Genomic DNA, 56148 nt, shown 5'->3' with positions numbered 1-56148 from the left:
CGCGCCGGACAGGCCCTCGGGGCTGGGGTGGCTGGGGCGCAGTTCGCGCAGCTGCAGGTTGATGGTGTCGCGCACGCCGGCGTGGAGCATGCGCCAGCGCTCGATGCGGCCGGCGACCAGGCCGTTGAAGGTCGGCAGCACGTCGCCGTTGATGCTGGTGTGGCGGCCGGACTGGACCCAGGTGTCGACGGTGGCGCCGGGCGCGAAGCCGAACTGGTCGTAGCCTTCGATGCCGCCCAGATCGCCGGGTTCGCAGACCCAGGCGATGGTGTCGCCGGCGGCGTTCTTCTCGACCTTGATCTTGTTGTCCTGGTCGCGGCAGGCATAGGCCACCTGCTGGAACAGCAGCACGCGTTCGGGCATCGCCGCGCCGTCGGCGTCGCGCAGCAAGGTGTCCAGGTCGCCGTTGCGGCCCACCGCGGGCAGGCGGTTGCCGCGCACCAGCATCGCTCCGGCCATGCCGCTGGAGACCTGCAGCGCGGTGGAGCCGTGCAGATGCGGGTGGTACCAGTAGGTGCCCGAGGGATGATCGGCAGGCAGGTTGTACTCGTACTCGAAGGCCACGCCGGGCTTCAGGGTCAGCAGCACGTTGTCGCTGTTGCCGGTGGGGCTGACCCACAGGCCGTGCGAGTGCAGGTTGGTGGAGTTGAAGCAGTGCGGGACGTTGATGTCCTTGGGCGTGCAATCGGGCTGCTTGGGCAGCTGGTTGTCCAGGCGGATGCGCACGGTCTCGCCCGGCGCGGTGACGATGGTGGGCGCCACGAACGGGGTGTCCGGATGCGTGCCCGGGCTCTGGTAGGAGCGCAGTTCGACCTCGTCGTAGCGCTGGCTCTTGGGGTTCCAGATCTTGGAACGGGTGAGGGCGATGCGCAGGTCGAGCAGGGCCTCGCGCGTGTCCACCGGTTGCGCGCCGGCCGGGGTCAGCGCCAGCAGCGGCTTGGCCTGGTCGCCGGAGCGCAGCATGCGCGCCATCACCGGCTGTTCCAGTTCGCGCGGGGCGTCGTCCTGTGCGGCCACGGCCGGCGGCAGAGCCAGTATCAGCAGGGCGGAAGCGAGGGCGGTGCGCCGCACAGGCGTGCGTGCCGCGCCTGGAGCCGTATCCAGGGTGCGATCCATGCGTCTTGCTCCTACAGGAAGATGAATTGTGATGCGGAGCATATATCTGGCACACGAACGGACGCACGAGTACGTCTAAAGAGTGCCGATGGGGTGCGCAGGCGCTCGCCGCGGTCGTTGCTGCGGTGCGGTCGGGATGGGGAATTCGAAGCGGGCCGCGCACTTGCGTGCGTCCGCGCCCGGCACGGCCGAGCAGGCCGCGGCCGTGGGGTCGGCCTGCGGGCCGACGGTGCGCGCCGACCGTCGATGCCTGGGCACCGACGGACGGTCGCGCGTGGCTTCACATCGACTGCGCCTGGCGCTGTTCCTTGGCCGGAGCCGGCGTGGCCGGCTGCTGGCCCTGGTTGAGGGCGTCGAGCTGGCGGAACGATTCCTCGGCCGGGGGGGTCTTGTCGGTCGGCACGCCCACGCGCACGTGCGCGGGGTCGTTGAGGCCGCCCTGGACCAGGAACGCGGTCTTGCCCACTTCCTTAGTCACCGGATCGACGCTGAGGGCGACGTGGTCGGGGCTGGTGATGCCGTTGCGCTTGCCTTCCAGGGTCATGCCCGCGGCGATGCGGTCCAGGTCGCCCTCGGACACCGAGCGGCCATGGCGCGCGTACTCGCCCTCGACCTTTTCGCGGATGCCGGAGAACAGCTTGTGGTCGGCGTGATCGGCGCTGCGCGGGTCGACCCGGACGTGCGAGTGGTCGTCCTGCAGCAGCGCTTCCAGCGGCGAGTTGATCGGCACCGCCCGGTGCGTGGTCTTGGTGTGGTCGAAGTGGCCGGGCTTGGGCGTGCTGGTGCTGATGTCCACGTACGGCTGGCGGCCGGCCGAGTTGGCGCCCAGGTCGATGCCGTTCTGCTCCATCAGGCTCTCGTTGAGCTTGAGCTGGGTCATGTTCAAGTGCACCGCCGGCTTGCTGCCGTCGGCGGTCTTGCCGTGCGCGTGCTCGAGCTGGCTGATGAAGCTGACGTAGCTGGCGCCGTAGTAGTTGGCGTAGTCCGAATTGCCGTTGTGGCCCAGGCGCGCCTGCGAACCGGGCATGTCGAAGTAGTACTTGCCCATCGCCTTGATGTTGTCGGCGCTCTGCGCCATCGACAGGTCGGCGCCGATGGTCAGATCGGCCTTCATGGCGTAGGTGAAGTTGGGCGCGGTGCCGCTGCGGGTCATGAAATCGCCGGCGCGGCCGGGCGACAGCAGGTACACGTCCTCCAGCGTGGCCGTCGGCTTGGTCTGGCGCGCGGCGCCGACCAGAGCGTTCCAGCCGGCGATGTGGGCCTTGGCCTCGTCGTCGCGGTTGGTCTGGATCATCTTGCCGACGATCGTGGTGTAGTCGTGCACCGCGGCCGGGCTCTTGGCCATCGCCGTGGCTTCGGTGGCGAAGGTCGACAGGGCGGTGGCGCGGTCGCCGCGGAAATAGCCGTGCTGCACTTCGTGGCCGAGCACGAAGGTCATGTTACCGGCGTTGTAGGTGCCGCCGGGCGCCTTCTCCAGGCCCTTGAGCGGCAGCAGCATGGTCTGGTCGCTGCTGCGGTAGGCGCCGCCGGCATTGGGATCGGTGAGCGCGGCGAAGCCCTTGAGGTGGCCCTTGGTGACCACGTCGTTGAGCTGCGCCATCAGCGCCGGCGAGCCGTTGATGGTGGCGGTGAGGTTGGTGACGGCTTCGGCGCTGACGCCGGGCTTCTTGCCGAAATCGTCGATGAGTTTCTGCAGATCTGCGCTAATAGGCATGACGGGATCCTTCCCTTACTCGACCGTGATCATCTTCACGCAGTGGTGGCGAACCTTCTCCGGCGTTTCGTCGGATTCGCCCTCGATGTAGACCTGCAGCGACAGCGACGGGCGCTGGAACACGTAGTGGTCCACGCGGCCGTGCTCGCCATAGGTCACGCTGTCTTCGAAGCCCATGCCCTTGAGCGCGTCGGCGTACTGCTTGTAGTCCATGCCGCAGATGGCGGTCATCGGCGCATGGCCCTCGCCGGTGCGCGAGAAGTCGAAGATCAGCTTGTTCCGATCGTCGCCCGGGGCCTTGCTGACGTACAGGTTGTAGGCCCAGTCCGGGGTGAGCTGGGCGCCGGCGCCGAAGGCGCCGCTGCGGCCGGTGGCGCGCTCGACCGGCAGACCGGTCTGCTCGGCCACGTATTCGGGGGTGAGCTGGTCGCTGGACTTCAGGCCTTCGATCAGCTTGAGCACGCGCCGGCTGACTTCGTCGCCGGACAGCGTGGCGTTGACGGTGGTCATGGATTCCTCCTTGATGGATGTGCGTTCGTTCTTGCCCGGCGACACGTGCGCGCAGGCGGCCAGGGCCAGGCCGCTGAGCGGCAGCAGGCACCAGGCGGTGATGGCGTTGGGGGATGTGGAGCGGGGCGGCGGCATGGCGTCTCCTCCGTGGACGCTGGGGACTTCCGGGTTATAGATCATGCGCTGGTCCCTAAACAACGGCAGATTCGCGACAAAACGGCCACAGGCACGCTGCGCTGTCCTGAACGGCACGCGGGCCGCGTTGCCAGTGCACGAACCCGACCCAGGACATCCGCATGGCCCGCACGCCCCTGTACTCATTGCTGCGCCGCGCGGCGCGCATCGCGCGTGCCTCGCTGCATGCGCCCGCGCCCTTGGACGAGTTGCGCGAGTTCGCCCAGGAGCGCCGCATCGACCTGCGCCGGCGCCGCCTGCTGCAGGGCGCGGGCGCGGGCCTGGTGCTGGCCGGCTGCGCCCAGGCGCCGCCGCGCGCGCTGCGGCCGGCGGGAGAGGAGGTGGTGGTGGTCGGCGCCGGCATCGCCGGACTGACCGCGGCCTGGCGGCTGCGCCAGGCCGGCGTGCGCGTGCGCGTGTTCGAGGCCCAGAACCGGGTCGGCGGGCGCATGCTCAGCCTGCGCGGCCACTTTCCCGACGGTCAGGTGATCGAACTGGGCGGCGAACTGATCGACAGCAACCACAGCCGCATCCGCGCCCTGGCCGGCGAACTGGACCTGACCCTGGACGACCTGCTCGACGGCGACGAGGGCGAGGACGCCTGGTACTTCGACGGCCGCCGCATCGGCGGGGCCGAGATCGTCGCGGCTTTCGTGCCGGTGGCGGCGCTGATCGAGCGCGACTTGGGGCGCCTGCGCGACGGCGACATCACCTACCGCGACGACCAGGGCGCGGGCGTGCTCGACGCGCTGTCGGTGGCGCAGTGGCTGGACGCCAACGGCGTCGGCGGCTGGCTGCGCAAGCTCATCGACGTGGCCTACACCACCGAGATGGGGCTGGAGATCGACGAGCAGTCGGCCTTGAACCTGCTGACCTTCATCGGCACCGCAGGCGACGCCTTCGCGGTGTTCGGCGAAAGCGACGAGCGCTACCACGTGCGCGGCGGCAACGACCTCATCGTGCAGGGCCTGGGCACGCGCCTGGACGATGCGATCGAAAGCGGCCACGCATTGGAGGCCTTGAGCGCCGGCGCCGACGGCAGCTACACCCTGAGCTTCCGCCACGGCGCGGCCAGCCGCGAGGTGCGCACGCGCCAGGTGGTGCTGGCGCTGCCCTTCACCCTGCTGCGCGAGGTCGCGCTCACGGCCGAGTTGCCGCCGGCCAAGCGTCGCGCCATCGACACCCTGGCCTACGGCAGCAACGCTAAGCTGATGATCGGCTACCAGCGCCGGGTCTGGCGCGAGCACGGCGGCAATGGCGCCTCGATGAGCGACCTGAGTTACCAGACCAGCTGGGAGACCACGCGCAAGCAGGGCGGGGCCGGCGGCGTGCTGACCAACTTCACCGGCGGCCGTCACGGCCTGGCCCTGGGCCAGGGCACGCCGCGCGAGCAGGCCGACGCGGCCACCGCGGCGCTGGAGCGGGTCTACCCGGGCCTGGCGCAGGCGCGCGAGGGCGCGCGCGAGGCGCGCTTCCATTGGCCCAGCCATGCCTGGTCGCGCGGCAGCTATGCCTGCCTGCGCCCCGGCGACTGGACCGGCCTGCGCGGGGCCATGGGCGAATCGGTGGGCGGCCTGCACTTCGCCGGCGAGCATTGCGCACTGGACACCCAGGGCTTCATGGAAGGCGGCTGCGAGTCCGGCGAGACCGCGGCGCAGGCGGTCCTGGTGCAGCTGCGCCTGACCCAGCAACGGCGCGGCCCGGCCCCTATTCATGTAACTGCCTGATTGCGGGGCTTTTTGTACTGGTCGGTATCGTTTTGCAGTGCAGCGTGCAAAGGGGATAACGTTTCCTTCACGATCGCCCCGCATCCCGACGTGGGGGAGGGAGCAGGCCCGCAACCGGTTCGACCGGGGCGGGCTTTTTTATTGCCCCGCCTCGGACCCCACCGTTGTCATGCGACGTGCGGTGGCCGTTTTCGCGCGCGATTGCGTGCCTTGAGACCCCGGCTTGGATCGTCCTACCCTCGCGGTGCGCGGGGGGCGACTGTGACGTGAGTCACTCTATCCAGGAGAAGGGGTTATGAAACGTTGGACTTTGGCCTTGTGCGCGGCGGCGCTCGTGACCGGCAACGCGCATGCGGCGACTTACGTCGTGCAGGCGAAGGGGCAGAATTTCAGCACCGCGCTGGCCAACAAGATCGCCGCCGCCGGCGGCCAGGTGAAGGCGCGCTATCCGCAACTGGGCGTGGCCATCGTCGAGGCCGACGACAGCTTCGCCGTGCGCGCGCTGCAATTGAACGAGATCGAATCGGCCGCGCGCGACAAGGCGCTGCAGTTCGACCCGCCCATGGTGGTCAGCGCCGAAAGCCTGGGCGAAAACGCCGCCAGCCCGCCCAACACCGGCGACAACGACACCCGTTTCGACTTGCAGTGGGGGCACACGGCGATCCGCGCCACCGATGCCTGGGCGCGCGACTACCGCGGCGCCGGCGCGGTGGTGGCGGTGCTGGATTCGGGCGTGGACTGCGCGCACCCGGACCTGGTGCCGAACATGCTGGCCAACCTCAACACCTCGTTCGTGGCCGGCGAAGGCGCCTGCGCCACGCGGCCGTTCCCGGTGTTCAACCACGGCACCCACGTGGCCGGCACCATCGCCGCGGCCGACAACGGCGTGGGCATCATCGGCGTGGCGCCCTCGGCCAAGTTCTTCGCGGTCAAGGTGCTGTCGGAGTTCACCGGCAGCGGCAGCTTCGCCGGCATCCTGCAGGGCATCGTCTACGCCACCGACAACGGCGCCGACGTGATCAACATGAGCCTGGGCGTGAGCGGCGGCCTGCCGATCGCGGCCGACACCAAGGACCTGATCAAGGCGGTGCAGAAGGCGGTGCTGTACGCGCGCCAGAACAACACCATCGTGATCGCGTCCACCGGCAACGAGGCGGTGGACTTCGACCATGCGGTGGACGCGGACGGCAACCGGCTGATGTCGTTCCCCGGCGGCGTCGAAGGCGTGACCGGCATCGCCGCGACCGCGCCGATCGGCTGGGCCTTGAACTTCAACACCAATCTGGACATTCCCACCAGCTACACCAACTACGGCAAGCGCACGGTGGACTACGCCGCGCCGGGCGGCGACTCGGCCTATCCGGGCAACGAGAACTGCACCGTGGCCGGCCTGCTGCGGCCGTGCTGGGTGTTCGACCTGGTCTTCAGCGACAGCACCGGCGGCTTCTCCTGGGCGGGCGGCACCAGCATGGCCTCGCCGCACGCGGCCGGCATCGCCGCGCTGGTGATCGGCGCCAACGGCGGCGAACTGCAGGTCTCGCGCGTGGAGAACGCGCTGCGCCGCGGCGCGGCCGACCTGGGCACGCCGGGCGTGGACGAGTTCTTCGGCCATGGCCGCGTCAACGCCGACGATTCGTTGCGTTAAGCAGTACCGAGCAGGGGCGCCGCGACGACCGGGGCACGGGTCGCGGCGATAACGAGGCGGACGCCTGCCGGGCAGGCGTCCGCTTTCTTTCCGGCGCCGGCGCCGGGCATCATCGGCGCATGTCCGAGGTCACCCCCCGCCGCGATGACGCGGCCGAACGCGCGCTGGCGCGACTGCGCGCCGCCCATGCCGATCACGCCGCTCTGCTCGCCGACCCGGCGCTGGCCGCGCGCGTGGCGCGGGTCGCGCTGATCAGCGACTTCGCCATCGACACCTTGTTGCGCCAGCCGGCGCTGCTGACCGCGCTGGCCGCCGACGACGGCGCCGGCGAGCCGGCCGAGCCCGAGCTGCTGCCCGAACAGCGCGCCGACTGGGGCGCGCTGCTGCGCCGCTACCGCGCGGCCGGTTCCACCCGCTTGATCTGGCGCGATGCGCTGGGCCTGGACAGCGTCGAGACCACCCTGGCCGGCAGCACCCGCCTGGCCGAGGTCTGCCTGCAGCGCGCATTGACCGCGCTGGAAGGCGAGTTCGCCCAGCGCTACGGCGTGGTTCGCGACCGCGGCGGTGCGCAGCAGCGCCTGGTGGTGTTCGGCCTGGGCAAGCTCGGCGGCGGCGAGCTCAATTTCAGTTCCGACGTGGACCTGGTCTACGCCTACGAACACGACGGCAGCACCGAGTACGACGGCCGCGACCCGGCGCGCGCGCTGGACGCGGAGAACTACTTCGCCAAGCTAGGCCAGCAACTGGCGCGGCTGCTGGACGAGGTCACCGCCGACGGCTTCTGCCACCGCGTCGACCTGCGCCTGCGCCCCTATGGCAACGCCGGCCGTCTGGCCTGGTCGTTCGCGGCGATGGAGCAGTACTTCCAGCGCGAGGGCCGCGACTGGGAACGCTATGCCTGGCAGAAGGCGCGGCCGGTGGCCGGCGATCTGGACGCGGGCGAGCGTTTCCTCGACGCGCTGCGGCCGTTCGTCTACCGGCGATATCTGGATTTCGGCGCGCTCGACGGCCTGCGCGCGATGAAGGCCGCGATCAGCGCCGAGGTCGCGCGCAAGGAGCTGGCCGACGACATCAAGCGCGGGCCCGGCGGCATCCGCGAGATCGAATTCCTGGTGCAGGCCCTGCAGCTGATCCGCGGCGGACGCGAAGCCGAGCTGCGCGGCCGCCGCCTGCTGCCGGCGCTGCGCGAACTGATCGCGCAGCGGCAGATCGGCGAGGACGCCGGCGCCGCGCTGGCCGACGATTACCGTTACCTGCGCCGGCTCGAAAACCGCCTGCAGATGCGCCGCGACGCGCAGACCCATGCCCTGCCGGAGGACCCCGCCGAGCGCGAGCGCATCGCCCTGGGCTTGGACTACGCCGACTGGGACGCGCTGCGCGCCGACCTGGACCTGCGCCGCGCAAGGGTGACCGCCGAGTTCGATGCGCTGCTCGCGCCGCGCCGGCGCGCGGTCGCGCCCAATGCGCTCACCGTGTACTGGCGCGCGCTGCCCGAGGCCGGCGCCGCCGACACCCTGGCCGACGCCGGCTTCGAAGACGCGGCCTCGGCCGACGGCATGCTGCGCGACCTGGCCCGTAGCCCCGGCGTGCGCGGCTTGTCCGACAGTGCGCGGGCGCGCCTGGACCGCGTGCTGCCGGCGCTGCTGCAGGGCGCGGCGCTGTCCTCGCAGCCCATGCTCGCGCTCAAGCGCCTGCTCGCCTTGCTGCACAACGTCCTGCGCCGCAGCGCCTATCTGGCGCTGCTGGACGAACAGCCCGCCGCGCTGGCGCGCCTGGTCGAAGTGGTCAGCCGCAGCGCGCTGTTGGCCGAACGTCTGGCCGCGCATCCGCTGCTGCTGGACGAATTGCTGGACGCGCGCGTGGTCGGTCCGCTGCCCGGCCGCGCCGAACTGCGCGCGGCCTGTGCGCAGGTCGACGGCGGCGACGATGCCGAGGCCACGCTGCAGGCCTTGAACGAGGTGCGCCAGGCGCTGAGCTTCCGCATCGCCCTGGCCCTGCGCGACGGCCGCCAGAGCGCCGAGGAAAGCGCGCGGCAGCTGGCCTGGCTGGCCGACGGCGTGGTGCTGCGGGTGCTGGCGCTGGCCGAAAGCGAGGTCGCCGGCGCGCACGGGCGCGTGCCGCAGGCGCGCTTCGCGGTGCTGGGTTACGGCAGCTTGGGCGGCGAAGAGCTGGGCTTCGGTTCCGACCTGGACCTGGTGTTCCTGTACGACGTGCCCGATGCCGCGGCCTCGTCCGACGGCGCGCGTCCGCTCGAAGCCGGACGCTGGTTCGCGCGCCTGGCGCAGAAAGTGGTGGCGCTGCTGGGCGCGGTGACCGCGGGCGGCCGCTTGTTCGACGTGGACGTGCGCCTGCGCCCGGACGGCGCCAAGGGGCTGCTGGTGTCGTCGCTGGCCAGCTACGCCGACTACCAGCGCGAACGCGCCTGGACCTGGGAGCACCAGGCCCTGGTGCGCGCGCGCGCCGTGGCCGGCGACGCCAGCCTGGGCGAGGATTTCGAGCGCGTGCGCGCGCAAACGCTCACCCGCGAGCGCGATGCCGCCAAGCTGAGCGAGGACGTGAGCGCGATGCGCCTGCGCATGCGCGCCGAGCTGGACCGCAGCGACGCGGCCGCCTTCGACCTCAAGCAGGGCGAGGGCGGGCTGGTCGATCTGGAATTCCTGTTGCAAGCGCTGGTGCTCGGGCAGTCGGGCGCGCACGCGGCTTTGCTCGCGCCGCGCGATACGCCTGGCCTGATCGGCATGGCGCAGGGGGTGGGCGCGCTGGATGCGGCAACGGCTTCGTCCTTGCTGGCGGCGCACGCGACGCTGCTGGCGCGCGGACTGGACTGCACTTTGGACCGGCGCGCGCGGCGTGTGGCCTTGGACGAGGCGGTGGAGGGTGCGCGCGAGGCGATACGTTCGGCGGCGGCGTCGGCCGGTTTGCGTTTCGGCTGAGCTGCACGGCCTGGCCTCCCCCTGTAGGAGCTGCGCAAGCTGCGACCGCGAATCCCCGCCTACGACCAAGCCGTCGGTCGGCGTGGGGTCTGCTCAGGCGCCTTGGGGTAGGAGCGGCGTGAGCCGCGATCAGCTCCGAACTCGCGAAGGCGTTTGGGTGTGTTGGTCGAAGCAACAGCAACAGCTTCCGTCCGCAAGCGGCCGGGTCACTTTCTTTTGATAAGCGTCAAAAGAAAGTAACCAAAGAAAAACGCTGTCCTTGGACAGAGCTCCCGTGCGAGATCGAAGCGTGCTCAGGGATTTTCCGATCGGGCCTCCTGCCCGAGCGGAAAACGGCGCACGTCCTGTGCGCCGCACTTCGGGTCTTCTGTTTGCGCGGCGAGTTCGGTGCCCGATCAAGAGCATTCGCTTCGCTCATCCCCTCACCCTAGCCCTCTCCCGCAAGCGGGAGAGGGGATGGATCCGGCGCCGCTTGTGCTTTAGCCCCTCTCCCGTTTACGGGAGAGGGGTTGGGGTGAGGGCACGCGAAACATCGCACCCCGGCGCAACCCATGCCCGCATCCCCACCCCTACAAGCCCAACCGCCGCCTCACCTGCTCCGCAATCCTCGCCGTCTCCCGCAGCGGCATCACCGCATACGCGTCCAGTGCCCCATCGGCCGCGTACGCACGCATCCGCCCGCTGGCGATCAACGCATCCACGAACCGCCGCGGCCGCCCCTGCAAGCGCTCATGCCCGGCGACATACAACGGTGCATTCGTAGCCGACGCCTCCGACAGCATGTTCACCGAATCCGCCGTGCACACCACGCAGTCGGCCCAGCCGAGCAGGCCGGCATACGGATTGGCGCCGTCGCCCTCGCCGCTCCAGGCCACGCCGGGCACGGCCGCCAGCTGCGCACGCAGGTGCGCGCGCACGGCGTCGGGCGTGCGCCGCGAGGCGGTAGCCAGCACGCTGCCGCCTACACGCGCGGCTAGCGCGGCGACCTGCGCGACCAGCGCATCCAGCGCCGGCGCATCCAAGGCCGCATGCGCGCTGGCGCCGCCCAACAGCAAGGCGATGCGCGGCGCAGGCAGGGCCGCGTAGGCGGGGTAGGCGCTGCGGCCGGCGGCCAGCCACAGGTCGTCGACCGGGTGCAGGCTGCCCAGCAGCGACAAGGTGTTGGCGCCGTGCAGGCCGTCGTGTTCGGGGGCGATCACCAGGTCCCAGTGAGCCGGATCCAGGCGCGGGTCGAGGATCTGCACTGCCGCCGCGCCATGCGCACGCAGCAGCCGGGTCGCCAGCGCGGCCTGGCGGCCGCAGCCGATCGCCAGCGCCGGCGGCCGCGTCAGTGCCTGGGCGAACTCCGGCCCGAACGCGTGCTGGGCGCCGGGCAGCCGCCGCGGTGCCGCCCAGGCCCACGGGGCACGCGGCTGCAGCACGAATTCGCGCGCCGGCCGGCCCAGCGCCGCGGCCAGGGCCTGGGCCTGGCGGGCATTGCCAGCGCGGCCGTCGCTGAGCACCCAGGTTTCATCCATGGTGCTTAACCGCTTTCCGGGCTGTGATTCGTTGCACGTTTGCGATCAATCCGTTCCGGCGATGGCGGCTTCGCTTAACGAACGGGACTCTACACTTCCGCACCTGGCCGCGGCGTCCCGCTCCGGCACCACCTTCCGGAGACCCCGATGTCCTCGCCCCTGACCGATGCCGCCCTGGACCAGTTGTTTCGCACCGCCCGCACCCATAACGAGCTCGGCGGCGAAGTCAGCGACGACACCCTGCGTGCCCTCTACGACCTGCTGAAGTGGGCGCCCACCAGCGCCAACATGTCGCCGGGCCGCTACGTGTTCGTGAAGTCGGCCGAAGCCAAGGAAAAGCTGCGCCCGGCGCTGTCGGAGGGCAACCTGGAGAAGACCATGAAGGCGCCGGTGACGGTGATCGTCGCCCACGACGAGGACTTCCACGAGAAGCTGCCCTACCTGTTCCCGCACACCGACGCCAAGGCCTGGTTCGACGGCCCGCGCGAAGGCCGCAGCGCCGCCGCGTTCCGCAACGGCAGCCTGCAGGGCGCCTATCTGATCCTGGCCGCGCGCGCGCTGGGCCTGGACGCCGGCCCGATGTCGGGCTTCGACAACGCCAAGGTCGACGCCGCGTTCTTCGCCGGCACCCCGATCAAGTCCAACTTCCTGATCAACCTCGGTCACGGCGACGTGTCCAAGCTGTTCCCGCGCTCGCCGCGCCTGTCGTTCGACGAAGTCGCGCAGATCCTCTGAGCGGCTTAGCTGTAGCCTTGCCCGTTGCATCCCCCGTGCCGGCCGCGAGCCGGCCGCCCATTCCGGAGATTCCCGCCATGAAGCGCATCCTGCTCGCCGCCGTCCTCGCATTTGCCGTCGCCGGCGCCGCCTCGGCCGCCCCGCTGACCTACAAGATCGACGCCAACCACACCGACGTGATCGCCGGCTGGAGCCACTTCGGCTTCTCCAACCCGGTCGCCCACTTCGGCCAGGTCGACGGCAGCATCACCTACGATCCGGCCAAGCCCTCGGCCTCGTCGGTGGAAGTCACCATTCCGCTGGCCGGCCTGAACTCGCACGTGCCCGCGTTCGACGAGCACCTGCGCAGCGCCGATTTCTTCGACGCCGAGAAGTACCCCAACATCACCTTCAAGAGCACCAAGGTGGAAGCCGCGGGCGAGAAGAAGCTCAAGGTGACCGGCGATCTGACCGTGCACGGCGTGACCAAGTCGGTGGTGCTGGACGTGACCATCAACAAGGTCGGCGAGCAGCCGATGGCCAAGCGCGCCGCGGCCGGCTTCGACGCCAGCACCACGATCAAGCGCAGCGAGTTCGGCGTGGGCAAGTACGTGCCCAACGTCAGCGACGAGGTCACCATCCACATCACCACCGAGGCCATCGTGCCCAAGGCCGAAGCCTCCGACGCCAAGGCCTGAACCATGATCGTCGAACGCCCCTCCGGTGCCCGCGGCCGCGTCCAGGCCGGCTGGCTGGACAGCCGCCACACGTTTTCCTTCGGCAGCTACTACGACCCGGCCTGGATGGGCTTCGGCGCTCTGCGCGTGATCAACGAAGACCGCGTCGCTCCCGGCGCGGGCTTCTCGCCGCACCGTCACGCCAACATGGAAATCCTCAGCTACGTGCTCGAAGGCGGGCTGGCGCACCAGGACAGCAGCGGCGGAGGCGGCACCATCCGCCCCGGCGCGCTGCAGTGGATGAGCGCCGGCCATGGCGTGGAGCACAGCGAGTACAACGCCTCCGATGCGCAGCCGGTGCACTTCCTGCAGATCTGGATCCAGCCTGACCGCCTCAACGCGCAGCCTGCCTATGGCCAGCGCGAGGCGGCGGCCGGCGATTACGCCGACGGCTGGACCCTGCTGGCCTCGCCCGACGGCGAGCACGGCAGCCTGGCGATCCGCCAGCAGGCCTGGCTGCATGGCGCGCGCCCCGCACCGGGCGCGGCGCTGGAACGCGAACTGGACCCCCAGCGCCTGTACTGGCTGCACGTGGCCCGCGGCGAAGTCGAGGCCGGCGGCCGCCGCCTGCAGGCCGGCGACGCCCTGGGCTACCGCGAGGAAAGCGGCCCGCTGCGCATCGTCGGCGCCGGCGGTGCGCCGGCCGACCTGCTGCTGTTCGACCTGCCGGCCTGAGCGTGGGCCCAGCTGCCGCCGCGCGCCGGTTTGGCGGGCGCGGCGGACGCACCTGCTAAACTGCGTGCCCGCGTCGCCACCCGTCGTCCGTCATGACCGCAGCCAACGCCCATCCCACCCAGGCCAACGCCGAGCAGCGTTACACCGTCACCCGCGCGGACCTGCCGCTGAGCTGCCCGCTGCCGTCGATGGCGCTGTGGAATTCGCATCCGCGCGTGTACCTGCCGATCGAGGCCGAGCGCGAATGCCAGTGCCCGTACTGCGGCGCGCACTACACCCTGGTCGACTGAGCCCGCGCGGCCCCGCCGCAGGCCCGCCCGCGTGCGCCGGCTGAGCGTGGTGCAACTGCTGCCGGCGCTGGAGTCCGGCGGCGTCGAACGTTCCACCCTGGAGATCGCCGACGCGCTGGTGCGCGCCGGCCACCGTGCCGTGGTCGTGTCCGCGGGCGGCCGCCTGGTGCCGCGGTTGCTGGCGCTGGGCGCCGAGCACATCGCGCTGGACATCGGCCGCAAGTCGCCGCTGACCCTGCGCCATGCGCGCACACTGCGCCGCGTGTTCGCCGACTGCCAGGCCGACATCGTCCATGCGCGTTCGCGCCTGCCGGCCTGGATCGCGCGGCTGGCGCTGCGCGGCCTGCCGCAGGCGCAGCGGCCGCATTTCGTCACCACCGTGCACGGGCTGAATTCGCCCTCGCGCTACAGCGCGGTGATGACCCGCGGCGAGCGCGTGATCTGCGTGTCCGACACCGTGCGCGATTACGTGCTGCGCCACTATCCGCGGACTGATCCCGGCCAGCTGCGCACCATCCCGCGCGGCATCGACCCGGCCGTGTTCCCGCGCGCGCCCGCGCCCGACCGCGACGCGCGCGCCTGGGCCGCGGCCGCGCATCCGGCCCTGGCCGGCGACGGCCCGCTGCTGTTGCTGCCGGGCCGCGGCACCCGCCTCAAAGGCCATGCCGACGCGCTGGCGCTGCTGGCCGCGCTGCGCGGCGACGGCATGGACGCGCGCCTGTGGCTGCCCGGCGCGCGCGAAGCCGGGCGCGAAACCTACATCGCCGAACTCGAAGCGCAGGCCGCCGCGCTGGGCATCGCCGCGGCGGTGGCCTTCACCGCGCCCACCGACGCGATCGCGCGCGCCTACGCGGCCAGCGACCTGGTGCTGCAGGTCTCGCGCAAGCCCGAGGCCTTCGGCCGCACCGTGGTCGAAGCGCTGAGCGTGGGCCGGCCGGTGCTGGGCTGGAACCACGGCGGCGTGGGCGAGTTGCTGGCGCGCCTGCAGCCGGGCGGGGCGGTGGCGCCGTTCGACGCGCGCGCCCTGCACGCGTCCGCCCGCGAATTGCTAACGCATCCGCCGGCGCCAGCGGATACGATGGACTATTCCTTGCGTGCGATGCAGGAGGCCACGCTTGGCGTCTACGCCGAATTCCCCCAGCGGCCGCGCTGACGGCGCCGATCCGCGCTGGTCCGACCCGAACGGCGCCGGTCCCGACGGAGCCGGCCCCAATCCGCCGCCGCCCGCGCAGCGCGCTGCGCACGGCTGGCGCTGGGCGCCGGCCTGGATCCTGGCCTACGTGGCGCTATGGCCCGCGCCCGGCTATGCCGAAGCGGTGCTGGTGCTGGGCGCGCTGGCGGCCATCGTCCACCTGGTGGCCTCGCGTTTCCGCAGCGGCGGGCAGTTGCTGAGCAATCCGGCCTGGGCGCTGACCAGCGTGCTGTTCTTCGCCTATTGGCTGCCCGAACTGGTCTCGGCCTTCGACGCCATCGACGTGCCGCGCGCGCTGCGCAAGGCGCTGGAGGACATCCGCTACCTGCCGTTCCTTTGGCTCGCCGCGTCGGCCGTGGCCAACCCGCACGGGCGCCGCACCATCTTCGGCGGCCTGGCGGTGATCGTGAGCATCTGGACCGTGGATGCGCTGCTGCAGGCTCTGACCGGCGTCAGTCCGCTGTTCGCGGCGATGGACGGGGTCAAACTCAACTTCAGTGGCCATCGCATGTGCAGCCCGGAGGAAGTCGCCGGCGTCGATCGCCTCAGCGGCGTGCTGGGCCCGTGCAACCTCAAGCTCGGCCAGGTGCTGGCCAGCCTGTCGCCGTTCGCGCTGTACGCCGCAGGCCGGCGCTACGGCATGGGCGGCTGGCTGCTCGCCGCCGCCGCGGTCGGCCTGGTGCTGGTACTGGCCGGCTCGCGCGCGTCCTGGATCACCTATGCGCTAGTGCTGGTGTTGTCGGGTTGGCGCCTGCTGGGTTGGAAGCGGCTGCTGGCGGTGTTCGCGTTCGGCGCGATCGCCGTGGCCACCATCGCCGCGATCTCGCCGCAGGTGCGCGAGCGCGTGCTGCGCACCGCGCTGGTGCGCAGCGCCGACGTGCAGGGCGTGGACAGCGCGCTGTCCGGCCGCGCGCGCATCTGGAGCGCGGCGCTGTGCATGGCGCGCGAGAATCCGATCAACGGCGTGGGCGCGCGCGGTTTCCGCGAAGCCTTCCCGGCCTGCGATCCGGCGCCGGGCCAGCAGGCCGCCTGGGGCTACGGCCCGGCCCTGCACGCGCACCAGGTGGTGCTGGAAGTGCTCAGCGAAACCGGCGGCTTCGGCCTGCTGATGTGGCTGGCCGGCGCGGCCCTGGCCTGGCGCGCCTGGCGTTTCGCCGACGACGAGGCGCGCGACCGCGCGCGCCCGGCCATGCTCGCCGTGGTGGTCACCCTGTTCCCGCTCAACACCCACCTGGCCTTCTACTCCACTTTCTGGGGCGGCGTGGCCTTGCTGCTGGTGGCCTTGTACGCGGGCAGCCTGCTGGCGCAACCGTCAGAAAATAGAGTTTAGGCGTTGGAAGATAGTGAAAAGCGCAACGCAGCCGCTCTCGCTCACCTAACGCCTACTCGCTATTCCCCAGCTTGTAAGGCGAGGTCTCGCCCACCGGCCGGCGCTTGAAGCGCCGGTGGATCCACAAATACTGGCTGGGCGCCTCGCGCACCATCGCCTCGATCTGCGTGTTGACCCGCGCGCTGTCGGCGGTGGCGTCGGCGGAGGGGAAGTCCGGCAGCGGCGCGCCCAGGCGCAGCACGTAGTCGGCGCCCTCGCGGCGATGGAAGAACGGCACCACCGCGCAGCCGCTGAGGCGGGCGAACTGGTGGGTGGCGGTGATCGTGGCCGCCGGCACGCCGAAGAACGGCGCGAACACCGTGTCCTTGCCGCGCATGTCCTGGTCCGGCGCATACCACAGGAAACCGCCCTGCTTGAGGTGGCGCATGGCCGGGCGGATTTCCTCGTTGGTGTACATGGCGCTGGCGTAGCGCAGACGGCCGCGCTTGACCGCCCATTCGAACACCGGACTGCGATGGCGGCGGTACATGCCGGCCAGCGGCAGGTGATCGCACATCAGCCGCCCGCACAGCTCCAGGGTCATGAAATGGCCGGAGATCAGCAGCACGCCGCGGTTCTGCGCGCGCACCGCATCGAGCAGTTCCAGGCCTTCGATGCGCACCGTGCGCCGCATCGGCGTCACCGTGCCCCACCAGGCGCGGGCGAATTCGAACAGACCGATGCCCAGGTCGCGGAAGCTCGCGCGCAGCAGCGCCTCGCGCTCAGCCTCGCTCTTTTCCGGATAGCACAGCGCCAGATTGATGCGCGCGGCGCGGCGGCGGTCGCCGGCCACGGCGAACGCGAACGCGCCCGCCAGCCGGCCTAGCGCGCGCTGCAGCGGCCAGGGCAGGCGTGCGCCCAGGCACATGCCGGCCAGGGCCAGCCACATCGGCCAATGGCGGGGGCCGCGCGGGGGAGGGGGCAGCGGGCTTGCGGTCATGGCCGCTAGTTTAGTGGCCCCGTCGCCGGATCGTGACCGATCCTGGCCGTTGGGCGCGAATTCGCGCAAACCGCGGCGCTGCGCGCGCGGCCGTAGCGCTTATCCTTAGGGCATGCGGAGGGACGGTATCGAGCGCCTGTTGCGCGGCCTGTATTCGGTCGCGCTGTACCTGTTGGCGCCGATCACGGTCTATCACCTGATCTGGCGCGGCTTCCGCCAGCCGGCCTATTTCCAGCGCTGGCTGGAACGCTACGCGATCTACCGCGGCGCCCCGCACACCCGCACCCTGTGGCTGCACGCGGTCTCGGTGGGCGAGGTCAACGCCGCCATCCCGCTGGTCAACGCGCTGCGCCGCGGCCGCCCGGACCTGCGATTGCTGGTGACCACGATCACCCCGACCGGCTCCGACCGCGCGCGCGCGGCCTGGGGCGACAGCGTCGAACACGTCTACCTGCCCTACGACCTGCCCGGTGCGGTCTCGCGTTTTCTCCAGCACCACCGGCCCTGCGCCGGGCTGATCATGGAAACCGAACTCTGGCCCAGCCTGCTGTTCGGCTGCCGCGACCGCGGCATACCCACCTACATCGTCAACGCGCGGCTGTCGGAACGTTCGCTGCGCGGCTACCGCGTGCTCGCGCCCCTGGTCGCGCGCGCGCTGCGGACCGTGCGCACGATCGCCGCGCAATCGCACGCCGACGGCCAGCGCTTCGTGCGACTGGGCGCGAGTCCGGAGCAGGTGGTGGAAACCGGCAACCTCAAGTTCGACGTCAACGTGCCCGAGGCGCTGGATGCGTTCGCGGTGGAATGCCGCCGCCACATCGGCGCGCGGCCGGTGTGGATCGCCGCCAGCACCCACGAGGACGAAGAGGCCGCGGTGATCTCGATTCACCGCCGCCTGCGCCAGCGCTTCCCCGACCTGCTGCTGCTGTGGGCGCCGCGCCACCCCGAGCGTTTCCGCGTGGTCGCCGAATCGGCGCGCGCGGCCGGCTGGACCGTGTCCACGCGTTCGCGCACGCGCTGGCCGCAGCTGGGCGACGACGTGTTCGTGATCGACACCCTGGGCGAGCTGATGTGCTTCTACGCCGGCGCCGACGTGGCCTTCGTCGGCGGCAGCCTGCAGGCGATCGGCGGGCACAACCTGCTGGAACCGGCGGCCACCGGCACGCCCATCGTCACCGGCCCGCACCTGCACAACTTCGTCGAGATCGCGCAGCGTCTGGAGGCCGCCGGCGCGCTGCGCATCGGCGCCGACGCCGACGCGGTGCAGGTGGAACTGGAACGCCTGCTGGCCGACCCGCGCCAGCGCGCGACCATGGTCGCCGCCGGCCGCGACCTGGTCGAACTGGGCCGCGGCGCGCTGGCCAAGACCATCGCCCTGTTGCAGCCGGTGCTGCCGCCGCAGGCTTAGCGCGCGGATCTCACGAGAGCAGGATCAAGAGGGGTTCCGGCTTTCGCCGGAATGACGGGGTTGGGATTCCAGCAGCCGGTGTGGGAGCGGCGTAAGCCGCGATTAGCCGCGCACTCGCTGCATCCTCCCGGTGTGGAGTAAATCGCGGCTTACGCCGCTCCCACAGTTCTTAGGCGCCAGCCGCCCGCACAAAACAAAACCGCCGGCAGGGCCGGCGGTTTCGGGTGTTGCCCAAGACGCTTGCGCCGCTCAGTTCTGACCGCCCGAAGGCTCGAACTTGGCCGCCGGTTCGGAGGTCAGCAGGCGGTTGATGTCCTGCACGTCCGACACGTCCAGGGTGCCGGCGGCCTGTTCCAGCAGCAGGCGGTTCTGCAGGTAGTTGTACTTGGCCTGCGCATAGGCCTGCTGCGCGGTGAACAGGTTCTGCTGGTTGATCAACACGTCCAGCACGGTGCGGGTGCCCACTTCCAGGCCGACCTGCGAGGCCTCGTAGGCGCTGCGCGCCGACACCAGCGCCAGGCGGCGGGCCTCGACTTCGCTCACGCCGGCCACCAGGGTCTGGTAGGCGTTGCGCGCGTTGCGCACCAGGGCGCGCTTCTGCTGCTCCAGCTCGTCGCTGGCCACGTCGCGCTGGGCCAGGGCCTGGCGCACGCCCGACTGGGTCGCGCCGCCGGCGAAGATCGGCACCGACAGGGTGATGCCCAGGTTGGGGCCGCGGCCTTCGCTATCGCTCTCGAAGGTGTTGCCGCCGAAGGTGCGGTCGGTCCAGTTCTTGCTCTTGTCGTAGCCGCCGGTCAGGTACAGGGTCGGCCAGTGGCCCGAACGCGCGGTTTCCACGTCCGCCTCGGCCGACTGCACCTGGTACTGCTTGGCGCGCAGCGAGGGGTTGTTGTCGATCGCGGTCTGCACCCAGGTCTCGGCGCTCTGCACTTCCGGCAGCGCCGGCTTGAAGTCGTCCGGCAGGCCCTTGAGGTTGCGGATCGGCTGGCCGGTGATTTCGCCCAGCGCCTGGTAGGCGTCCTCGACCGCGTTGCGCACCAGGATGGTGTTGGCGCGCGCGCTGTCGTACTGGGCGCGGGCCTCGTGCACGTCGGTTATCGGCGCCAGGCCCACTTCCAAACGCTTGGAGGCGTAGTCGAACTGCTTCTGCAGCGCGGTCTCGGCGGCCTCGGCGGCGGCCAGGGTCTCCAACTGCACCAGCACGTTGAAGTAGGCGGCCGAGGTGCGGGTGATCAGCGAGTCGCCGGCCGATTCCAGGCTGAAGTCGCTGGCCTGGCTGAGCGCGTTGCGGCTCTTGAGCGTGGTGAAGCGGCTGCGGTCGAAGATCATCTGCCGCAGGTCCACGCCGTAGCTGCGCGAGGTGGTCTCGGTGGTCAGGTTGCCCGGCACTTCGACCGGATTGGTCGGGTCGCTGTTGTCGACGAAGCTGGGCGCGGTCGTGCGGCTCTTGCTCAGCGTGGCCGAGCCGGTCAGCGTGGGCAGCAGCGCGGCACGCGCCTGCACCGCGCCTTCCTTGGTGGCCAGACGGCTGGACTCGGCGGCGGACAGTTGCGGGTCGCCGTTACGGGCCAGCTCGTAGGTCTGCAGCAGGTCTTCCGCCGAAGCGACGGCCGGCAGCAGAACGAAAGCGAGGGCGAGAACGAGTGGGCGGCGGATCATGCGGCTTCCTTGGCGTTGCGTTCAGAACTCGAAGACGGGCACGGGCGCCGCGCCGACGAGATAGGGGAGGTCGGTTTCGAACAACGATTGGATGCGGCGAGCGTTGACTTCGTTGCGCACCAGCACCGCTTCCATCGCCGGCGAGCGGCCGTGGACGACGAACATGCGTCCGCCCGGCTGCAGCCAGTCGTAGAAATGAGCGGGAATTTCGGCGACCGCGCCGGTCACGCAGATCGCGCTGTAGCGGCGCTCGTTGCGCCAGGTCAGCGCGTCGGCCACCAGCACCTGGGCGTTGTCCACCGACTGCTCGGACAGGCGCGCGCGCGCGGCCTGGGCCAGCTCGGGGTGGATCTCCAGGCTGGTCACTTCGCGGGTCAGGCGGCCCAGGCAGGCGGTCAGGTAGCCGCTGCCGGTGCCGATCTCGAGCACGTCGTCGGTGGGCTCCAGCGCCAGCGAATGCAGGCTGCGGCCTTCCAGCACGGGCTTGAGGGTGAACTCGCCGTGGCCCAGCGGCAGGGCCAGGTCGGCGTAGGCCAGGCTGCGGTGCGCGGCGGGCATGAAGGCCTCGCGCGGCAGCGCCGCCAGCACGTCGAGCACGCGCGGGTCGAGCACGTCCCAGGGCCGAACTTGCTGTTCGACCATCAGTTCGCGTGCTTTGGCGTAATCGATCGTAGTCATGAATTGGGGGTCTCGCGCTCTGGAATCGTAGGCGCGGCCGGCGCCTGGGCGCGGGCCGCAACCTCTAATTCTACCGGCCTGGCGCGGTGGCCGGTGGATAAAGGATGGCGGTTGGGCGTACGGCGTACTGAGTGCCGGAAGTCACCAAGACTGTCGTCATTGAGCATGCTCGCGGCCCGGGGTTCTATCGTTGGGACGCATAAGCGCGCAGGAACAGGTCGACCGAGCTGGTCGTGTGCGCCCGCGCCTCCTCCGGACTGGTCTCGCCGCAGCCGTACACCAGGCGCTCGTAGGGCTCGCCTTCGAGCAGGGCGAAGAACTGGCCGGCGGCGCGGTCCACGTCCTCGATCGCCAGTTCGCCGGCCTGGACGCGGCGGCGCAGCAGGGCGGCGAAGTCGTCGTGGGTGCGCTGCGGGCCCACCTCCCAGAACATCTGCGCCAGTGGGGTGCCGGCCAGCTGCGGCGAGCACAGCATGCGGTGGCCCTGCACCGCCTCGGGCGAGCTGAGCATGGTCCAGAAGGCCTCGGCGATGGCCAGCAGGCGCTCGCGTAGCGGGGTTTCCGGCGAGGGTTCGAACAGCAGGGTGGGCAGGAAGCGCTCGCAATGGGCCTTCACCGCGGCCAGGAACAGCGCTTCCTTGTCGCCGAAATGGCTGTAGACGGTGAGCTTGGAGACCCCGGCCTCGGCCGCGATCTGATCCATGGAGGTGGCGTCGTAGCCCAGACGGATGAACATCCGGGTGGCGGCTTCCAGGATCGCCGCGCGCTTGCTCAGGTCCTTGGGGCGGCCGGGTCCGGCGGGCTTGGGGGCCTCGTCGGCGGGGGCGGCGGTTTTGCGTGGTGCGGTCATGCGGGAATACTAGACTACCGGGTTCGATAAATATACAGTACTGGCAGTACATTAATTAAACCCCGAGGTCGCCCGCAATGCGCAGTCGCACCCTTGCCCCCGGACGGGCGCTGTCCGCCGCCGTCCTGAGCCTGGCCCTGGCGGCCTGCAGTCGCGGTCCGGAGGCCCCCGACGCGCCGCGTCCGGTGCTGGTGACCCGGCCCGGCCAGGCTGCGGCCGGCGTCACCGCCTTCGCCGGCGAAGTGCGCGCGCGCCAGGAAAGTCCGCTGTCGTTCCGCGTAGGCGGCAACCTGGTCGAGCGCCGGGTCGACGTCGGCGCCCACGTCCAGGCCGGCGACCTGCTGGCGGTGCTGGACCCGGGCGATCTGCAGGCGCAGTCGCGCGCCGCCCAGGCCCAGCTGGCCGCGGCCGAGGCCGAGTACGGCCGCGCCCGAGCCGACCAGGAGCGTTACGCGCGCCTGGCGAAGGACCAATTGATCAGCCGCTCGCTGCTGGACGCGCAGAACGCCGCGGCCAAGGCCGCGCTGGGCCAGGTCAACGCCGCCCGCGCCAACCTGGACGTGGCCCGCAACCAGGCCGGATACACCCAGCTGCGCGCGCCGCGTGCCGGCGTGATCGCCACCCGCAGCGCCGAAGCCGGGCAGGTGGTCGGCGCCGGCCAGCAGGTGTTCGGCCTGGCCGCCGACGGCGTGCGCGAGATCGCCTTCGCCATTCCCGAGGGCGCGATCGCCGGCTTCAAGGCCGGCCAGCCGGTGATGGTGGAACTGTGGTCCAGCCCCGGTCAGCGCTGGCCGGGCCAGGTGCGCGAGATCGCACCAGCCGCCGATCCGGCCTCGCGCACCTACGCCGCGCGCGTCGCGGTGGAGGCGCCCGAAGGCACGTTGGAATTGGGTCAGAGCGCGCGCGTGTACACCGCGACCGACGGCAGCGTCACCAACGGCGCCGCCGGCTTGAGCGTGCCGCTGTCGGCGCTGCAGCGCAGCGGCGAACGCACCGCGGTGTTCGTGATCGACGCCAAGACCTCGACCCTGAAGCTGCAGCCGGTGCAGGTCGGCGCCTACGGCGAGGACCGCGTGCCGGTGAAGACCGGCCTGAATGCCGGCGACTGGGTCGTGGCCGCAGGTGGCCACCTGCTGCGCGCCGGCGAGAAGGTGGCGCCGGTGGACCGCGATAACCGCCCCATAAAACTGTAATAGCCGACGTGGCCGGCACCCATTCCCCCGCGCGGCGCCCGAAGCGACTCCCGCACGGCACCTACGCCCTTCCCCCGCTTGCGGGGGAAGGGATGAGATGGGGGCACGCGCCACCCGCCTACCGCGCCACCACCGCACCTGCCCTCACCCCAACCCCTCTCCCGCAAGCGGGAGAGGGGCTTTTCCCCCGCTTGCGGGGGATGGGATGGGGGCACGCGACACCCGCTTACCGCGCCACCACCGCACTTGCCCGCACTTCCGCCCCGCACCTCCTCCCCGCGCCGAACACGGCAGCCGGGCTTTAAAGCCGCCTAGTTGAGCCACCCCACATGCGCTTCAACCTTTCCGAATGGGCGCTGCGCCATCGCAGCCTGATCGTCTACGCCATGCTGGTCATGGCCATCGCCGGCACCTTCTCCTACCTGCGCCTGGGCCGCAGCGAGGACCCGGCGTTCACCTTCAAGGTGATGGTGATCCGCACCATGTGGCCTGGCGCCACCGCGGAGGAGGTGTCGCGGCAGGTCACCGAGCGCATCGAAAAGAAGCTGATGGAGACCGGCCAGTACGAGTTCATCCGCTCCTATTCGCGCGCCGGCGAATCGCAGGTGATCTTCGCCGCGCGCGATTCGATGCGCTCCAAGGACATCCAGCCGCTGTGGTACCAGGTGCGCAAGAAGGTCGGCGACATCCGCCCGACCTTGCCTAACGACGTGATCGGCCCGTTCTTCAACGACGAATTCGGCGACACCTTCGGCAACATCTACGCCATCACCGGCAAGGGCTACGACTACGCCGTGCTCAAGGACTACGCCGAGCGCGTGCAACTGGCGCTGCAGAGCCAGCAGGACGTGGGCAAGATCGAGCTGTTCGGCGTGCAGGACGAGAAGATCTGGGTCGAGCTGTCGAACGTGAAGCTGGCCACCCTGGGCATCCCCGCCAGCGCGGTGGGCGAGGCGCTGAACCAGCAGAACGCGCTGGCCACCGCGGGCTTCTTCGAAACCGGCAGCACCCGCGTGCCGCTGCGCGTGGACGGCCAGTTCAAGACCGTCGAGCAGATCCGCGACTTCCCGATCCGCGTCGGCGACCGCACCTTCCGCCTGGGCGACGTGGCGCAGGTGCGCCGCGGCTTCTCCGACCCGCCGGCGCCGCGCATGCGCTTCATGGGCGAGGACGCCATCGGCATCGGCGTGGCGATGAAGGAAGGCGGCGACATCCTCAAGCTGGGCAAGACCCTGGAGACCGAGTTCGCGCGTCTGCAGAAGACCTTGCCGGCGGGCATGGAGCTGCGCAAGGTCGCCGACCAGCCGGCCGCGGTGGAAGAGTCGGTGGGCGAGTTCGTGCGCGTGCTGGCCGAGGCCGTGGCCATCGTGCTGCTGGTGAGCTTCTTCTCGCTGGGCTGGCGCACCGGCCTGGTGGTGGCGCTGTCGATCCCGCTGGTGCTGGCGATGACCTTCGCCGCCATGCAGTTCTTCGGCGTGGGCCTGCACAAGATTTCGCTGGGCGCGCTGGTGCTGGCGCTGGGTCTGCTGGTGGACGACGCGATCATCGCGGTGGAGATGATGGCGATCAAGATGGAACAGGGCTTCGACCGCCTGCGCGCGGCCGCGTTCGCCTGGGACACCACCGCCTTCCCCATGCTCACCGGCACCCTGATCACCGCCGCCGGCTTCCTGCCCATCGCCACCGCCGCTTCCAGCACCGGCGAGTACACGCGTTCGCTGTTCGAAGTGGTGACCATCGCCCTGCTGGTGTCGTGGATCGCCGCGGTCGCCTTCATTCCCTATCTGGGCGACCGCCTGCTGCCCGACCATGGCCACGCCGCCGCGCTCAAGCCCGGCTCGCTGGCCGCGCGCTGGCATGCGCAGCGCGCGCGCTGGGCGCAGCGTTATCCCAAGCTCTCGGACTTCATCGCCCCGGCCCCGCACGACGGCCACGACCACGACCCCTACGAGACCAAGTTCTACACCCGCTTCCGTGGATGGGTGACCTGGTGCGTGCGCCGGCGCTGGCTGGTGATCGCGATCACCGTGGCCGCGTTCTTCCTGTCGGTGTTCATGTTCCGCTTCGTGCCGCAGCAGTTCTTCCCCGACTCGGTGCGCCCGGAGCTGATGGTGGACATGGAACTGGCCGAAGGCAGCTCGCTGCGCCAGACCACCGAACAGGCGCAGCGCCTGGAGGCCCTGCTCAAGCAGCGCAAGGACCTGGCCAACTACGTGGCCTACGTGGGCACCGGTTCGCCGCGCTTCTACCTGCCGCTGGACCAGCAGCTGCCGGCGGCCAACTTCGCCCAGTTCGTGCTCATGCCCAAGGACCTGGAAGCGCGCGAGACCCTGCGCGAATGGGTGATCCAGGACGTGGCGCCGCGCTTCCCCGAGCTGCAGCTGCGCGTGACCCGCCTGGAGAACGGCCCGCCGGTGGGCTACCCGGTGCAGTTCCGCGTGTCGGGCGAGCATATCGACCGGGTGCGCGCCATCGCCTATCAGGTGCGCGAGCAGATCCGCGCCAACCCGCACGTGACCAACGTGAACCTGGATTGGGACGAGCCGAACAAGGTCGTGCGCCTGCACGTGGATCAGGAGCGCGCGCGTGCGTTGGGGATTACCTCGACCCAGTTGTCGCAGTTCCTGTCCAGCTCGCTATCGGGCTCGCACATCAGCACCTACCGGGAAGGCAACGAGCTGATCGAGATGCTGCTGCGCGGACCCAACGACGAACGCCTGCAGCTGAGCATGCTGGGCAGCCTGATGGTGCCCACCGCCAACGGCCGCGCGGTGCCGCTGACCCAGATCGCGAGCCTGGAGTACGCGTTCGAGGAGGGCATCATCTGGCACCGCGACCGCCAGCCGACCATGACCGTGCGCGCCGACATCTACGACGGCACCCAGCCGGCCACGGTGGCCGCGCAGATCTCGCCGACCCTGGAACAGCTGCGCGCGCAGCTGCCCTACGGCTACTCGATCGAAGTGGGCGGCAGCGTCGAGGACTCGGCGCGCGGCCAGAACTCGATCATGGTCGGCATGCCGCTGTTCGTGTTCGTGGTGTTCACCCTGCTGATGCTGCAGCTGCGCAGTTTCTCGCGCAGCTTCATGGTGCTGCTGACCGCGCCCCTGGGCCTGATCGGCGTAACGCTGTTCCTGCTGGTGTTCCGGGTGCCGTTCGGCTTCGTCGCCATGCTCGGCACCATCGCCCTGGCCGGCATGATCATGCGCAACTCGGTGATCCTGGTCGATCAGATCGAACAGGATCGCGCCGACGGCCACGAGCCCTGGCGCGCGATCGTCGAGGCCACGGTGCGCCGCTTCCGACCCATCGTGCTGACCGCACTGGCCGCGATCCTGGCGATGATCCCGCTCTCGCGCAGCGCCTTCTTCGGGCCGATGGCGGTGGCGATCATGGGCGGCCTGCTGGTGGCGACGCTGCTGACGCTGCTGTTCCTGCCGGCGTTGTATGCGGCGTGGTTCCGGGTGAAGGCGCCGGAGCGGGCTTGAGGCGTTGACTTAAGAGCGGCCCTCACCCCAACCCCTCTCCCGTAAACGGGAGAGGGGCTAAAGCAGCAAGCGGCGTCGAATGAATCCCCTCTCCCGCTTGCGGGAGAGGGTTAGGGTGAGGGGGTGAGCGCAGCGAATGCCTTTGATCCTCGCTCGGGCACCGAACTCGCCGTCCAATAGAAGACCCGGAGGGCGGCGCACAGGAGGTGCGCCGTTTTTCGCTGGCACAGGGATGTGCCATCGAAAAATCCCCGCGCCCGCTCCAATCTCGCAAGGGAGCTCTGGGGCAGCGTTTTTCTTTGGTTACTTTCTTTTGACGCTTATCAAAAGAAAGTGACCCGGCCGCTTGCGGACGGAAGCTTTTGCTGTTGCTTTAACCAACACACCACACACACCTTCGCGAGTTCGGAGCGGATCGCGGCTCACGCCGCTCCTACCCCCAAGGCGCCAGAGCAGACCCCGCGCCGACCGAGGGCTTGGTCGTAACGATGGATTCGCGGTCGCAGCTTGCGCAGCTCCTACATGGAGCGGGCGTGGCTTTCGACGTAGCTGCAGGTTCGCGGTCGCAGCTCACGCAGCTCCTACACCGGAGCAGGGCGGCCGCGGCGCCGCCGTCAGTCGCGCAGTTCCGCCACCTGGCAGGGCAACTCCAGCTGGGCGAGCACCGCCGCGGTCACTTCTGCCGTGGTAGCCGCGCGTCCCTCCGGCGCCAGATCCGCGCTCAACACGCCACGCTCCAAAGCCCCCGCCACCGCCTGCTCCACGCAGGCCGCTTCATCCGCCAGACCCAGCGAATGCCGCAGCAGCAGCGCCGCGCTGAGAATGGTGCCGCAGGGATTGGCGATGCCGCGTCCGGCGATGTCCGGGGCCGAACCGTGGATCGGCTCGTACAGCCCCACCTTGCCTTCGCCCAGCGACGCCGACGGCAACAGACCCAGGGACCCGGCCAGCATCGAGGCTTCGTCGGTGAGGATGTCGCCGAACATGTTCTCGGTCACGATCACGTCGAACGCGCGCGGCTTGGCGATCAGGTGCATCGCCATCGAGTCCACCAGTTGGTGTTCCAGGGTGACGTCCGGAAATTCTTCACGCGCCACCCGCGTGGCCGTTTCGCGCCACAACCGCGAGGTCTCCAACACGTTGGCCTTGTCCACCGACACCACCTGGCCGCGGCGGCCGCGCGCCAGCGCGCAGGCCCGGCGCACCACGCGCTCGATCTCGGCCACGCTGTACTCGCACAGATCGCTGGCGCGGTCGGCGCTGCGCTGCTTGTCGCCGAAGTAGATGCCGCCGGTGAGCTCGCGCACGACCAGCAGGTCCACGCCGGCCAGCAGGTGCGGCTTGATCGGCGAAGCGCCCAGGGTGGCCGCGTGCGGTTGTACCGGGCGCAGGTTGGCGTACAGGCCCAGGCCCTTGCGCAGCGCCAGTAGGCCCTGCTCGGGCCGCACCGGCGCCTTGGGGTCGGACCACTTCGGCCCGCCGACCGCGCCCAGCAGCACCGCGTCGGCGCGGCGGCAGGCGGCCAGGGTGGCCTCGGGCAGCGCCTCGCCGGTGGCGTCGATGGCGGCGCCGCCGATCAGGTGCTCGTGCAGGGTGAAGCGGTGGTGGTAGCGGCGCGCGACCGCGCGCAACACCTCGACCGCGGCGGCGGTGACTTCCGGGCCGATGCCGTCGCCCGGCAGAACGACGATCTCAGCGTGCATGAGCGGATTCCTCGTAACGTTGGATGGCAGGGGTTTGCTTGAGCAGGTAGCCGAGCTGGTCCACGCCTTCGAGCAGGCAGGTCTGGGCGAAGGCGTCCAGCGGGAACTGCACGCGCCTGCCGTCGGGCAGGGTCACGCTGCGGCTGGCCACGTCGATGCTCAGTTCGATGCCGGGACGTTCCAGCAGCTCGTCGACGATGTCGGCGTCCAGCACGATCGGCAGCAGGCCGTTCTTGAGCGCGTTGCTGCGGAAGATGTCGGCGATCTCGGTGCTGATCACCGCGCGCAGGCCCAGGTCGGTCAATGCCCAGGGCGCGTGCTCGCGCGAGGAGCCGCAGCCGAAGTTGCGCCCGGCCACCAGGATGCGCGCGCCCATGTTCTCGGCGCGGTTGAACGGGAATTCCGGATTGGGGCTGCCGTCGGCCAAGGTGCGCCAGTCGTTGAACGCGTAGCGGCCCAGGCCGCGGCGCTCGGTGGTGGTCAGGTAGCGCGCCGGGATGATCTGGTCGGTGTCGATGTTGCGTTCGCGCAGCACCACGGTGCGCGAGGTCAGGGTAGCGAAAGCGCTCATCACGCGGCCTCCGTGGCGATGGCGTCCAGATAGGCGCGCGGGTCGGTGACCTCGCCGGCCACCGCGCAGGCGGCCGCGGTCAGCGGCGAGGCCAGCAGGGTGCGCGCGCCCTTGCCCTGGCGGCCTTCGAAGTTGCGGTTGCTGGTCGACACGGCCAGCTGGCCGGGGCCAACCAGGTCGCCGTTCATGGCGATGCACATCGAGCAGCCCGGCTCGCGCCACTCGGCGCCGGCCGCGCGCACGATGCGGTCGATGCCTTCGGCCTCGGCCTCGCGCTTGACCTGCTCCGAACCCGGCACCACCAGCATGCGCACGCGGGGGTGCACGCGGCGGCCCCTGAGCACGCGCGCGGCCTCGCGCAGATCGCTCAGGCGCGAGTTGGTGCAGCTGCCCACGAACACCACGTCCACCGGCGCGCCGGTTAGCGGCGCGCCGCCGCTCAGGCCCATGTAGGCCAGGGCCTTGGCGTCGTCGGCGTCGCTGGCTTGCGGCAGGACATCGTCCACTGCCGTGACCTGGCCCGGATGCGTGCCCCAGGTCAGGGTGGGGCGGATATCGGCGGCGTCGATATGCACTTCGCGATCGAAGCGCGCGCCTTCGTCGCTGCGCAGTTCGCGCCAGCGCGCGACCGCGGCCTCGAACTCGGCGCCCTGCGGCGCGCGCGGGCGCCCGGCCAGATAGGCGTAGGTGACTTCGTCGGGCGCGATCAGGCCGGCGCGCGCGCCGGCTTCGATCGACATGTTGCACACGGTCATGCGCTCGTCCATGGACAGGCCGCGCACGGTGGAGCCGCGGTACTCGATCACGTGGCCGGTGCCGCCGTTGACGCCGATGCGGCCGATCACGTGCAGGATCAGGTCCTTGGCGCCCACGCCGGGAGCGAGTTCGCCGTCGATGGTGATGGCCAGGGTGCGCGGCTTGCGCTGCAGCAGGCATTGGGTGGCCAAGACATGGCCGACCTCGCTGGTGCCGATGCCGAAGGCCAGCGCGCCGAAAGCGCCGTGGGTGGCGGTGTGGCTGTCGCCGCAGACGATGGTCATGCCGGGCTGGGTCAGGCCCAGCTCCGGGCCGATCACGTGGACGATGCCGCGGTGCGGGCTGTCGTAATCGAACAGCTCCACGCCGTGGCGAGCGCAGTTGCGGCGCAGGGTGTCGACCTGGTTTTCGGCTTCGGCGGTGGTGTAGGGCAGGCGGCCGTCTTCGTCGCGCGGCAGGGTCGGGGTGGAATGGTCCAGCGTGCCCTTGGTCCGCTCGGGCCGGCGCGGGGCGATGCCGCGCGCGTCGAGTTCGGCGAAGGCCTGCGGCGAGGTGACCTCGTGGATCAGGTGCAGGTCGATGTAGAGCACGGCCGGTACGGCCTCGCTCTCGGGCGCGACCAGGTGCGCGTCCCACAGTTTGTCGAACAGGGTTTTGGGTGCGGTCATGGCGGATAGGCGGTGATGGCGGAGATTCGGCCGTCATTCCCGCGTAGGCGGGAATCCGGAGACTTCAGAGTCATGCCTCGGTGTAGCCCTGGGTCCCCGCCTGCGCGGGGACGACGATACGGAGCGGCGTTGGAATTCAAGCCATGGCGACCGCCATGGGCCTGGGTTGCTGTTGCGTGCGCAGCACGCGGTTGGCCACGTCCAGCCAGGCCAGCGCGCTGGCCTCGAGGATGTCGGTGCTGGTGCCCGAGCCGGTTAGTTCCACGCCGTCCACGCGCGCGGTCACGCTGGCTTGGCCCTGGGCGTCGTCGCCGGTGGTCACGCTGGACACGTGGTAGCTCTCCACCTGCAGTTGCACGCCGGTGGCGCGCGCCAGCGCGGCGAACAGCGCGTGCACCGGGCCGTCGCCGACCGCGGCTTCGCTGATCGCCGCGCCGTCGGGGTCGACCAGTTGCACGCTGGCGGTGGGCAGGCTGTCGCTGGCCACACCGGTGCTGACGTGCGCGCGGGTCAGGCGGTGACCGCGCGCGGCACGCGCGTCGGCGCCGAGCACCAGCGCTTCCAGGTCGGCGTCGAAGACTTCGCGCTTCTTCTCGGCCAGCGACTTGAAGCTGGCGAACACCGCATTCAGGCGCGCCTCGTCGACCACGAAGCCCAGCGTCTGCAGGCGGTCGGCCAGCGCGGCGCGGCCGCTGTGGCGGCCCAGCACCATCTGCGACTGTGACCAGCCCACGTCCTCGGGATTCATGATCTCGTAGGTGCCGCGGTGCTTGAGCATGCCGTGCTGATGGATGCCGGACTCGTGCGCGAACGCGTTCTGGCCGACGATGGCCTTATTGCGCTGCACGGCCATGCCGGTGATGCGCGAGAGCAGGCGCGAGGTCGGCACCAGTCGGCGCGCGTCGATACGGGTGTGGGCGTTGTAGTAGGCGCCGCGCACGCGCAGGGCCATGACCAGTTCTTCCATCGCGCAGTTGCCGGCGCGTTCGCCGATGCCGTTGATGGTGCACTCGACCTGGCGCGCACCGCCCTCGATCGCCGCCAGGCTGTTGGCCACGGCCAGGCCCAGGTCGTTGTGGCAGTGCGCGCTGAAGATCGCGCGCTCGGCACCGACCACGTGGCCGCGCAGGTACTCGAACAGCGCGCGGATCTCGCTGGGCGTGGTGTAGCCGACGGTGTCGGGAATGTTCAGGGTGCGCGCGCCGGCGGCCAGTGCGGCGCTGCAGACCTGGGCCAGGAATTCGGGTTCGGTGCGCAGCGCGTCCTCGGCCGAGAACTCGACGTCGTCGACGTAGCGGCGCGCCAGTTCCACGCCCATGACCGCGCGCTCCAGCACCTGCTCGCGGCTCAGGCCCAGCTTGTGTTCGCGATGCAGCGGGCTGGTGGAGATGAACACATGGATGCGCGGCCGCGCGGCGCCGTCCAGCGCTTGCGCGCAGGCTTCGATGTCGCCGCTGTGGCAGCGCGCCAGCGCGGCCAGGGTGGAGCCGCGCACTTCACGGGCGATCGCGCGGGTCGCGTCGATTTCGGCGCCGGAACTGGCCGGAAAACCAGCCTCGATGGTGTCCACGCCCAGTTCGGCCAGGGCGTGGGCGAAGCGCAGCTTCTGGCTGGCGGTCATGCTGCAGCCTGGCGACTGTTCGCCGTCGCGCAGGCTGGTGTCGAAAATCGCGACGTGGTGGGTCGGCGTTCGTGCTTCGGCGGCTACGTCCGGTACGTCCGGTGCGGGCGGGTTCATGCGGGTAAGTCCTCGGTCAGATCGGAATGCGGGTGAGTGGCGGCAAGGCGATGGGCCGGGCGCGGGTCGGACGCCGGCCCGCGACTAAGTCGGGCCAGCCGGTAGATGTCGCCCTCGCCGGCGGCCGCGCGTGCGGGCGCCTCGCGGCTGCGGCGGCGCGGACGGCGCGGCGCGCGCGGGCGCACGTCCGACAGCAGCTGCGCCAATACGCCGGCATCCACATTGCCGCCCGACACCACCGCGCACTTGCGCTTGGCGGCGATGCGCCGGCCGGCGGCCAGCGCCAGCGCGCCGGCGCCCTCGGCGATCACGTGTTCTTCCAAGGCCAGCCGCACCAGGGTTTCGCGCAGTTCGGCCTCGCGCACGATCACCACGTCGTCCAGCAACTTTTCCAGCACGCGCTGGGTCAGGCGGCCGGGGTCCTTGACCCGCACGCCGTCGGCCAGGGTCGCGGCCGGCTCGATCGCGCGGCGGTCGCCGCGCAGCGCGCGCGCCATCGAGTCCACGCCTTCGACCTGGGCGCCGATTACGCGCACGCGCCGCGACGCAGGCGTGCCCGTCAGCAGTTCGGATTTCAGCGCCAGGGCCACGCCGGCGGCCAGGCCGCCGCCGCCGATCGGCACCACCACCACGTCCGGCGCGAACGTGGCCAGCTCCAGGCCGACGGTGCCCTGGCCGGCGATCACGTCGGCATCGTCGAAGGCCGACAGCAAGCGGTAGTCGTGCTGCTGCGCCAGCTCGCAGGCGAAAGCCTTGGCTTCGTCGTAACTGTCGCCGTGCAGGCGCACGGTCGCGCCCCAATGGGCGACGCCGGCGATCTTGGTCTGCGGCGCGCCGCGCGGCATCACCGTGATCGCGTTGACGCCCAGGCGGTAGGCGGCCCAGGCCAGGCCCTGCGCATGGTTGCCGGCGGAGGCGGCGATCACCGGGCGGTGGTCGCCGCGCTCGCGCCCGGCCAGCAGCGCATTCAACGCGCCGCGCACCTTGTAGGAACCGGTGCGCTGCAGGTTCTCCAGCTTCAGCCAGCAGCCGAAACGTTCGGCGTGGTGCAGCGGCGTGGGCGGCAGGTAACGACGCAGCCGCGCCTGCGCCGCCAGCAGGTCGGCGGCGCTCACGTGCGCGGCGCGGGCTACGTCGCCATCCATGCCTAGACCGCCGTCAGCCAGTGCGCGTAGCCCGGCTCCTCGCCGCGGACCACGCGCGCGTACAGCGCCGACAGCTCGCGGGTGACCGGGTTGTCGCCGAACTCGCGGCGGTCCAGCACCGCGATCGCGGTGGCCTCGGCGGCGGTGCCGCAGACGAAGACCTCGTCGGCGTCCAGCAGCTCGTGCAGGGTGACCTCGCGCGAACTGGCGCCGGACAGCGCGATCATGGTGTCGCGGGTGATGCCCGGCAGCGCGTCGCGATGGTCGACCGAGGTGACCACGCCGTTCTTGACCATGAACACATTGGCGCCGGTGCACTCGACCACGTACCCCTTGTCGTCGGTGAACAGCGCCTCGTCGAAACCGCGCTGCTTGGCTTCGCGCTTGGCCAGGATGGAATTGACGTAGGCGCCGGACAGCTTCAGCGCGGGCAGCGAAGTCGCCGGGTTGCGCTTCCACGGCGACACGGTCAGACGCGTGCGCGCGCCGCCCAGGTGCACCACTTTGGCCAGGGTGGCGATCATCAGGTGCTGGCTCAGCGGGTCCACGTCCAGGCCGATCGTGCCGGTGCCCATCCAGGTCAGCGGACGGATGTAGGCGTCGCGATGGCCGTTGGCGCGCAGCGTGGCGAGGGTGGCGCGGCTGGCGCGGTCGACGTCGAAGTCGATGCCGAACATGTCCGCACCCTTGCGCATGCGCTCCATGTGTTCGCGCAGGCGGAACACCGCCGCGCCGCCGTCGGCGGTGGCATAGCTGCGGATGCCCTCGAACACGGCGGTGCCGTAATGCATGGCGTGGGTGGTCAGCGGGGCTTCCGGTGCGTCGCCGGCGATGAACTCGCCATCGAACCAGATCAGCGGCTGCTCGCGCGGTTGCGGATAGCGCTCGCGCGGCGCGCGCGCCGCACGCGCGGCCGCGTCGGCGGCGCCGCGGGCTTGCGCGGCCGGCGGCGCTTCCAGGGTTTCGGCATTCAAGTACATGGGGACACCTCCACCGCCAAACAGTCGTAGAGCTTGGCCAGCTGGCTCTGCAGCGCGCTGTCGGCGCGCTCGCCTTCCACCGTCATGCGCAGGTGCCAGCGATCGCCATCGGGTTGCGCTTCGCCGTCCACCGACAGGGGACGGAAACCGCGCCGTTCGGCGGCGCCCAGTACGCGAGCCAGCGCGCCCTCGGCCTGGCGCAGGGTCAGTTCAAGCTGGTATCGCATGGGCATCCTCCTTGTCGTTGGCGGGGGTGGGAGAGGGGGCGGCGGCGGTCGCCGCGGCGTCGGCTTCGGGGTCCAGCATTTGCGCGTTGTTGCTGTTGGGCGGCACCAGCGGCCAGACGTTGGCCTGCTGGTCGATGGCCACGTGCAGCAGCGCCGGGCCCTCGCAGGCCAGCATCGCGGCCAGCGCGTCCTCGACCGCGTCGGCGCGTTCGACATGGAACGCGGCCACGCCGAAGGCCGCGGCGATCGCGCAGAAGTCCGGGTTGTCGGACAGATCGATCTCGGAATAGCGGCGCTCGAAGAACAGCTCCTGCCACTGCCGCACCATGCCCAGGGCCTGGTTGTCGAGCAGCACGATCTTCACCGGCAGGCGGTAGCGCGCGGCCGTGGCCAGCTCCTGCACGTTCATCAGGAACGAGCCGTCGCCGCTGACGCAGATCACTTGCGCGGCCGGGTCCTGCAGCTGCGCGCCGATCGCGGCCGGCAGGCCGAAACCCATGGCGCCCAGCGCGCCGCTGGTCAGGTGCTTGCGCGGATCGTCGAAGCGCCAGTGCTGGGCCACCCACATCTGGTGTTGGCCCACGTCGCATGCGACCACCGCCTTGGGCGCCAGTTCCGACAGGCGCTTGAGCAGCGCCGGCGCGTACACGGTTTCGCCGGGCGCGTCGTAGCGCGGCGCGCAATCGCGCTTGCGCTGCAGGCAGATGTCGCGCCAGGTACGGCGCGCGCCGCCGTTGCGCGCCTGGGTCTGCGCGGTGCAGGCCGGGGTCAGCGCGTCCAGCGAGCGGCGCAGGTCGCCGTTCACGGCCGCGTCCACCGCGCGCAGCTTGCCGATCTCGGCCGGGTCCAGGTCCAGATGGACCACGCGCGCGTTCGGCGCGAACTCGGCCAGCTTGCCGGTGGCGCGGTCGTCGAAGCGCGCGCCGACCACGATCAGCAGATCGCATTCCTGCACCGACATGTTGGCGGCGCGGTTGCCGTGCATGCCCAGCATGCCCAGGTTCAACAGGTGATCGGCCGGCAGCGCGCCCAGGCCTTTCAGCGTCAGCACGGCCGGGATCTGGCTGCCTTCGACGAAGGCGCGGAACGCGTCCACGGCGTCGCCCAGGGCGATGCCGCCGCCGCCGTAGACCAGCGGCTTGCGTGCGTGCGCGATCAGTGCCGCGGCCTCGTGGTAGGAGGCGTCGGGCGCGGCCGGCACCGGGTCGGTCGGCAGCGGCGCGTGCGCGGGCAGATGCGAGGCGTCGGCGTTCTGCACGTCCTTGGGCAGATCGATCAGCACCGGGCCGGGCCGGCCCGAACGCGCCAGGCGGAAGGCCTCGCCGACCATGCGCGGCAGCTCGTCCACGCTGCGCGCCAGGAAGCTGTGCTTGACGATGGGCAGGGTCATGCCGAACACGTCCAGTTCCTGGAACGCATCGGTGCCCATCAGCCCGGTCGGGACCTGGCCGGTGATGGCGACCATCGGCACCGAGTCCAGCATCGCGTCGGCGATGCCGGTGACCAGGTTGGATGCGCCGGGGCCGGAGGTGGCCACGCATACGCCGACTCGCCCGCTGGCACGGGCATAGCCGTTGGCAGCGAAAGCGGCGCCTTGCTCGTGGCGGACCAGCACATGCTTGAGGTCCGACCCGTGCAGGGCGTCGTAGAAAGGCATGATCGTGCCGCCCGGATAACCGAACAGCGTGTCCACGCCTTCTGCGGCCAGCGCTTGCGCCAGCCAGCGGGCACCGTTCATCACGCAGCCTCTTCCTGTCGTTCGCCGCGGGTGGCGGCGGGAGCGGGTGCGGCCGGCTGCGCCTTGGGCGCCGTATCCAGCCACTTCATGTTCGCGCGCAGCTTCTTGCCCACCGCCTCGATCGGGTGATCCAGGTCGGCCTGCTTGAGCGCCTTGTAATTGGCGTTGCCGGCGGCGTACTCGGCGATCCACTGGCGGGCGAAGGTGCCGTCCTGGATTTCCTTGAGCACGCGGCGCATCTGCGCGCGGGTGTCCTCGTCGACCACGTAGGGGCCGCGGGTCAGCGCGCCGTACTGCGCGGTCTCGCTGATGAACTCGTGCATGCGGGTCACGCCGCCTTCGTAGAACAGGTCCACGATCAGCTTCAGTTCGTGCAGGCATTCGTAATAGGCGACCTCGGGCTGGTAGCCGGCCTCGACCAGGGTTTCCCAGCCGGCCTGGACCAGCTTGGTCGCGCCGCCGCAGAGCACGGCCTGCTCGCCGAACAGGTCGGTCTCGGTCTCTTCCTTGAACGTGGTCCGGATCGCGTTCTGGCGCGCGCCGCCGATGCCGGCGCAATAGGTCAGCGCGAACTCTTCGGCGCGGCCGCTGGTGTCCTGATGTACGGCATAGACGCTGGGCACGCCGCGGCCGATCTCGTATTCGCGGCGCACCAGCGCGCCCGGACCCTTGGGCGCCACCAGCACCAAGTCCAGATCCGCGCGCGGCGCGATCTGGCCGTAGTGCACGTTGAAGCCGTGCGCGAACAGCAGGCAGGCGCCGGCGCGGATGTTGGGCTCGATGACCTCGCGATAGAGCTGCGGCTGAACCATGTCCGGCGTGAGCACCGCGACCAGATCGGCCGCGGCCACCGCCTCGGCCGGGGTCTGGACGGTGAAGCCGTCGGCCTTGGCCTTGAGTTCGGTGGGACCGCCGGGGCGCAGGCCTACGGTGACGTCGAAGCCGGAGTCGCGCAGGTTGAGCGCGTGCGCGCGGCCCTGGCTGCCGTAGCCGACGATGGCGATCTTGGGGCGGGAAGCGGTGCTGGTCATGACGGGTCTCTGGGTAGAAGGGGGTTGGTAGGGAGTTAGGAGCTAGCGGTCAGGCGGGTTCGGGGACTGCGGGTTCGATCAGCGCCGCGGCGATGCGCTTGGGCGCGGGGGCTTGCAAGGGGCCGGGCGCGGTGACCGCGCCGCGCGAGGCCGAGCCGACGCTGCGCGCGTACTTGGCCAGCACGCCGGTGGTCACGCGCGGTTCGATCCGCGCCGGTTCGCGCGCGTCCAGGTCGGCGGCCACGCTCAGGCTGCGGGTGGCCACGTCGATGCTGACGATGTCGCCTTCGCGCAGGCGCGCGATCGGACCGCCGTGCGCGGCTTCCGGCGCGATGTGGCCGACCATGAAGCCGTGGGTCGCGCCGCTGAAGCGGCCGTCGGTGATCAGGGCCACGTCGTTGCCCAGGCCCTGGCCCACCAGCGCGGCGGTGACGGCCAGCATTTCGCGCATGCCCGGGCCGCCGGTGGGGCCTTCGAAGCGGATCGCGACCACGTCGCCGGCACGGATCTGCCGCGCCTGCACCGCGGCGAAGGCCGCTTCTTCGGAATCGAACACGCGCGCCGGGCCGGAGAAATGCTCGCGACCGTGACCGGCGAGCTTGAGGATGCAGCCCTCCGGCGCCAGGTTGCCGTAGACGATGGAATAGCCGCCGCGCGGCTTGATCGGATCGGCGATCGGGCGAACCACGTCCTGCCCGTCGGCCATGCAGGCCTGATCCAGCTCGTGGAAAAAGGACAGGCCGGTGACCGTGGGGATGTCCTCGATCAGACCGGCCTGTCGCAGTTCGCGCGCCACCAGCGCCGCACCGCCGAACTCGAACATTTCCGCGGCGGTGTAGCGCCCGCCCGGTTTCAGGTCGGCGATCACCGGCGTACTGGCCGCGGCTTCGAATTCCTCCAGGTCGAAGGCCACGCCGGCCTCGTGCGCGATCGCCAACAGGTGCAGCGCGGCGTTGGTCGATCCGGCGGTGGCCGACACCGCACGCGCGGCATTGCGCAGCGACGGCAGGGTCAGCAGCGTGCGCGGCGTGGGGCCGCCCTTGCGCAATTGCTGCATCACCAGCTCGCCGCAGTGGTGCGCAGCCTCGGGCTTGTCGGCGTGGATCGCGGGGATGTCGTTCAAACCCAGCGGCGACAGGCCCAGGAAGGTCAGCACCATGGCCATGGTGTTGGCGGTGAACTGGCCGCCGCAGGCGCCGGCGCCGGGGCAGGCGTGGGACTCGATGCGGTGCAGCTCGGCGTCGTCGATGCGGCCGGCCGAATGCGCGCCGACGGCCTCGAACACGTCCTGCACCGTCAGCGGTTTGTCCTCGCCGCTGCCGCGCTTGGACGGGCAGTGACCCGGCATGATGGTGCCGCCGTACAGGACGACGGTAGGGATATCCAGCCGCGCGGCCGCCATCGCCGCGGCGGGGATGGTCTTGTCGCAGCCCACCAGCAGCACCATCGCGTCCAGGCAATGGCCGGACACCGCCAGTTCGATCGAATCGGCGATGGTCTCGCGCGAGGCCAGCGAGGCGCGCATGCCGTCGCTGCCCATGGCGATGCCGTCGGTGACGGCGATGGTGTTGAACTCGATCGGCGTGCCGCCGTTGTCGGACACGCCGCGGCGCACGTGCTGGGCCAGATCGCGCAGGGTGATGTTGCAGGGCGAAACGTCGGACCAGGTGTGGACCACGGCGACCAGCGGCCGGGCGATGGCCGCGTCGTCCAGGCCGGTGGCGCGCAGCATCGCGCGCGCGGGGGCTCGGGCCGGGCCTGACTTGATGGCGTTGCTTCTCACGAGCTGCGTTCCTAAGGGGCTGTCTGACGAGGAATTCGCGGCCGCAAAACGAAAAACCCCGCGCCTTTTCGGGCGCGGGGTTCGAGGTTCTGTCGACCTTGGGTGGTGTGGTGTGGCTACACGAACCCGACTCCCGCGCTGGCAAGCGAGGTAATAAGTACGAGGACGAGAATAATCGTGGCGATCGCCGGGGCGAGTCGGAGCGCGACGCGCGCGACGTCGTTCGAGGCCGTGGCGGCCTGGAGCGTCTTCATCTGCGGGTGCTTGTTGCGCTGCGTCATGGGCCTGAGAAAAACATGCCGGTTCGCGGCTTGTCAACAGTTTCATCAAAAACTTTCATGACCAATCGGCATAAGCCGTGACGGCGGTCGCGGCTGCGCGTCCGATGCGGCGACGGCGAAAGCTGCAGCGGCCATGGCCTTGCGATTCGGCCGCAAGGACCGGCATGGAGCCGGCCTTTGCGGCCTCGGAGCGGTGCGCGGCTGCGCTCAAGGCGCCTTGAAGCGATAGACGTAATAGGGCGGACGGCCTTGGTCTTGCGCGCCGGTGAACGCCGGCGTGAGTTGCAACTGGTTGGCGACCACGTAGACCCAGCCGTCCGGGCCCAGGCTGAGGTTGTCGGGCCAGTTCAGGCGCGGGTCGCGCACCAGATCGCGCACCTGGCCGTCGCGCGAGAGCCGGCTGACGGCGTGGCGCTGCAGGTCGGTGTAGTAGTGGCGGCCCTTGCGGTCGGTGGCCACGCCGTCGCTGATCGGCTTGGGTCCGGCGACTTCGATGGCCGCGGCGATGTCCGCGTCGCTACGGCCTTCGCGCAGCAGCCGCGTCGGCAGGCGGTACCAGCGCGTGCCGTTCATGGCGCCGAAGTACAGGGTCTCGCGGTCGTCGGACAGGGTCAGCGGGTTCACGCCCACGCGCGCCGGCTTGCCGCCGAAGGCGACGGTCTTGCCGTCGATGACCATGTCGATGTTCTCGCTCTGCAGCGACGGATGACCGCCGTAGCGCCGCGCCTTGCCGGTGCTCAGCTCCAGCGCGATCAGGCCCGGGTTGGCGATGTCGGCCAGATAGACCCAGCCGCGGCGCTCGTCGACTGCGAAGTCCTGGACGAAGCTGCCTTTGGGTGCGACGTCGGCGGGCAGTTCGATCACCGGCAGCGCCCGGTTCTTGCGCAGGTCGAACGACCACAGCCGGGTCTTGCCCAGGTTCAGACCCATGTCGATCACCCACAACCGCTGGCGGCGGTCGACCTGGATGCCCAGCGGCGAATCGATGGTCGCATCCGAAGGTGCGGTGCCGTTCTTCTGCAGGCTCAGGTCTGGATACGGCACGGCGCGCCCGTCCTTGATCTCGGCCAACTGCAGGGGCGCATCGCCCAGCGCGTGGTAGGTGATGAACACGCGGCCGTCGGGCGAGGCGGCCACGTTGCCGGGGCGTAGGTCGGAGGCCAGCACGGTTTCCAATTCGGCGCCGCTGCGTGCGGGCGTATCGGCGGCCTGGGCCGGGAGCTGGCCGATCAGCAGCAACGCGGCGGTCAGGGACGTGGTGAGCGAACGTTTCATTCGAAGCCTGTGCGAGGAGTGGAGACAGGGCACAGGTTCGGTTCTTGCCTGTAGATGAAAAAGACGCCATAAAGGGTTTCAGTTTCAATCCTGGTTTGAAAATGAAGGCGCTGGCCGACTTACGCGTGTTCGTCCGCACTGCCGAACTGGGCAGCCTGTCCGCCGCCGCGCGCCAGCTCGACCAAAGCCCGGCCGTGGCCAGCGCCGCGCTCAAGCGCTTGGAGGCCGAACTGGACGCGCAGTTGTTCGTGCGCTCGACCCGCAGCCTGCGCCTGACCGCCGAAGGCGAGCGCTTCCTCGCCCATGCGCGCGAGGCGCTACGCAGCCTGGACGAAGGCGCGCAGTCCTTACGCGGCGACGGCGGCGAGTTGCGCGGCGAACTGCGCATCTCCGCGCCGTCGGACTTCGGCCGCCATGCCTTGTTGCGCTGGCTGGAAACCTTCCAGCGCTCGCATCCGCGGCTGCAGTTGCGGTTGCAGTTGTCCGATCGCGTGGCCGACATCTACCGCCAGCCGGTGGACGTGGCGCTGCGTTACGGCGTGCCGCCGGACTCGTCGCTGATCGCGCTGCCGCTGCTGCCGGGCAACCGCCGGGTGCTGTGCGCCGCGCCGGACTACCTGGACCGCCACGGCGCGCCAGACACGCCTCTGCGGCTAGGCGAACACAACTGCTTGCGCTTCATGCTCTCCGACGAGCTGCATACGCTGTGGCGTTTCACCTCGCCCGATGGCAAGCCGCATGCCGTGGAAGTGCGTGGCGACCGCATCAGCGACGATGGCGAGGCCGTGCACCGCTGGGCGCTGGCGGGCTTGGGCATCGCCTACAAATCCTGGCTGGACGTCGCCGACGACCTAGCGGCCGGACGACTGCTGCCGTTATGCGAGGGCTGGCGCGGCGAAGCCACACCCTTGCACCTGGTCAGCCCGGACCGGCGTCTGCTCAGCCCGGCGGTGCAGCGCTTGCGCGAGTTCCTGGCCGAACGCTGCCGGGAAACCGCGGCGGCGAGCGGCCACGACGCGGATGCGGCCGGCGACCGCACGCTTACACCGGCAGCGCGAAACTCTGCTTGACCACCTCGCTGGGCAGGTCGGTCTTGACGTTCTGGATGCCGTTGTCGCGGGTCAGATGCCGGGTCTGGAAGCGGCGGTAATCGGCCAGGTCCTCCACCGCCACGCGCAGCAGCGCGTCGCAGTCGCCGAGCATGATGTAGCACTCCATCACCTGCGGCAGCCGCTTCATCGCCGCGATGAAGCGCTCGATGGTGTCGGCGTCCTGCGCGGTCAGCCAGACCCGGGTGAACAAGGTGGTGCCGATGCCGACCTTGGCCGCGTCCACCACCGCCACATAGCGCTCGATCACCCCGGCCTCCTCCAGCAGCCGCACCCGGCGCAGGCAGGGCGAGGGCGACAGGCCGATCTCCTGGGCCAGTTCGTTGTTCTGCAGACGGCCATCGCGCTGCAGGGCGCGGAGGATGCGGCGGTCGATTTCGTCGAGCTTGACTGGCATGGGCTGCCCCGGCGGCTGGCAATGCCGACAGAATATGCCAATGGCGCGCATCGACGCGCGGCTGCGCAGCCAATCCGGGCCTGCGCCGTCGGCCGCCGAGCGCCGCGTTCGGGCACACTGCGCCGCGATAGAGGGGAATGCCATGCGGTTCATCGCCCGTTTTCACCACGCCGACACCTTGGCGCAGATGCAGTCGCGCCTGCGCCGCAAGGGCGTGCCCACGCATGCGATGCAGATCGAAGGCCAGCGCCTGGGCGAGCAATGGGTGCTGTTCGTCTACTTGGACGAACAGGTCGAGGACGCGCTGCGCTTGCTGCGCGACCCCGAGCACGTGCCTGCGCTGTCGGTGGATGTCAGCGCGTTCGAATCCATGCGGCCGGTCGACGATGGCCGGCTGTTCGCGAAGTGGGTCACCATCGTCGGCGCGGTGGTGGTGCTGGGGTTCGTGGCCTTGGCGTTGCTGCTCAGGCTGCTGCGTTAGCCGGATGCCGAGGCGGCCGAACCGGTTCGGCGCAAGGCGCCGGCCTTGCGATTGACGGCCGCGCACCGGCCGCCGAGCACCGCCGCTGACCATCGCAGATGCGCAAGGGCAGCCGATCGAATGGCTGCAATTGCGGCCTGGCGAGCCCGGCCTGAGCGAACGCCTGCTGCGCACGGCCGAACCCTGCTGCCGCCGCGGCCTGGGCGCGAAGCTGCGCGGCTGGTGGGGACCGCGCAACGCCTAGCGCGGGTAGACTGCGCTCCTCAGCGCCAATCCGTTGGCAACGGAGATTCGATGGCCCATCGTTGGACAGGCAGGGTAGGCGCCATGCTGCTGCTATTCGGTATAGCGCTCATGTTCGCCCCGACCGTGTTGGGCGCTGCGCCTATCCAAGTAGGCCCGGCCTGGCAGACCGGCCGCACTGCGCATTACTTCCAACTGGTTCTCCTGCCCTGGTGGCAGTTCATGATCATGGGGCTGGGGATCAGCGCGGTCGGCGCTCATCTGCTCCTGCGTATGCGCAAGCGTCGAGATCGCCCCGATCCTGATGCCGGCGATTGAAGTTTCGCTAGCTGAGAACTCTCTACTGCCGATGACCGAATCCGCAACGGGCCCCACCCAACACCGCCACGACGCCATCGACGCCCTGCGCGGATTCGCCCTGATCGGCGTCTGCCTGGTCAACCTGCTGTCGCTGAGCCTGTACGATTTCCTGGACGAGGCCTCGCAGCGGGCCCTGCCCAGCGCCGCCTTCGACACCCTGGCGATCACCGTGGTGGACTGGCTGGTCAGCATCAAGTTCATCACCATCTTCTCGCTGCTGTTCGGCCTGGGCTTCTCGCTGCAGTTGCAGCGCGCCGGCGCGCGCGGCGAGGACGGGCTGGCCCGCTACGTGCGGCGCCTGCTGGTGCTGATGGCCATAGGTGCGGTGCACGCCTGGCTAGTGTGGTGGGGCGACATCCTGTTCCTTTACGCGCTGGTCGGCCTGCTGATGCTGCCGCTGCGCAACCTGTCCGACCGCAGCCTGCTGGTGCTGGGCGTGGCGATCACCCTGCTGCCGCCGCTGATTTCGCCCTACATGAAGCCGCTGATCGCGCAGTTCCCGAGCCAGCCGGAGATGTACTCGCGCGCGCTGGTGGCGTTTTCCTCGCCGCAGGTCGGCGTGGCGCTGGACGGCAACGTCACCCTGTCCACCTGGATGCGCGTGACCAACTGGGGTCTGATCTGCTTCGTGCTCGGACGCTTCCTGCTGGGCTATTGGGCCGGCCGCAAAGGTTTACTGGCGGCGCCGGAGCAACACCGCGCACTGCTGCGCAAGATCTTCATCGGCACGCTGCTGATCGGTGTCGCCGCGACCGTGCTAGGCAGCGTGCAGGCACCGCTACGCGCGGCTTGGCCGCTGTTGGAAGCCGACCCGGCGCGCACCCTCATGCGCATGCTGGTCCGCATCGGTCCCTTGGCGCTGGGCATCGCCTATGCCGCCGGCTTCGCTCTGCTGTTCTGCCGCCCGGCCTGGGCGCGGCGCCTGCGCGTGCTGGCGCCGTTGGGCCGCATGGCCTTGAGCAATTATCTGGCCCAGACCCTGATCGGCATCGGCGTGTTCTACGGCATCGGCGCTGGCATAGGCCCCGACTACGGCATGGCGGCGGTGCTGATCGTCGCGGCCACGGTGCTGTGCCTGCAGCTGTGGTGGAGCCATGCCTGGCTGGCGCGCTTCCACTACGGGCCGATGGAGTGGCTGTGGCGCTGGGCAACTTACGGTCGCCGGCCGCGCCTGCGCAAGCGCGCGCGGGCAGTGCTGGGCGCGGTGGCCGACTAGGGCCTGCGCGCCTTCACGCCGCGCTGTAGCGCCATGCGCACAGTAGGCGGATTCCTGTCGGGAGGGCCGCCATGCCGGCACGATGGACCCGCCGCCGCGCGATCTGGACCGTGTTGGGCGCGGTGCTGCTGACCGCCGCCTTCAGCCTGATCGCGCTCAACCTGGGCGGGCCGGAGAAGCAGCTGGCACATGCGCCGCCGCATCGCTATCCGATCGCCTCGGCGCAGTTCCGCCGCGAGATGGGCACGCTGCTGGGGCCGGCGGTGTTGCCGGGCAACCGGGTCACGGCGCTTCAGAACGGCGAGGAAATCTTTCCGGCCATGCTGCAGGCGATCCGGTCCGCGCGCCGCACCATCACCTTCGAAACCTATATCTACTGGTCGGGCGAAACCGGTCGCGAGTTCAGCCGCGCCCTGTCCGAGCGTGCGCGCGCCGGCGTGCAGGTCTACCTGACCGTGGACTGGCTGGGCAGCGCCAAGATGGACGAGGACCAGATCGAGGAGATGGAGCGCGCCGGCGTGCGCATACGCCAGTATCGGCCGCTGGCCTGGTACAACCTGGACCGCGTCAACAACCGTACGCATCGCAAGCTGCTGGTAGTGGACGGCACGGTCGGCTTCACCGGCGGCGTGGGCATCGCCGACCAATGGCGCGGCCATGCCCAGGACCCCAAGCACTGGCGCGAATCGCACTTCCGCATCGAAGGCCCGGCGGTGGCGCAGATGCAGGCCGGCTTCAACGACAACTGGGTCAAGTCCACCGGCGTGGTCCTGCACGGGCCCGAGTTCTATCCGGCCTTGGGCCGCGCGGGCGACATGGATGCGCAGCTGTTCATCAGCTCGCCGGCCGGCGGCAGCGACAGCATGCATCTGATGGTGCTCATGGCGATCGCGGCGTCGCGCCAGTCCATCGACCTGGCGGCGGCCTATTTCGTGCCCGACGACCTGGTCATGCGCGCGCTGCTGGACGCGCGCCGCCGCGGCGTGCGCATCCGCATCCTGGTGCCCGGCGAGCACACCGACTCCGACACCGTGCGCCTGGCGTCGAAGGCGCAGTGGAAGACCTTGCTCCAGTCCGGCATCGAGATCCACGAATACCAGCCCACGATGATGCACATCAAGATGCTGATCGTGGACCGCGAACTGACCTCGGTGGGGTCCACCAATTTCGACATCCGTTCGTTTCGCCTGAACGATGAGGCCAGCCTCAACGTCTACGACCGCGGCTTCGCCGATGCCATGACCGCGGTGTTCGAGTCGGACCTGCGCGCCGCGCGCCGCTACACCCTGGAAGACTGGCAGCAGCGGCCCTGGAGCGAGCGCCTGTTCGAGAAATTCGTGCGGCCGCTGAAGTCGCAGTTGTAACGGTAGGGTGAACGCAGGCTGCTTACACTACGCGATGCTCACTGCGCGCTGCGCAGCATGGTCCGGATCGCGGCAGACGGCCGCATTGGTTCACCCGCACCGGAGCCCACCATGGCTACCAAAAAAGCTGCCAAGTCCAAGGTCGTCACGCGCCGCGACGGCGGCGATGCGAGTGCCGGCCACGGCGGCGAGTTGCATCAGACCGCCGGCGGCAAGCACCCGCCGCTGACCACCAATCAGGGCTTGCCCCTGTCGGACAACCAGAACTCGCTGCGCGCCACCGAGCGCGGTCCCGGCTTGCTGGAAGACTTCGCCCTGCGCGAAAAAATCACCCATTTCGACCATGAGCGCATACCCGAGCGCATCGTGCATGCACGCGGTTCCGGCGCGCATGGCTACTTCGAGCTGACCCGGTCGCTGGCGCGCTACACCACCGCGCGCATCCTGACCGAAGTGGGTCAGCGCACGCCGGCCTTTTGCCGCTTTTCCACCGTGGCCGGCGGCGCGGGGTCGATCGACACTCCGCGCGACGTGCGCGGCTTCGCCGTGAAGTTCTATACCCAGGAAGGCAACTGGGACCTGGTGGGCAACAACATTCCGGTGTTCTTCATCCAGGACGCGATGAAGTTTCCCGACGTGGTGCATTCGGTGAAGATGGAGCCGGACCGCGGCTTCCCGCAGGTGGCCAGCGCGCACGACACCTTCTGGGACTTCGTGTCGCTGACGCCCGAAACCATGCACATGATCATGTGGGTGATGTCCGACCGCACCCTGCCGCGTTCGCTGCGGATGATCGAGGGCTTCGGCGTGCACAGCTTCCGCCTGCTGGACGCCAAGGGCCGCTCCACCTTCGTCAAGTTCCATTGGCGGCCCAAGCTGGGCCTGCAGTCCACCTTGTGGGACGAGGCGGTGAAGCTGGCCGGCGCCGATCCGGATTTCCACCGCCGCGATCTGTTCGAAGCCATCAGCAGCGGGGATTACCCGGAATGGGGGCTGGCGGTGCAATTGTTCACCCAGGAGCAGGCCGACGCCTTGCCCTTCGATCACCTGGACGCGACCAAGCTGATCCCCGAGGAATTGGTCCCGTTGACGACCGTCGGCCGCCTGGTGCTGGACCGCTGGCCCGACAACTTCTTCGCCGAGACGGAGCAGGTGGCGTTCTGCCCCTCCCACGTGGTGCCCGGCATCGATTTTTCCAACGATCCGCTGCTGCAGGGGCGCTTGTTCTCCTATCTGGATACCCAGCTGTCGCGGCTGGGCTCGCCCAATTTCCATCAATTGCCGATCAACGCGCCCAAGTGCCCGTTCGCCAACCTGCAACGCGATGCACGCATGCAGATGCTGCGGCCGCGAGGCCGGGTGAATTACGAGCCCAGCTCGCTGGACCCGCAGTCCCCGCGCGAAACGCCCGGCGGTTTCCGCAGTGCCGCGGTGCCGGCGGACGATGGGGTCAAGGGACGCGTACGTCCGCAGAGCTTCGCCGATCACTACAGCCAGGCGCGTCTGTTCTACCGCAGCCAGAGCGAGCACGAGCAGGCGCATCTGGCCTCGGCGCTGGTGTTCGAACTGTCCAAGGTAGGCACCCCGCACGTGCGCGAGGCCGTGGTCGGCCATCTGCGCCACATCGATCCGGCGCTGGCGCGCCGCGTGGCCGACGGCCTGGGGCTGCCGAAGCTGCCGCCCGCCCCGCGCGCCGCCGCGCCTGTCCAGGATCTGCCCCTGTCGCCGGCATTGCGCATCATCGACCGCATGAAGCCCACGCTGCAGGGGCGCTGCGTGGGATTGCTGGTCGACGACGGCTCGGACGCGACCAGCGTGCGCGCGCTGCGCAAGGCCGTCGAAGCGGCCGGCGCCCAGGTCAAGATCGTCGCCCCGCGCATCGGCGGCGCCAAACTCAGCGACGGCAAGACCTTGCCGGCCGACGGCCAGTTGGCCGGCACGCCCTCGCTGGTGTTCGACGCCGTCGCGCTGGTGCTGAGCGACAGTGCCGGCCAACGTCTGGCCAAGGAGGGCGCCGCGGTCGACTTCGTGCGCGACGCCTATGCGCACCTGAAGGCGATCGCCGTCGATGCCGGCGGCCGCCGCGTGCTCGCGGCCGGCGGTGTGGAACCCGATCCCGCCGTGCTGGACGCGGGCGATGCGCGCGCATTCGTGGCGGCGGCGAAGGGGCGGCAATGGGCGCGCGAGCCGCGGGTGCGCACGCTGGCCTAGCGATTGCGCGCCGGTCCACCGTCCCGGCGCGCCGATGCCTGCGCCCATTGTGGGCGGCAGCCGGCTTGCATAAGCTCAGCCGGCTTGGCGGCGCCTGGGGAAGGCGCCGCGTATCGCGTCCGAACGCATCGCGTCCGAATCAGGGGATCTCATGACCAGCGTTATCGCCGCCACCTCCGTGGCGGCCCGGGTGGCGACCTGCGTCGCCTTCTTGCTGCTGACCGGCTGCCTGTCGCCGCAGGCCCTGGTCAAGGGCGATGCACCCTCGGCGGAACTGGCCTTCGACCTGCAGTCGCAGTCCACCGGTGGCGGTCTGGGCAAGCACTGGCATGTATGGAAATACGAGGACGCCGCCTGCGAGGCGAAGGAAAAGGGCGTGCTGGTCGCGCGCAAGCGCCTCAAGCAGCCCATGGCGCCGATCCGCCTGCCCGCGGACCGCCCGGTCACCCTGGCGTTCTGGTACATCGAGGCCAACTTCGGCCAGAACCGCGAATGCACCTACACCTGGACCTTCACCCCCAACGCCGGCGAGAAGTACAGCGTGGACCTGCGCGTGTCGCCCTATGTTTCCTGCGACGTTCGCCTGACCGGAGCGTCCGGTGTGCCGGTGCCGGCCACAACGCCGGTGAATTCCTGCGTGACCGGCCTGCTGGGGCGCAAGATCGAGAACGGCCATCCGGCGGTGGTCGAGTATCGGGTGCAGACGGTCTACTACTGAGGGCGGCTACACGATGACGCGCGCACTGCTATCGCTAGCCGTACTTGCACTGGCTGCTTGCGGCTCCAGCGATGGATTTACGCCTACCGCGCCCTTGCGCCACGTCGCCCTGCCGTTCGATCCGGCCCAATGGTCCGCGGAATTCAAGGGCGCCGGCGCTGCGGATTCGATGCAGATCATGATCATGCGCCGCGAACTGGGTGTGGCCATAGGCGTGACCGAATTCCAGAGCTTCCGTCCGCTGCGCCAGCAGGCGGTGGTATCGGCGCAGCTGAGCAAGGGCTTGAACACCCAGTTCGCCCGCGTTGCGCCCGCGGGTGCCGACCTGCCTGCACGCGAGTTGGCGGTGCCGGAGGACTGGACCTGCGACCACCATCTGGTCGGCCAGGACGACAGCGAAGAATCGCGGGGCTACACCAGCTGCGTGTACTCCACGCCCACCTGGTTCGCCAACCTCGTCGTCATTACCTCCGAAGACGCGAGCGAGGCCGAGATCGAGGCGGCCAACGCCGTGTTGAAGGGCCTGCGCCCGAACTAGACCGGGGCTCGCGTCATTCCAGGCATTTCCCCGGCTGCCCGCCACCCAGGTCGATGGCCAGGCCCGGCTTCTCGACATGGTAGTACAGCGACAGCACACGCCACTGATCGCCCTCGCGGTACAGCTGCACGCTGTTGACGCCGACGAAGTCCGGCTTGGCCGCGGTCGGATCGGCGCGCGACTCCACCACGCTGTAGGCCGTCGCGAAGCGGTCGTAGGTGTGCACGGTGCGCACCACTTCGCACTCGTAGAAACCCTTGTCGCTGGGCTGCTCGAAATTCTTAAGGAAGGCTTCGCCGGAGCTGCGCTTCAACGCGGGCTGCCCATCTTTGTAGCGGCCGCCGAAGACCACGGCTTCCGGATGGAACAGACGCCGCAACGTGGCGCTGTCGGCACTGCCGCCGGGAGCGTTGGAAGACGCGCGCCATAGGGCGGCGACCGCGGCTTGCGGTGTGGACTCGGCGGCAGCGGCCTGCAGGGGCATCAGCAACAGCGGTAGCAAAAGGGCTCGCATGGCGCATCCGGTAGGGGGCAGACATTCGTTAGAGCAAGCATAGGTCAAGCGCGCTAACGATTCGGCGCATGCCCGTAGGAATCGGCCCCCCGGCCCTTGCCGAGCGGTGAGTCCGCGTCCAACAATCCGAGAGCGCCGTGGCTCCCCGCGTGGTAGCCGCTCCTCATGGACAGAGGCAGGAGACTCCGGGATGAAACCGGCCGTTATGGTATCGATAGGCCTGCTGTTGGCCGCATGTGCCGGTACCGCCGAGCACCAGACGCCCTTGCCTTACCTGCCGAGGGAAGCGCCGCCTCCGCCGGGCACCGTTGGCATAGCGCTGACCGCCGGGTACGTCGGTCGGCTGCTGGTGGAGCGTGGCTGCGTGAAGCTGGACGGCGGCCGGCGGCGCACGACGATGCTGTGGACCCCAGGCACCACGATCGGCCGAGACGCACGCGGCCTGTTCCTGCGCGAGTCCCATGCCGGCGGCGTCGTGCGGTTCGGTGCCAAAATCCATATCGGCGGCGGCGAACTGCCCGAGCAGTTCGTCGCTCGCGCGTATCCGGAGGTGGTCCAGCGCTGCGGCGGGCCCTATGCCCAGGGGTGGATCTCCGATTGAGCGCTAGCGGCTGCAGCGTTGCACTACCTTCCCTATCGCTCAGGGACGTCGCAACAGCTCCAACTCGTCGCACGCGTCGTGCGTGTAATACACCAGGCCAGCGAAGTCGGTGTCGACCATGATGCTGTGCAGCAGATAGGACCATGACTCTTCGCCGGGCAAATAGCGCCCGGTGTCCATCGATGCGATGACCTTGCCTCGGTAGACGCCATCGATGCTGAGAATGTCGCCCGGCGCGATGTCGGTGCCGTCTTTGTACTTCATGGCGCGGCATGTTCCTGCGCGCAGCCATCTCATCGCCACGCCGGTTCGGCCGCGAAGGGCAGGCCGTGGACCGATGTGAGGGCAGGCTTTCCCGAATGACGACGCGGAACTAACGCCGCTTCGCCCATGGTCCGGCTGCGCATCCGCGTTCGCGCCCTGCGGCCAGTGCATGCGCGCCTGTATCGCAACCGTGCGGCCCGACCGCGCCGCCGAAAGGAGGCGAGCCTGTGAGCACCGGTACGCTGCCCAGCCCCAAGCTCCGGAAGAAGGGGATCGCCACGCATCCGCCGGCACCGATGGGTGCGCGCGCACTCGGGCGGGAACGATGAACGCCGCACTTTACACGGGCTATCTGATCTGGCTGCTGGCGGGCCTGGCCGACTTCATCTGCCATCGGCGCACCGATCTGCCCCGCACTTCGGGCTTGCGCGAGTCGTCTCTGCATTTGCTGCAGCTGGGCCTGATGGGCGTAGGGATCAGCTTGGCCATGGCCCTGGTACTCACGCGCAGCGTGCTGGTGGTATTGACCATGCTGGTGTTGGCGCATGCGGTGGTCGGTTACCTGGACACGCGCAGCGCCTACGGGCGGCGGGATCTGCGGCCGATCGAGCAGCATGTGCACAGCGTGCTGGACATGGCGCCGATCGCTGGTTTGGCGATCGCGGTGTTCGTCTACGCCGACACTTCGCTCAGTGGCTGGCATCGGCGTGCACCGGCGCTGGGGCCGGCAGCCTGGATCGCGGCGATCGCGCCGGCCTTGGTCTTGTGCGTGGCACCGGCTTTGCTCGAGTTCCGTGCCGCCTGGGCGCTGCGGTGCGTGCGGCGGCCGGATGAGGTTCGGGACGCCTGACCAGCACGCCATCCCGAGCGGTGGGGCGGATCGGCCGGACGGTCGCGACAGTGGCCACTGCCTGGGCTACTGTCCGCCTTTCGGCCACAGGGGGCGTGCCATGAAGGGATGGGTCTGGGGGATTGTTTGTGCAGTGGGGCTGGCCGCGGCCGGGCCGGCGCGGGCGGCGGACCCGGAGGCGATGTACCGCCTCAACCACCCGCGTTCTTGTCCGGCTTGCGATCTGAGCCAGGCGGAACTGGCCGAGGGTCACGACCTCAGCGGCTACGACTTGAGCCGGTCGCGCCTGACCGGGGCGAAACTGCGCGGCGTCAACCTGCAGGCGGCGGTGCTGACGGGCGTGGACTTGAACGGCGCCGACCTGAGCGGTGCGAATCTGCGCTCGGCGCGCTGGAACGGCGCGCAGGTGCGCGGCGTGGACCTGAGCCGGGCGCAACTGGATGCGGACTTCAGCGGCTTCGATCTGAGCGCGGCACGCTTCAAGGACAGCCAGCTGACCGGCAACAAGTTCGCCGGTGCGCAGCTGCTGGAGACCGATTGGCGCGGGTCGTCGCTGGTTCGCCTGGATTTCGCGCGCAGCGACCTGCGCGGGGCCGATTTCAGCGGGGTGCGAATGGAGATGGGCAGCTTCGTCGGCGCCAAGGCGGCGGGAGTGAAGTTCACCGGGCTGCAGGCGCAGCGACGCGCACCGATGGATCAGATCGACTTCAGCGGCGCCGACCTGCTCAACGCGGACTTCACCGGCGCCACCTGCGCCGGCAAAGGCTTCCGCTTGTGCGCCAAGTCCGATGCCGCCACCACCTGTCCGGCGGGCAACAAGGGGCCGTGCGCGGACTATGTGTCGGCGCACATCGCGCGCAACCGGCAGATCCTGTACGACAGCAACGAATGCCCGAACTGCGACCTGCGCGGGGCCACGCTGGATGGCAAGAACGCGCCGCGCGTGACGCTGGAGGGCGCGGATCTGCGCCATGCCTCGCTGCACCGCTTCAACGCGGTGGACGGCAGCCTCAACCGGGCCAATATGCAGGGCGCCGACGTGGTCGGCGACTACACGCGTGCCAAGCTGGAGGGCGCCGACCTGCGCGCGGACCGGCTGATGGGCACCTTCGTCGAGGCGCAGATGACCGGCGCCGACCTGAGCGGAGCGGACATCCAGATGTCGGACTACCGCCGTGCGGTGCTGGTCAACGCGAAGCTGATCAACACCTTGGTGTACGGCACGGATTTGCGCGGCGCCAATCTGACCGGCGCGGATGTGAGCGGGCTGCGCTACGGGCATACCGCCAAGACCGACGCGACCACGACTTGCCCGAATGGCAGGCAGGGGCCGTGTAGCTGGTAATGCGGTCGGGGCTGCCTGACTGGACGGCGGTTGGGCGTTCGCTGCGGCGCGAGAGTGCGGTTCCGCGTGCCCTCACCCCAACCCGCACCCCGGCCCGACCGCACAGCGGTCGGGCGTTCGGTGCAGCGCGAGCCAGTGGCTCGCAAGCGCTGCCCCTCACCCCGCAAGCGGGAGAGGGGCTAAAACAACAGCGGCGTCGGATCAGTCCCTCTCCCGTTTACGGGAGAGGGCTAGGGTGAGGGGGTGAGCGCAACGCGCGAATGCTCTTGCTCCCCGCTCGGGCACCGAACTCGCAGTACCAATAGAAGACCCGGAGGGCGGCGCACAGGATGTGCGCCGTTTTTCGCTAGGCCAGGGATGGCCTATCGAAAAATCCCCGCGCACGCATCGCTCTCGCACGGGAGCTCTGGCGTAGCGTTTTTCTTTGGTTACTTTCTTTTGACGCTTATCAAAAGAAAGTTACCCGGCCGCTTGCGGACGGAAGCTGTTGCTGTTGCTCCTAACAACAACAGCAAAAGCAAATCCCCTCAATCCCCCTTTGTCAAAGGGGGAAGACAAGCAAAGGTGGAAGCAGGGGAGCAAGGGGAGTGAGGGCTGCGACGTAGTTGCGGATTCTCGGTCGCAGCTTGCGCAGCTCCTACAGGTCAGATGGCGACGGGTCAGGCGCGCTCTCGCGCCGGCGCGGTGCCGTGCGCGGACCCGCCACGCGAGGTGGCCAGGAACGAACCCAGCAGCACCAGCGCGAAACCGACCAGCATGCCTGCGGTCAGCGGCTCGTCCAGCAAGGTCACGCCCAGCAGCAGCGCCACCACCGGATTGACGTAGGTGATCACCGTGGCGCGCGTGGGCCCGACCTCGGCGATCAAGGCGAAGAACAGCAGGAACGCCACCGCGGTGCAGACCACACCCAGGGTGAGCACCGCGGCGCCGGCCTGCAGGCCGACCTGCGCCGGCCACAGCGGAAGCGCGAACGGCACATACAGCAGCGTGGCCAGCGCCAGCGATGCGGCGATCACGCCCAGCGGCGGCACCGCGGACAGCGAGCGGCTGATCACGATCGGCCCCAGCGCGTAACCCAGCGCCGTGGCCAAGGCCGCGGCCACGGCCCAGCCGTGCGACAGGTCGATATGCAGACCGACCAGCGCGGCCACGCCGCCCAGACCCAACGCCAGGCCCAACGCGCGGCGGCCGTCCAGCGTCTCGCGCCCGCTGGCAGCCATCAGTCCGGCGGTGATCACCGGCACCAGCGCGATCAGCAGTCCGGCGGTGGAGCTGTTGATGCGCGTCTCTGCGTAGCCCAACAGCCACCAGGGCACGCTGATTTCGACCAGGGTGAACAGCAGCAGGGGGCGCCAGTGCCGCAGCGCCGCGCGCAGCTCGCCGCGCATCATCGCGATCGGCAGCAACAGCAGGGCGCCAATGCCGGTGCGCGCGAAGGCGACGAACACCGGCGGCAGTTCGCCCACCGCGATGCGGATCAGCAGATACGGAATGCCCCAGATCAGCCCCAGCGCCAGGAACAGCCACCAGCCGCGCCGGCTCATGCGGCGCTCCGCGCGAGCACCGCGCGCCAGGGGCCGGAGTCGAACTGTTGTTCCTTGTCCCAGACCACGGTGAAGCCCGCTGCGCCCAGACGCCGGTCCAAGCCGGCGGCGGTCCAGCGCACCACGCGGTAGTCGCCGGAGTCGGTCTTCTGCCAGTACTCGTCCTCGCCCAGCGGGTACGACAACAGCGCCAGGCCGCCGGCATGCAGCGCGCCGGCGAACTTGCGCAGCACCACGTCCAGATCGGGCCGCTCGAAGTGCTGCAGCACGCAGAGCATGGCGATGCCGTCGTAACGGCCGGCGATGTCGTCGGTCAGCACGTCCAGCACCTGCGCCTGTTTGCCGCGCTCGATCTGCAAATCGCAGAAGGTCACGGTCACGTCGGTGCGGTGCACCTGCACGCCGCGCTGCTCGAGAAAGTCGGCGTCCCAGCCCGGGCCGGAGCCGATTTCCAGCACGCGGCTGCCGGCGGGCAGGCCGTCGGCGAGCTGTTGCAGCGATTCGGCGGCCCAGCCCGTGGGCGGCGGCACGTCGGCAGCGTAGGCGCGCGCGCAGTTCTCGTAGGCGGCGACGGTGCGGGCATTGCTGGTCTTCGGGTGGGGCATGGGGGGGTCCTCCCGGTAGCGTGGGCAGCGTAGACGATTCCGGCGGTCAGACGGTCAAGGGAATCCACAAGCTCAGCCCGCCTTCGCCGGTGTCTGGGTCGAAATCGGGGGCATGGCGCTCGACGATCGGTGCCGGCGCCGGGCGCCAGCCGTGCTCGGGCAGGGCCTCGTTCCAGATCGCGGCGTAGGTGTCGAACAGGGTGGATACATGGCCGCGGTGCTCGAACACCGCGTAGCGGCAGGGCGGCAGTTCGATCCGCGTCAGACCCTGCGGCACGCGGCCGAACGCGCTCACTTCCGCGGCGCAGACATAGTCGAAGCCGCCCTCGTCGTCGGCCGGATAATGCAGGCCGATCGGAATGCCGTCGCTGCGATGGGCGATGCGGCCGTAGTGCGAGGCCATGAACACCTGCCACTGGATCGGAATGCCGATGACCTTGTCGAAACTGTGCCGGCGCGACAGACCGACGGCACGGATCGCCGGTCCCTCGCTGAGCCACGGCGGCGGCAGTGCGGGCCGTTCGCGCGCACGCAGGTCCAGCGGTGCGACCAGAGCCAGACCTTCGGTGCTGCCACGTTCGCGCACGCGCTCGGGCGGCACGCCGAACTGTTCGCGAAAGGCGCGGGTGAAGGCCTCGTGCGAGCCGTAGCCGGTTTCCAGAGCCACGCCGAGGATGTCGGGCGCGCCCTGCGCCAGCAGTTGCGCCGCGCAGCTCAGGCGGCGCGCGCGCAGGTATTTCATGAGCGGCCAGCCGGTGCGGCTGCCGAAGGCGCTGGCCAGGTGCGAGCGCGATACGCCGCAGGCCTCGGCCACGCCGGACAGGTTCAGCCCGCTGTCCGAGTTGCGCTCGATCACCCACAGGGCCTTGTCCACGATCGACATACGTTGCTCTCAAGTCCGTCCAACGCACCCTAGCAAGGCGCGGCGGAGCGGCATTTGATCGTTCGTACGGTGGTGGCGTGCGCGGGGCGTGATTTCGTGGCGCGGGACAGGGCCGCCGAGCCGGCGGCCCCCGCTTCTCGATTCGGGCCGCGGGCGCTTACGGCTGCGTGCGCTCGCTTTGCTGGCCCTGCTCGCGCAGTTTGCGTTGGTGCGCTTCCCAACCCGGCGCCTTGAAATAGCCGTGCAGGTGATGGTCCGCGCCCACCGCCACGCCGGCGCCGGACCAGACCGCGTTGTGGCCGCCGTCCACCAGGGTCACCCCGCAGACGTGGTAGCGGTCGGCGGCGTCCACCTGCTGCAGCTGCATGGTGCCGACGATGCTCCAGTCGCCCGGGGCGATGCGCGACCACAAATGGTTGGCGCCGTCGATGGCGAACAACGAGGCATCGGCGCCGATGGCCACGTCCAACATCGCGCCGG

Annotated in this window: 50 protein-coding genes (2 of these 50 only partly in view); 23 read left to right on the top strand and 27 right to left on the bottom strand. The window is 70.0% G+C overall.

The genetic code is table 11. The annotated features are described in order from the left end of the window. From DX914_RS18200 to DX914_RS18190, 3 genes are all read right to left on the bottom strand, one after another. A protein-coding gene (locus DX914_RS18200) for a multicopper oxidase family protein (protein ID WP_115861470.1) crosses the window boundary here: on the bottom strand, window positions 1-1116 show its 5' portion. 885 nt of this gene lie to the left of the window's left edge; 1116 of the gene's 2001 nt are visible here — the first part of the coding sequence; the start codon lies at window positions 1114-1116; the stop codon falls past the left edge of the window. 280 nt (window positions 1117-1396) lie between these two features. Then, entirely contained in the window at window positions 1397-2830 is a 1434-nt protein-coding gene (locus DX914_RS18195) for an XVIPCD domain-containing protein (RefSeq protein WP_115861468.1), read from the bottom strand. A 15-nt stretch (window positions 2831-2845) separates the two neighbouring features. Continuing rightward, the gene (locus DX914_RS18190; protein ID WP_115861466.1) at window positions 2846-3475 is read right to left on the bottom strand and encodes a hypothetical protein; all 630 of its coding nucleotides are present in this window, start codon (window positions 3473-3475) and stop codon (window positions 2846-2848) included. Window positions 3476-3636: 161 nt separating this feature from the next. On the opposite strand from DX914_RS18190, the gene DX914_RS18185 reads away from it, so the two are divergent. From DX914_RS18185 to glnE, 3 genes are all read left to right on the top strand, one after another. Continuing rightward, on the top strand, window positions 3637-5241 hold the full coding sequence (locus tag DX914_RS18185; RefSeq protein WP_115861464.1) for a flavin monoamine oxidase family protein: 1605 nt from the start codon (window positions 3637-3639) through the stop codon (window positions 5239-5241). Window positions 5242-5536: 295 nt separating this feature from the next. Further along, window positions 5537-6886: a S8 family serine peptidase gene (locus tag DX914_RS18180; protein WP_115861462.1), complete on the top strand. Its 1350-nt coding sequence runs from the start codon at window positions 5537-5539 to the stop codon at window positions 6884-6886. A 119-nt stretch (window positions 6887-7005) separates the two neighbouring features. Then, complete coding sequence (gene glnE / locus DX914_RS18175; RefSeq protein ID WP_115861460.1) at window positions 7006-9819, top strand: bifunctional [glutamate--ammonia ligase]-adenylyl-L-tyrosine phosphorylase/[glutamate--ammonia-ligase] adenylyltransferase; 2814 nt, start codon at window positions 7006-7008, stop codon at window positions 9817-9819. A gap of 569 nt (window positions 9820-10388) precedes the next feature. Here the strand turns inward: glnE and DX914_RS18170 are convergent. Beyond that, the gene (locus DX914_RS18170; protein WP_115861458.1) at window positions 10389-11336 is read right to left on the bottom strand and encodes a mitochondrial fission ELM1 family protein; all 948 of its coding nucleotides are present in this window, start codon (window positions 11334-11336) and stop codon (window positions 10389-10391) included. A 147-nt stretch (window positions 11337-11483) separates the two neighbouring features. Between DX914_RS18170 and DX914_RS18165 the strand changes: the two genes are divergently transcribed. The 6 genes from DX914_RS18165 to DX914_RS18140 all read left to right on the top strand — a co-directional run bounded on the left by DX914_RS18165 (window position 11484) and on the right by DX914_RS18140 (window position 16274). Further along, a complete protein-coding gene (locus DX914_RS18165; RefSeq protein WP_115861456.1) occupies window positions 11484-12071 on the top strand; it encodes a malonic semialdehyde reductase in 588 nt (195 codons plus the stop codon). Further along, entirely contained in the window at window positions 12068-12748 is a 681-nt protein-coding gene (locus tag DX914_RS18160; protein ID WP_425480706.1) for a YceI family protein, read from the top strand. Before DX914_RS18165 ends, DX914_RS18160 begins: the two co-directional genes overlap by 4 nt. A 3-nt stretch (window positions 12749-12751) precedes the next feature. Then, window positions 12752-13462, top strand: coding sequence for a pirin family protein (locus DX914_RS18155; protein ID WP_115861452.1), 711 nt, complete (start codon window positions 12752-12754; stop codon window positions 13460-13462). A 92-nt stretch (window positions 13463-13554) separates the two neighbouring features. Next, window positions 13555-13752 carry a zinc-finger domain-containing protein gene (locus DX914_RS18150; RefSeq protein ID WP_115861450.1) on the top strand — a complete coding sequence of 66 codons (198 nt, stop codon included), beginning with the start codon at window positions 13555-13557 and terminating at the stop codon, window positions 13750-13752. A gap of 31 nt (window positions 13753-13783) precedes the next feature. Then, on the top strand, window positions 13784-14905 hold the full coding sequence (locus tag DX914_RS18145) for a glycosyltransferase (RefSeq protein ID WP_115861448.1): 1122 nt from the start codon (window positions 13784-13786) through the stop codon (window positions 14903-14905). 115 nt (window positions 14906-15020) lie between these two features. After that, entirely contained in the window at window positions 15021-16274 is a 1254-nt protein-coding gene (locus DX914_RS18140; RefSeq protein ID WP_231118334.1) for an O-antigen ligase family protein, read from the top strand. Between the two features lie 52 nt (window positions 16275-16326). Here DX914_RS18140 and lpxL read toward each other — a convergent pair whose 3' ends face one another. Beyond that, window positions 16327-17253 carry an LpxL/LpxP family Kdo(2)-lipid IV(A) lauroyl/palmitoleoyl acyltransferase gene (gene lpxL / locus DX914_RS18135; protein ID WP_115861444.1) on the bottom strand — a complete coding sequence of 309 codons (927 nt, stop codon included), beginning with the start codon at window positions 17251-17253 and terminating at the stop codon, window positions 16327-16329. 112 nt (window positions 17254-17365) lie between these two features. Between lpxL and waaA the strand changes: the two genes are divergently transcribed. Beyond that, window positions 17366-18661 carry a lipid IV(A) 3-deoxy-D-manno-octulosonic acid transferase gene (gene waaA / locus DX914_RS18130; protein WP_115861442.1) on the top strand — a complete coding sequence of 432 codons (1296 nt, stop codon included), beginning with the start codon at window positions 17366-17368 and terminating at the stop codon, window positions 18659-18661. A 249-nt stretch (window positions 18662-18910) separates the two neighbouring features. On the opposite strand, the gene DX914_RS18125 is transcribed toward waaA, so the two are convergent. The 3 genes from DX914_RS18125 to DX914_RS18115 all read right to left on the bottom strand — a co-directional run bounded on the left by DX914_RS18125 (window position 18911) and on the right by DX914_RS18115 (window position 21848). After that, on the bottom strand, window positions 18911-20320 hold the full coding sequence (locus DX914_RS18125) for a TolC family outer membrane protein (protein WP_115861440.1): 1410 nt from the start codon (window positions 20318-20320) through the stop codon (window positions 18911-18913). A gap of 21 nt (window positions 20321-20341) precedes the next feature. Further along, window positions 20342-20998, bottom strand: coding sequence for a protein-L-isoaspartate O-methyltransferase family protein (locus DX914_RS18120; protein ID WP_115861438.1), 657 nt, complete (start codon window positions 20996-20998; stop codon window positions 20342-20344). Between the two features lie 184 nt (window positions 20999-21182). Next, window positions 21183-21848: a TetR/AcrR family transcriptional regulator gene (locus tag DX914_RS18115; RefSeq protein WP_115861436.1), complete on the bottom strand. Its 666-nt coding sequence runs from the start codon at window positions 21846-21848 to the stop codon at window positions 21183-21185. Between the two features lie 77 nt (window positions 21849-21925). Between DX914_RS18115 and DX914_RS18110 the strand changes: the two genes are divergently transcribed. Next, window positions 21926-23041, top strand: coding sequence for an efflux RND transporter periplasmic adaptor subunit (locus DX914_RS18110; RefSeq protein ID WP_115861434.1), 1116 nt, complete (start codon window positions 21926-21928; stop codon window positions 23039-23041). A gap of 329 nt (window positions 23042-23370) precedes the next feature. Continuing rightward, window positions 23371-26529, top strand: a complete 3159-nt coding sequence (locus tag DX914_RS18105; protein ID WP_115861432.1) for an efflux RND transporter permease subunit — start codon at window positions 23371-23373, stop codon at window positions 26527-26529. Window positions 26530-27143: 614 nt separating this feature from the next. Here the strand turns inward: DX914_RS18105 and leuB are convergent. The 12 genes from leuB to DX914_RS18050 all read right to left on the bottom strand — a co-directional run bounded on the left by leuB (window position 27144) and on the right by DX914_RS18050 (window position 40425). Next, the gene (gene leuB / locus DX914_RS18100) at window positions 27144-28232 is read right to left on the bottom strand and encodes a 3-isopropylmalate dehydrogenase (protein ID WP_115861430.1); all 1089 of its coding nucleotides are present in this window, start codon (window positions 28230-28232) and stop codon (window positions 27144-27146) included. Further along, window positions 28222-28803 (bottom strand): 3-isopropylmalate dehydratase small subunit, encoded by a 582-nt coding sequence (leuD, locus tag DX914_RS18095; RefSeq protein ID WP_115861428.1) that lies wholly within the window; start codon window positions 28801-28803, stop codon window positions 28222-28224. Before leuD ends, leuB begins: the two co-directional genes overlap by 11 nt. After that, window positions 28803-30227: a 3-isopropylmalate dehydratase large subunit gene (gene leuC, locus DX914_RS18090; protein ID WP_115861426.1), complete on the bottom strand. Its 1425-nt coding sequence runs from the start codon at window positions 30225-30227 to the stop codon at window positions 28803-28805. Before leuC ends, leuD begins: the two co-directional genes overlap by 1 nt. A gap of 136 nt (window positions 30228-30363) precedes the next feature. Further along, a complete protein-coding gene (locus DX914_RS18085; protein ID WP_115861424.1) occupies window positions 30364-31965 on the bottom strand; it encodes a 2-isopropylmalate synthase in 1602 nt (533 codons plus the stop codon). Further along, on the bottom strand, window positions 31962-33110 hold the full coding sequence (locus tag DX914_RS18080; RefSeq protein ID WP_115861422.1) for a threonine dehydratase: 1149 nt from the start codon (window positions 33108-33110) through the stop codon (window positions 31962-31964). The genes DX914_RS18085 and DX914_RS18080 overlap by 4 nt, the downstream gene beginning before the upstream one ends. A 2-nt stretch (window positions 33111-33112) precedes the next feature. Further along, window positions 33113-34090 (bottom strand): aminotransferase class IV, encoded by a 978-nt coding sequence (locus DX914_RS18075; RefSeq protein ID WP_115861420.1) that lies wholly within the window; start codon window positions 34088-34090, stop codon window positions 33113-33115. Then, window positions 34081-34317, bottom strand: a complete 237-nt coding sequence (locus tag DX914_RS18070) for an ACT domain-containing protein (protein ID WP_115861418.1) — start codon at window positions 34315-34317, stop codon at window positions 34081-34083. The genes DX914_RS18075 and DX914_RS18070 overlap by 10 nt, the downstream gene beginning before the upstream one ends. Continuing rightward, window positions 34301-36055, bottom strand: a complete 1755-nt coding sequence (gene ilvG, locus DX914_RS18065) for an acetolactate synthase 2 catalytic subunit (RefSeq protein WP_115861416.1) — start codon at window positions 36053-36055, stop codon at window positions 34301-34303. The genes DX914_RS18070 and ilvG overlap by 17 nt, the downstream gene beginning before the upstream one ends. Beyond that, window positions 36055-37086: a ketol-acid reductoisomerase gene (gene ilvC, locus DX914_RS18060; protein WP_115861414.1), complete on the bottom strand. Its 1032-nt coding sequence runs from the start codon at window positions 37084-37086 to the stop codon at window positions 36055-36057. The genes ilvG and ilvC overlap by 1 nt, the downstream gene beginning before the upstream one ends. 49 nt (window positions 37087-37135) lie before the next feature. Beyond that, window positions 37136-38869, bottom strand: a complete 1734-nt coding sequence (gene ilvD / locus DX914_RS18055; protein ID WP_115861411.1) for a dihydroxy-acid dehydratase — start codon at window positions 38867-38869, stop codon at window positions 37136-37138. 116 nt (window positions 38870-38985) lie between these two features. Continuing rightward, entirely contained in the window at window positions 38986-39123 is a 138-nt protein-coding gene (locus DX914_RS20305) for a hypothetical protein (protein WP_158549393.1), read from the bottom strand. Window positions 39124-39357: 234 nt separating this feature from the next. Beyond that, window positions 39358-40425 (bottom strand): L-dopachrome tautomerase-related protein, encoded by a 1068-nt coding sequence (locus tag DX914_RS18050; RefSeq protein ID WP_115861409.1) that lies wholly within the window; start codon window positions 40423-40425, stop codon window positions 39358-39360. Between the two features lie 95 nt (window positions 40426-40520). Here DX914_RS18050 and DX914_RS18045 point away from each other — a divergent pair, with 95 nt between their 5' ends. After that, window positions 40521-41495: a LysR family transcriptional regulator gene (locus DX914_RS18045; protein ID WP_425480704.1), complete on the top strand. Its 975-nt coding sequence runs from the start codon at window positions 40521-40523 to the stop codon at window positions 41493-41495. On the opposite strand, the gene DX914_RS18040 is transcribed toward DX914_RS18045, so the two are convergent. Then, window positions 41467-41931 (bottom strand): Lrp/AsnC family transcriptional regulator, encoded by a 465-nt coding sequence (locus DX914_RS18040; protein ID WP_115861405.1) that lies wholly within the window; start codon window positions 41929-41931, stop codon window positions 41467-41469. The genes DX914_RS18045 and DX914_RS18040 overlap by 29 nt on opposite strands. A 142-nt stretch (window positions 41932-42073) precedes the next feature. Here DX914_RS18040 and DX914_RS18035 point away from each other — a divergent pair, with 142 nt between their 5' ends. The 7 genes from DX914_RS18035 to DX914_RS18005 all read left to right on the top strand — a co-directional run bounded on the left by DX914_RS18035 (window position 42074) and on the right by DX914_RS18005 (window position 49062). After that, on the top strand, window positions 42074-42412 hold the full coding sequence (locus DX914_RS18035) for a hypothetical protein (RefSeq protein WP_115861403.1): 339 nt from the start codon (window positions 42074-42076) through the stop codon (window positions 42410-42412). A gap of 327 nt (window positions 42413-42739) precedes the next feature. After that, on the top strand, window positions 42740-42973 hold the full coding sequence (locus DX914_RS18030; protein WP_115861401.1) for a hypothetical protein: 234 nt from the start codon (window positions 42740-42742) through the stop codon (window positions 42971-42973). A 31-nt stretch (window positions 42974-43004) separates the two neighbouring features. Beyond that, a complete protein-coding gene (locus DX914_RS18025; protein WP_158549391.1) occupies window positions 43005-44231 on the top strand; it encodes a DUF418 domain-containing protein in 1227 nt (408 codons plus the stop codon). 71 nt (window positions 44232-44302) lie between these two features. Then, window positions 44303-45595, top strand: coding sequence for a phospholipase D-like domain-containing protein (locus DX914_RS18020; protein ID WP_115861397.1), 1293 nt, complete (start codon window positions 44303-44305; stop codon window positions 45593-45595). Window positions 45596-45706: 111 nt separating this feature from the next. Continuing rightward, window positions 45707-47806 (top strand): catalase, encoded by a 2100-nt coding sequence (locus DX914_RS18015; RefSeq protein ID WP_115861395.1) that lies wholly within the window; start codon window positions 45707-45709, stop codon window positions 47804-47806. A gap of 151 nt (window positions 47807-47957) precedes the next feature. Continuing rightward, window positions 47958-48524 carry a hypothetical protein gene (locus tag DX914_RS18010; protein ID WP_115861393.1) on the top strand — a complete coding sequence of 189 codons (567 nt, stop codon included), beginning with the start codon at window positions 47958-47960 and terminating at the stop codon, window positions 48522-48524. Window positions 48525-48618: 94 nt separating this feature from the next. Next, the gene (locus tag DX914_RS18005) at window positions 48619-49062 is read left to right on the top strand and encodes a hypothetical protein (RefSeq protein ID WP_115861391.1); all 444 of its coding nucleotides are present in this window, start codon (window positions 48619-48621) and stop codon (window positions 49060-49062) included. A gap of 13 nt (window positions 49063-49075) precedes the next feature. Here the strand turns inward: DX914_RS18005 and DX914_RS18000 are convergent, their stop codons facing one another. Further along, on the bottom strand, window positions 49076-49576 hold the full coding sequence (locus tag DX914_RS18000) for a nuclear transport factor 2 family protein (RefSeq protein ID WP_147300722.1): 501 nt from the start codon (window positions 49574-49576) through the stop codon (window positions 49076-49078). Window positions 49577-49766: 190 nt separating this feature from the next. Here DX914_RS18000 and DX914_RS17995 point away from each other — a divergent pair, with 190 nt between their 5' ends. Continuing rightward, window positions 49767-50177: a hypothetical protein gene (locus tag DX914_RS17995; protein WP_147300721.1), complete on the top strand. Its 411-nt coding sequence runs from the start codon at window positions 49767-49769 to the stop codon at window positions 50175-50177. A gap of 39 nt (window positions 50178-50216) precedes the next feature. Here DX914_RS17995 and DX914_RS17990 read toward each other — a convergent pair whose 3' ends face one another. Next, entirely contained in the window at window positions 50217-50441 is a 225-nt protein-coding gene (locus tag DX914_RS17990; protein WP_115861385.1) for a hypothetical protein, read from the bottom strand. Window positions 50442-50766: 325 nt separating this feature from the next. On the opposite strand from DX914_RS17990, the gene DX914_RS17985 reads away from it, so the two are divergent. Then, a complete protein-coding gene (locus DX914_RS17985) occupies window positions 50767-51291 on the top strand; it encodes a hypothetical protein (protein WP_115861383.1) in 525 nt (174 codons plus the stop codon). Continuing rightward, a complete protein-coding gene (locus tag DX914_RS17980) occupies window positions 51272-52636 on the top strand; it encodes a pentapeptide repeat-containing protein (protein WP_115861381.1) in 1365 nt (454 codons plus the stop codon). The genes DX914_RS17985 and DX914_RS17980 overlap by 20 nt, the downstream gene beginning before the upstream one ends. Window positions 52637-53295: 659 nt before the next feature. Here the strand turns inward: DX914_RS17980 and DX914_RS17975 are convergent. The 4 genes from DX914_RS17975 to DX914_RS17960 all read right to left on the bottom strand — a co-directional run. Next, window positions 53296-54180, bottom strand: coding sequence for a DMT family transporter (locus DX914_RS17975; protein ID WP_115861378.1), 885 nt, complete (start codon window positions 54178-54180; stop codon window positions 53296-53298). Beyond that, entirely contained in the window at window positions 54177-54785 is a 609-nt protein-coding gene (locus tag DX914_RS17970) for a class I SAM-dependent methyltransferase (RefSeq protein WP_115861376.1), read from the bottom strand. Before DX914_RS17970 ends, DX914_RS17975 begins: the two co-directional genes overlap by 4 nt. A 46-nt stretch (window positions 54786-54831) precedes the next feature. Beyond that, window positions 54832-55668: an AraC family transcriptional regulator gene (locus DX914_RS17965; RefSeq protein ID WP_115861374.1), complete on the bottom strand. Its 837-nt coding sequence runs from the start codon at window positions 55666-55668 to the stop codon at window positions 54832-54834. A gap of 157 nt (window positions 55669-55825) precedes the next feature. Beyond that, window positions 55826-56148 carry the 3' end of a tectonin domain-containing protein gene (locus DX914_RS17960; protein WP_115861372.1) on the bottom strand. 1129 nt of this gene lie beyond the right edge of the window, so the window shows 323 of its 1452 coding nt (coding positions 1130-1452); its start codon lies off the right edge, out of view; the stop codon is at window positions 55826-55828.

This window comes from Lysobacter silvisoli, from assembly GCF_003382365.1.
Lineage (GTDB): Bacteria > Pseudomonadota > Gammaproteobacteria > Xanthomonadales > Xanthomonadaceae > Lysobacter > Lysobacter silvisoli.
Note: the sequence above shows the minus strand (reverse complement) of the source record. Positions and strands in the feature narration are given on the sequence as shown.

What these genes read in the sequence shown, in the direction of transcription:
- DX914_RS18105 (WP_115861432.1), top strand. Translation starts at nt 23,371, where the DNA reads ATGCGCTTCAACCTTTCCGAATGGGCGCTGCGCCATCGCAGCCTGATC.
- ilvC (WP_115861414.1), bottom strand. Translation starts at nt 37,086, where the DNA reads ATGACCAGCACCGCTTCCCGCCCCAAGATCGCCATCGTCGGCTACGGC.
- DX914_RS18025 (WP_158549391.1), top strand. Translation starts at nt 43,005, where the DNA reads ATGACCGAATCCGCAACGGGCCCCACCCAACACCGCCACGACGCCATC.
- DX914_RS18070 (WP_115861418.1), bottom strand. Translation starts at nt 34,317, where the DNA reads ATGCGATACCAGCTTGAACTGACCCTGCGCCAGGCCGAGGGCGCGCTG.
- leuB (WP_115861430.1), bottom strand. Translation starts at nt 28,232, where the DNA reads ATGCACGCTGAGATCGTCGTTCTGCCGGGCGACGGCATCGGCCCGGAA.
- DX914_RS17990 (WP_115861385.1), bottom strand. Translation starts at nt 50,441, where the DNA reads ATGAAGTACAAAGACGGCACCGACATCGCGCCGGGCGACATTCTCAGC.
- DX914_RS18035 (WP_115861403.1), top strand. Translation starts at nt 42,074, where the DNA reads ATGCGGTTCATCGCCCGTTTTCACCACGCCGACACCTTGGCGCAGATG.
- DX914_RS18115 (WP_115861436.1), bottom strand. Translation starts at nt 21,848, where the DNA reads ATGACCGCACCACGCAAAACCGCCGCCCCCGCCGACGAGGCCCCCAAG.
- DX914_RS20305 (WP_158549393.1), bottom strand. Translation starts at nt 39,123, where the DNA reads ATGAAGACGCTCCAGGCCGCCACGGCCTCGAACGACGTCGCGCGCGTC.
- DX914_RS18030 (WP_115861401.1), top strand. Translation starts at nt 42,740, where the DNA reads ATGCTGCTGCTATTCGGTATAGCGCTCATGTTCGCCCCGACCGTGTTG.
- DX914_RS18155 (WP_115861452.1), top strand. Translation starts at nt 12,752, where the DNA reads ATGATCGTCGAACGCCCCTCCGGTGCCCGCGGCCGCGTCCAGGCCGGC.
- DX914_RS18120 (WP_115861438.1), bottom strand. Translation starts at nt 20,998, where the DNA reads ATGACTACGATCGATTACGCCAAAGCACGCGAACTGATGGTCGAACAG.
- DX914_RS18040 (WP_115861405.1), bottom strand. Translation starts at nt 41,931, where the DNA reads ATGCCAGTCAAGCTCGACGAAATCGACCGCCGCATCCTCCGCGCCCTG.
- DX914_RS17980 (WP_115861381.1), top strand. Translation starts at nt 51,272, where the DNA reads ATGAGGTTCGGGACGCCTGACCAGCACGCCATCCCGAGCGGTGGGGCG.
- waaA (WP_115861442.1), top strand. Translation starts at nt 17,366, where the DNA reads ATGCGGAGGGACGGTATCGAGCGCCTGTTGCGCGGCCTGTATTCGGTC.
- DX914_RS18050 (WP_115861409.1), bottom strand. Translation starts at nt 40,425, where the DNA reads ATGAAACGTTCGCTCACCACGTCCCTGACCGCCGCGTTGCTGCTGATC.
- DX914_RS18010 (WP_115861393.1), top strand. Translation starts at nt 47,958, where the DNA reads ATGACCAGCGTTATCGCCGCCACCTCCGTGGCGGCCCGGGTGGCGACC.
- DX914_RS18195 (WP_115861468.1), bottom strand. Translation starts at nt 2,830, where the DNA reads ATGCCTATTAGCGCAGATCTGCAGAAACTCATCGACGATTTCGGCAAG.
- DX914_RS18180 (WP_115861462.1), top strand. Translation starts at nt 5,537, where the DNA reads ATGAAACGTTGGACTTTGGCCTTGTGCGCGGCGGCGCTCGTGACCGGC.
- DX914_RS18190 (WP_115861466.1), bottom strand. Translation starts at nt 3,475, where the DNA reads ATGCCGCCGCCCCGCTCCACATCCCCCAACGCCATCACCGCCTGGTGC.
- ilvG (WP_115861416.1), bottom strand. Translation starts at nt 36,055, where the DNA reads ATGAACGGTGCCCGCTGGCTGGCGCAAGCGCTGGCCGCAGAAGGCGTG.
- DX914_RS18150 (WP_115861450.1), top strand. Translation starts at nt 13,555, where the DNA reads ATGACCGCAGCCAACGCCCATCCCACCCAGGCCAACGCCGAGCAGCGT.
- DX914_RS18080 (WP_115861422.1), bottom strand. Translation starts at nt 33,110, where the DNA reads ATGGATGGCGACGTAGCCCGCGCCGCGCACGTGAGCGCCGCCGACCTG.
- DX914_RS17975 (WP_115861378.1), bottom strand. Translation starts at nt 54,180, where the DNA reads ATGAGCCGGCGCGGCTGGTGGCTGTTCCTGGCGCTGGGGCTGATCTGG.
- DX914_RS17970 (WP_115861376.1), bottom strand. Translation starts at nt 54,785, where the DNA reads ATGCCCCACCCGAAGACCAGCAATGCCCGCACCGTCGCCGCCTACGAG.
- DX914_RS17995 (WP_147300721.1), top strand. Translation starts at nt 49,767, where the DNA reads ATGAAACCGGCCGTTATGGTATCGATAGGCCTGCTGTTGGCCGCATGT.
- DX914_RS17965 (WP_115861374.1), bottom strand. Translation starts at nt 55,668, where the DNA reads ATGTCGATCGTGGACAAGGCCCTGTGGGTGATCGAGCGCAACTCGGAC.
- DX914_RS18075 (WP_115861420.1), bottom strand. Translation starts at nt 34,090, where the DNA reads ATGTACTTGAATGCCGAAACCCTGGAAGCGCCGCCGGCCGCGCAAGCC.
- DX914_RS18000 (WP_147300722.1), bottom strand. Translation starts at nt 49,576, where the DNA reads ATGCGAGCCCTTTTGCTACCGCTGTTGCTGATGCCCCTGCAGGCCGCT.
- DX914_RS18170 (WP_115861458.1), bottom strand. Translation starts at nt 11,336, where the DNA reads ATGGATGAAACCTGGGTGCTCAGCGACGGCCGCGCTGGCAATGCCCGC.
- DX914_RS18110 (WP_115861434.1), top strand. Translation starts at nt 21,926, where the DNA reads ATGCGCAGTCGCACCCTTGCCCCCGGACGGGCGCTGTCCGCCGCCGTC.
- DX914_RS18085 (WP_115861424.1), bottom strand. Translation starts at nt 31,965, where the DNA reads ATGAACCCGCCCGCACCGGACGTACCGGACGTAGCCGCCGAAGCACGA.
- DX914_RS18185 (WP_115861464.1), top strand. Translation starts at nt 3,637, where the DNA reads ATGGCCCGCACGCCCCTGTACTCATTGCTGCGCCGCGCGGCGCGCATC.
- leuC (WP_115861426.1), bottom strand. Translation starts at nt 30,227, where the DNA reads ATGACCGCACCCAAAACCCTGTTCGACAAACTGTGGGACGCGCACCTG.
- DX914_RS18125 (WP_115861440.1), bottom strand. Translation starts at nt 20,320, where the DNA reads ATGATCCGCCGCCCACTCGTTCTCGCCCTCGCTTTCGTTCTGCTGCCG.
- DX914_RS18165 (WP_115861456.1), top strand. Translation starts at nt 11,484, where the DNA reads ATGTCCTCGCCCCTGACCGATGCCGCCCTGGACCAGTTGTTTCGCACC.
- DX914_RS18015 (WP_115861395.1), top strand. Translation starts at nt 45,707, where the DNA reads ATGGCTACCAAAAAAGCTGCCAAGTCCAAGGTCGTCACGCGCCGCGAC.
- DX914_RS18020 (WP_115861397.1), top strand. Translation starts at nt 44,303, where the DNA reads ATGCCGGCACGATGGACCCGCCGCCGCGCGATCTGGACCGTGTTGGGC.
- leuD (WP_115861428.1), bottom strand. Translation starts at nt 28,803, where the DNA reads ATGAGCGCTTTCGCTACCCTGACCTCGCGCACCGTGGTGCTGCGCGAA.
- glnE (WP_115861460.1), top strand. Translation starts at nt 7,006, where the DNA reads ATGTCCGAGGTCACCCCCCGCCGCGATGACGCGGCCGAACGCGCGCTG.
- DX914_RS17985 (WP_115861383.1), top strand. Translation starts at nt 50,767, where the DNA reads ATGAACGCCGCACTTTACACGGGCTATCTGATCTGGCTGCTGGCGGGC.
- lpxL (WP_115861444.1), bottom strand. Translation starts at nt 17,253, where the DNA reads ATGACCGCAAGCCCGCTGCCCCCTCCCCCGCGCGGCCCCCGCCATTGG.